We start from the raw sequence: 54,893 nt of genomic DNA, 5'->3' as shown, positions 1-54,893 counted from the left end.
ACCTGCTTCCGTTCTGTCATTGCGGCTGGCAGCCTTCGTATGTGCGTCCGACCAACCTCAGGAAGGACCCTTTCGCCCGCTAGTCCATTGGTTATCCAGCGGCGGAACCGGGAAACCGGCAGTCGCATTTGAAAACCGAACGGAGTAATGCCCGGGCGGTTTTTTCTGTGGCCGATGTCAGCTCTGGGTCAAATCGCGACCGGGCCGGACCAAGGGGCACGCCCGGCTATGTCCGTTATTGCGCCGAAAGCGGAAGTCAATTCAAAGCATTAGAAACACCGTCATGGACTGTTAGGAGTTGATGCCGTTGCCCGAGACGTGATTCAAGCTCCGAAACCAAAGCATTTGACCATGCGCTACGAACTCAGCGATTATGAATGGACCGTGATGGAGGCGATGCTGCCCAACAAGCCGCGCGGCGTTCGGCGAGTAAATGACCGTCGCCGGCGAACGATCCTACGCGCTGCCGGACAGCGTGCCGCAAAACCACTTCGCCCTCGAAGGCCGGTGGAAACTCAGCGGTGATCGCGCCACCTCGTCGGCCGACGGCGTTGAAATCCTGCTCCGGTTCAACGCGCCCAAAGTCAATCTGGTCGCAGGGAGCGCTTTGCCGCAAACCGTGTCCGTCATCGTGGACGGCACGCCGCAACCGCCGGTCACCATCGATGGAAGCCGGCTCTATCCCCTCTACAGCGGAAGCAGCGGCGAGCATGTGCTGCGCCTGAGGGTGCCCAAGGCCGGCCTGAGCGCTTACACGTTTACGTTCGGTTGATCGGCACGGCTGCGCCGCGCGCCGGTGGCGCAGGCCGACCAGGCCGTGAACCCATAAATCTGCCGGGCGGACGGCTTACGAGGTCCGCTATGCCCCGATAACCGGCGTATTGTTGCACAGCAGGGAAACGACGCTTTGTGCCAGATTCGGACTCATGCACCGGAGCAAACACCTAAATTTATTCGATCACTTCGTGGCGCCGGCGAACAGAGAATGCGGGATTGCGATCTGGCTGAATTGGCCCGCGTGAAGAGAGTAAATTTCCCGAAAGCATTTGCGCATGAGCAACAGAGATCACCCCAAAGCTCTGCGCCCTCGCTCTAATGCAGCCGGAACACTCCGTCCACGGCGCGTAGTTCGGCAGGCTTGATCAGTTTGGAGTGCGCGACGGTGACCGCAAACAACGGGCCTTCGAGCTTTGTTTCCCAGAACGCGAGGAAATCCTTTAGCGCCGGGAAATTCGGAAACAGATCGTAGTCCTGCCAGACGTAAGTTTGCAGCAACCAGTGACGATCCGGGCGGCGATAAACGATTTCCGCTGTTGTCAGTCCGTAGCCTAAGACCTGCTTCCTTAAATCCTTGGAAACCGCATCTTTCTCGATCATGCCAGCCTCCAGCCCAAGCTGAAAAAACAGTGCATGATTCTCGCTCCAAAAACGAAAACGTTCAATAGGTCATAGCAATCAACGAGCTAGCAGCATGTTGCTTCGCCTGCTAGCAATCGCCCCAAGCCCTCCTCCTCAAGGAACTCAAGTTGCAGTCAAACATCGTGGGCCGAAGCCCTTGCGCCCCCACGTCACAGGCTTATGTGAAGGACGGCTAGCACTCGCTCATTGCGACTGCCAATCCAGAAATAATCACAAAAGCCATGGAGGATCGCATGAAGTTCCGTCCGCTCCATGATCGCGTCGTGGTCAAACGCATCGATGCCGAAGACAAAACCGCAGGCGGCATCCTCATTCCGGACAGTGCCAAGGAAAAGCCCTCGCAGGGCGAGATCATCGCCGTTGGTCCGGGCGGCCGTGACGAATCCGGCAAGCTGATCCCGATCGACCTCAAAGTGGGTGACCGTGTGTTGTTCGGCAAGTGGTCGGGCACCGAGGTCAAGATCGACGGCCAGGAGCTGCTGATCATGAAGGAAAGCGACATCATGGGCGTCCTCACCGACGTTCCCGCGGCCAAGAAGAAGGCCGCTTGAGCGCTTTAGCCCGTTCCCTCATCCTGAGGAGCCGGCGCAGCCGGCGTCTCGAAGGATAAGGCCCGCAATCGAAATCTCATCCCTCAGGAATCCGCACAGTCGCGCGGACCTTGGGATCTGGGCATACGGAGATCATTATGTCAGCCAAGGAAGTCAAATTCGGCGTTGATGCCCGCGACAGGATGCTGCGCGGCGTCGAAATTCTCAACAACGCGGTGAAGGTGACGCTCGGTCCGAAGGGCCGCAACGTCGTGCTCGACAAGTCGTTCGGCGCACCCCGCATCACCAAGGACGGCGTCACCGTCGCCAAGGAAATCGAGCTTGACGAAAAGTTCGAGAACATGGGCGCGCAGATGGTGCGCGAAGTCGCCTCCAAGGCGGCGGACGCTGCCGGCGACGGCACCACCACCGCGACCGTGCTGGCCGCGGCCATCGTGCGCGAAGGCGCCAAGGCGGTTGCCGCCGGCATGAACCCGATGGATCTGAAGCGCGGTATCGATCTGGCGGTGGAAGCCGTGGTCGCCGACCTCGTCAAGAACTCCAAAAAGGTGACCTCGAACGAGGAAATCGCCCAGGTCGGCACCATCTCCGCCAACGGCGACGCCGAGATCGGCAAGTTCCTTGCGGATGCCATGAAGAAGGTCGGCAACGAGGGCGTCATCACGGTTGAAGAAGCCAAGTCGCTTGAGACCGAACTCGAAGTCGTCGAAGGTATGCAGTTCGACCGCGGCTATATCTCGCCCTACTTCGTCACCAACGCCGACAAGATGCGCGTTGAAATGGATGATGTCTATCTTCTCGTCTACGAGAAGAAGCTCTCCAGCCTGAACGAACTGCTTCCGCTTCTGGAAGCTATCGTGCAGACCGGCAAGCCGCTCGTCATCATCGCGGAAGACGTCGAAGGCGAAGCGCTTGCCACCCTGGTCGTCAACCGTCTGCGCGGCGGTCTGAAGGTCGCGGCCGTCAAGGCTCCGGGCTTCGGCGATCGCCGCAAGGCCATGCTGCAGGACATCGCAGTTCTGACCGGTGGTCAGGCGATCTCGGAAGATCTCGGAATCAAGCTCGAGAACGTCACGCTGCAGATGCTCGGTCGCGCCAAGAAGGTGATGATCGACAAGGAGAACACCACCATCGTCAACGGCGCCGGCAAGAAGGCCGACATCGAGGCCCGCGTTACCCAGATCAAGGCGCAGATCGAGGAAACCACCTCGGACTACGACCGTGAGAAGCTGCAGGAGCGTCTGGCCAAGCTCGCGGGCGGCGTCGCGGTGATCCGCGTCGGCGGCGCGACCGAAGTCGAGGTGCGGGAGCGCAGGGATCGCGTTGATGACGCGATGCATGCGACCCGTGCGGCGGTTGAAGAAGGCATCGTGCCGGGCGGCGGCGTCGCTTTGCTGCGTGCCTCCGAGCATCTCAAGGGGCTGCGCACCAAGAACGATGACCAGAAGACCGGCGTCGCAATCGTGCGCAAGGCGCTATCCGCGCCAGCACGCCAGATCGCGGTCAACGCAGGCGAAGACGGCTCCGTGATCGTCGGCAAGATCCTGGAGAAGGAGCAGTACTCCTACGGTTTCGACTCGCAGACCGGCGAATACGTCAACCTGATCTCCAAGGGCATCATCGACCCGACCAAGGTGGTTCGCGTGGCGATCCAGAACGCGGCTTCCGTTGCGGCGCTGCTGATCACCACCGAAGCCATGGTGGCCGAAGTGCCGAAGAAGAACGCAGGCGCCGGTATGCCTGCGGGTGGCGGCGGCGGCATGGGCGGCATGGGCGGCATGGATTTCTAAGTCCAACCGTTCAGAGCCCCAACTGTAAGAAAGGCCCGGCAGCAATGCCGGGTCTTTCTGCATTAGCTACACGTCCATCTCGACGACGATATCGCAGGAGCGCAGGACTTATCGACATCACGGCAGGCAACGCGACGCGCCTCGGCGCATCGCAACGTTCCGCCACGCGACGCTGCGCGTCGCAACACATCACTACGCAACGCGTGAGCCGCTGGGGAAGCCCGGCGGCTCACGCGCGTTTAGCGCGGACGCTCCCCTCAATCGCCGGTGGCTCCGAGACGCCTACCGCAGCCGGCCGGAGGCTGAAACCGAGGAGATCTGACAACGAGGGCGTGAACTAGTCCGGCGCCGCCCGATCCGCCGGTTCGCGCCGGCGCGCCTCACTTCGGTGGGTGCAAATCGCCTTGAAGCCAGCGTCCAAGGGACTTGGACTTCATAGGGTCTTCATACGCGGCAAGGGTCGTATGTGCGTGGTTGCAGATGGCGCATTCAAAGGTATGCAAGTCGACGCCCGGACGTGCTGGCTCGATACTGACGAGCATCATCGGGGCCTTGCACTTCGGACAAGCGGGGCGCTCAATTGCAACGAATGGAATGACGGACGACAGGCGTTGAGACTGGGGCATGATGCTTCCCTCGAATAGGCGGGAGCGCAACACTCTCTGTCACCGGCAATGCCTAGGAGGCGGAGCGGTGATTGTCTGAGTATACGCCTCCAGGGATCTCAAACGCGAGTTACTTCGCGGATATTGGAAGGAAGGTAAGCGCCTCGCGGAAATTACGAAGGCGAATGTTGCGGCGCGAGAGCGGTTCGCCTCAATCACCCGCGCCGGGATTTGGCGAGAAGTATGGAAGTTTGCCCGGCTTCCCCTCCCACTCCTTAGAGTCGGGCGGGGGCGCTTGACCGTAATATTTGGCCAGATTTTCGCGTATTCCGCATTCAGCGACAGCCATTTCTCAAGCCCCGGCTCAGTGTCAGGCTTGATCGCGGCGATCGGCCAAGGCAGACATAGGTTTGGCCGCGCGGACGGCAAGGGGCTAGGTCAGCATCCCTCACTTGATCTTCCTTGAGCCGCGCCCAGTTTTAAGAAAGGTTAGGTTTGATCGATAGGTTCTCGCACCGGCTAGCACCAACAAGAGACATAAGAGACCCATAGCGGCCACTGTCTAAGGCTAGAGCAAAGTCGAGCGCATCAACCCCAACTGTAAACGAAAGGACCGCCGGTCTCCGGCGGTCTTTTTGTTTGGGTGAGCCGGGGCGATCAAGGTCCTCGTGATATGCTTAAGCCAAAGCAAGGAGGGCTGGCATCATGCCCACCGGATTATTTAAAACACCAGATCAGTCGGCTCAGGTTGAATACGACGGCGTTTCCATCCCGATACCTAGGTCGACATACGAGAAGAACGGCTACAAGCCCGATTTCGACAAACTGCCCCTCGAAGACGAATATAAGGCGGCCCAGGAGAAGTTGCGTAATGCCCCGAGGCCCTAAAGGCAATTCACCCCCTCGGGCTGACTGCTATCTGCAGGATCACCCCTGAAAAACAATTATCGAAGGTGCTGCGCTTTGGCGATGTGTTGACCAATTTCGTTCGCCTGATTGGCTTCGCCGGCATCAGTCAACAAATGCTGAAGCTGGGTAGCACCAGTCAAATCCAAGCCGACCAGCGGATTTCCCGTTGATCGAAACCACAGTCGCGGCACACCCAATTCATCTTTGCGGACTTCGATTTCGCATTCGGTGGGTGGTATTCCGAACATGCTGAAGAACTCTGATTTCATCTCAGCCTCCGGTGCCCTATCAAATAATGTGGGAACGAAAATGCGACTTTAAAGGCCCAAAGAAACCGAAAGCGGCCCCGACCGGGGATAGAGGAATTACCGAGGCCGCCCGGCCCCGCTACAGTAACCGTCCTTCGACTTGGCAACCTCTCTCGCCAGTCGTTCAGCCTTCAGCCGTTCTAGGTTTTTGCGCAGCGCTTTCTGCTCCTGCTCGTATTCGTTCAGGGGCCTATCCGATGGACGGAACTTGCTTGCTTCATTTTCACGTTTGCTCATGACGTGACCCTTTTGATGGATGGATCCCCACGACTGAATACCGCGCATCGTACTGGCTCAGACTAACATACTTGAAGGGGCCGATGTCAGTTCTGGCGGCGAACTAACGTCTCAGTTGGGTCAAACTCGGAAGTGGCCCTGCTAGATCGGTATGTCCGTTCGCGCCTCAGCAGCAGACGTCGTCAGGCCACCTCGTCTCGTCCGAAAAGTGCCAAACCCGGAAGTAGGAGTTTGATCTGTTTCAACTCGAACCTGCAACCAGACTGTTATGAGCGCAGGACTCTGGCGGGAAATTCAAGCAAAATCAGTGATTATCGTTTTCGATCGTACGTGTTGGTGCATGTTTGTTCACGGGTTACTGGCGGATAACTTCCGGGGACCGGCACCGCGCGTTGCGATTTTCGCTCGCAACGCTGTGAGCGGCTCATTCAGATCCAGTTCGGAGCCATAAAGACTTTTCGAGATCAGACCCGCCCTGAACGCCCGCGCGGTTCTCCGTGGTGCAAGGATGACGCCCACCAGCGCCAGGGGCAGGCAGAACAATGTCGCCGCCCAGTGGCGGTAGCGTCCGGCGGCAAACTCCCAGGCTGCCATCTGCATCTCTCCCGTCATCGTGCAGGGATAGCCGGTGAGAATATGGTGGAGGTCGTGCCGAGTGATGGCGTCTTGCCGCCATGCCCAGTTTGGCAGTTCAACCGACACCGGCCCCATGTTGCAAATCCACGTCGCAGTGCGAGAAGGGTCAGCCTCAATGCCGTTCGCCGCGTAATAAACCGCTAGCGCCTCAGCAGCGGTCGTCACAATTGGACTCTCGAAATTTCCGCCTGGCCGGGCGCGCAGACTGAAAGCGAGCGGGGCTGGACAGGGCTTATTCCAGGACGGGGCGGCAGCTCCGCGGGCACCTGAACATTCCACGCCAAGCCAAGGGCGCGAAGCAGTCTCACGAACTCCCAGCCGAGATCGATCTGCCCGGGATAGAGACCGTGCCGCGCAGAGCCCGGAAAGGCGTGGTGGTTATTGTGCCAGCTCTCTCCCATCGTCGGAATAGCCATCACCGGCACGTTGTGCGCCTGGACCACCGCGCCATCGACGGTCCAGTCCTGCTCTCCTTGCGTGTGCGCAAAGTAGGATATTCCCCAATGCATGGTCGTGCATGCAGCGACGCGTACAAAGACGCCCCACACGACAAAGGGCCACCCGCCCAGCCAATACAGAACGAGAGCGATCGGAATCTGGTGCAACATCCAGGTGCGATCGAGAAACCGATAGAAGAGATCGTCGCCAATTCCCGGGCCAGGATCGAAACCAGGAGGATGCTTCAGGACAAGCCGGCCATGGAGATAAAGCAGGCCATCCATCCAGAAGCCTCTGCGGTGCGCGAGGAACGGATGACAATCGGCCTGGCGCTGCGCCCAATCCCGGCTGTCATGCACGCGAATGGTCCACAGCGGTCCACCCATGCCCACTGCCGTCCCGAGCCAGACCAGCGTTCTCTCCAGCCATTTGGGACACTCGAAACTGCGGTGAATGAGTCGCCGGTGGAAGCCAACGGAGTGGCCGGCGCAAAGCGTAATTCCTGCCGTGATCAAAAAGACGGCCAACGCGCTCCAGGAAAATGTCAGCGGACCGAGCACGATGGCCCCAAGCAGCATTGCGCCATTCCACAGAGAGCGCGGTGCGTCCCAAACAATCGTGCCCTCGACGGGCGACGCCTTGTCCAGATCGGTTAGCGAATTTACTTTGTAAAAATCGTGCTGCTCCTGGCCCATCATACAGACTCCGGTTCTTGCTGACGCCAAGGCGAGGCGGTTCTCCTCCGCCCAGTTCTCCTACCAGGCAAGCATAAAGAAACCATGAAAATGCAACGCCAGATTGAGTCGTTGCCTCCTACCAAAGCGACCTTCGTGCCGGGTACCGCGAAAATGTGGAGTATCAGATTCCATGATGTGTATTCCCGGGCAGCGCGGTGTCGGTGCTCTGCCAAGAGCGACGCAGGAAAAAGCAAATCTGCAAGCGCATCGTCGCGCACAGCCGCTGATCGTAAGTGCCATTGCCGAGACTCGAACCAGGAACGAGACCGCGATGAGCGGGTCGCCCGTCGTGCGCGTGACCAGCATGGAGCCTGTGTTGCGGAGAACGATCACCAAGACATGGGTCGCTCGCGGAGCCACCCCCACCCATAGCCGATGCCTTGCATCGGCGTTCTTAAACCAAAGGACGGCGGCCGTAGGCCGCCTACGCCCCCCCCCCGCAAGTGCGGGAGAGGGAGCGCAGCTCCTTCGCGGCTGCTATTCGACCTTCATCGCGCGTTAGGATCCGTTCGCCCCGGCGACCTCAACTCGCCTTTGCCGTGCGCACGCGCCCGGCGAGATGGGCCATATAGTCGGCCTTGCCGATCTGCACGCCCTCGTGCCTGAGGATGTCGTACGCCGTGACGAGATGAAAGTAGAAATTCGGCAGCAGCCAGTCATCGACGAAAAGCGCGCCGGGCAGTGTCAGGTATCGCCCGCCCCCAAGTTCGATCCGCTTCTCGCGTTCGAGCACGCGGTCCTCGGTCTTGCCGGCTGACTCGGCAAGATAACGGAGCGTTTCGCCCAAATGGCTTTTCAGCCCGGCAAAATCCAACGTAGCCGGATCGGTTTGAGACCATGCCGCGTCGACGCACCAGGCGGCGAACTGGTTGGGCTGATTGCAGCAGTAAACAATCTGATGCGGGAATGGCACCATATCGTCAGCCAGCCGCGCCGTCAGCAGGGCTTGCGGATCGCGCCCTTTGTCCCGCAGCTGCGCTTCGCTGACGTCAAGCAGGCGCGCCAGCACCTGCAGGCGCGTCGTGAAGATTTCCGTGAACCGCGCTATCGAGGAATTGTTCATCGCAGAATACCCTGTTCAACAAAAATATGCAGAGCCGCTTCGGAATGGCGGCGAAGGCGTACATATGGATTATGCCGCGCCATCGGCAAGGCTTGGCCGCGCGCCGCTGGTGCAGGCCTGCTCGACGCAGCGGCTGGCGCGGAGGATTTTCTCTTCGCTGAACATCGGTCCCACGATCTGCAGGCCGATCGGCAGGCCCTCGACAAAGCCGCACGGCACCGAGGCCGCCGGCTGGCGGGTGAGATTGAACGGCCATGTCAATGGCGTCCAGTCGGTCCACTGCGGAAAGCGCGCCGCATCGGGCGTGTCGACGCCGGCGGCGAAGGCGGTGATGGGAATCGTCGGCGTCAGCAGCAGGTCATAATCCTGATGGAAGGCATGCATCTGCTGGCTGAGCGAGCGCATGTCGGCATAGGCCGCCTGCAGCGCGCTCGCGGAAATTTTTTGGGCTGAGATCACCAGCCGCAACAGGCCCGGATCGAGCGCCGCCAGTTGCGCGCCGTCGAGGTCGCGCACAACCGCGGCATGCGATGCAGCCCAGATCACTTCCAGCGCGGGTTGCGCCGCGGAGACGTCGAGGTCGACGGGCTGCACGTCGGCGCCGGCCTTCACCAGCGCGTCGATGGCCGGCTGCATCCCGGCCACGACGGCAGGCTCGGTGACCGGAAAACCGAGATCGGGCGACCATGCGATTTTCATTCCCGCCACGCCCTCGTCGAGGCCGTCGAGATAGTCGATGCCGCGATAGGGAATGGCGAAGGAATCGCGCACGTCCGGCCGGCTCAGCACGTTCAACATCAAGGCGCTGTCGGCCACATCGCGCGACAGGCCGCCATAGACCGCGAGCGTGCCCATCGGCCCGAGCAGATTCGGCACCACGCCGTAGCTCGGCTTCAATCCGAACACGCCGCTGAACGCCGCGGGGATTCGAATCGAGCCGCCGCCATCGCCGCCGGTGGCCAGCGGTACGACGCCGGCCGCCACCAGGGCGGCCGAGCCGCCGCTGGATCCTCCCGGCGTGCGCGAAATATCCCAGGGATTGCGCGTCATTCCCGTCAGCGGGCCGTGCGTGATGCCTTTCCAGCCGAATTCGGGCGTCGTTGTCTTGCAGAAGAATACCGCACCGGCCTCACGCAGGCGGGCAACGCCCGGCGTGTCCTCGGTGATGGGCGTCGTTGCGGTCGAGTGCGAGCCGATGCGCGTCGGCCAACCCGCGACATGCGCCGTGTCCTTGATCGCGACAGGCACGCCGTCGAGCGGCCCGACCGGCGTACCGCGCCGCCAGCGTTCCGCCGACGCTGCGGCCAGATGCCGGCCCTGCGGCTCATCCAGCAAGCAGGTCGCATTGAGAAGCGGATTGACCGCGTGCAGTCGCGCCAGCGTCGCTTCCAATACATCGACCGGCGACAGCTCGCCGTTTGCGAAGCGCCGCACCATCTCGCGGGCGGAAAGCCAGTTCAATTCGTCAGGCATCGCGCAGGCTACTCGGCGGCTTCACGCGCAGGGACGCCCTGCTCGATGTCGAATTGCAGGATGTCGTTGAAGCGGTTGAAGGCGCCACAGAGTGCGATGCGCCAGGTCAGTTCGACGATCTGGGCTTCGGAAAAATGCTCACCGAGGCGGGTGAAGATTTCGTCGCGGGTCTTGTTCCAGTTGTTGGTGACCGCAACGGCATATTCGACGACGAGCTTGTCGACATTGTCGAGTTCCGGATGATCCCTGTAGTCGAGCAGGCGTTCGGCGCCCTGCTCCGATACACCCTGGATCGCCAGTTTCGGCGCGTGGTGCGAGACGCAATAGTCGCACTTGTTCAACAGCGACACCGCGACCAGCGCCAGTTCGAGGTGGCGCTTCGACAACACGGCCTGATCGGCCAGATCGACCAGCAGCGACCACATATGCTCAAAGATCGGCGGCCGGTGCGCCATCACGCCCGCCTGGTTCTCGAACGCGCCATAGGTCGTCATCTTGTCCCACAGCGGCCTCAGTTCGGCCGGCAGATCGTCCTTGGTCTTGATCGACACGCGTGACATGGGGTTATTCCTTGGCGGAAGTTGGGGGATCGGCGGAGCGTATCTGTCGAGGTGATGTTGCCACAACCTGGCAGATTTGGCGCTACGCGCCGAGTATGGCAGACCTGTCCGGGGCGAGTGGCCTGCGCGCCGATCAAGCGGTTTGAGACGCTGCCGCAGAGTTGATGCGAGAGGCAATCACCCCGATCCGCCCCCCTCGGCCTGCGGGTCAGGGACGTGAGGATACAACAGCTTTTCACTGCCGAGCCGCCGGATCATTTCGTTGCGAGAATGCCAATAGAGATCAAGGTCAGTGCTGTCCAGATATGGGCCAGACGGCGAGAAAAAACCGTTGGCCTGCCACGATCCAACATCGAGCTTCGTGAGCAACTCGCGAGCCCCTTGAACCGCCCATGTCAGATAGCGCTCGCCAGCCGGCGTCCGGCGGGCTCGGTCATCAAGGCTGACATCCACTCCGGCTACTCGACCTCGATTGCGAAAGGCGGCGTTGTCGGGGAACCACTCCGTGTAGAACATCAAGCCCGATAGCAGGTCGTCTCCCGTAGGCTCTCCGGGATGACGGATCAAAACAGCTGCGTTGAACGGCGACCAATCCGAAACAAAACAGTGCGACACTCCCCAATCCCGCATCAGCCCAAGGCGGGCAAGCATGTCACAGGGGGCATTGAGATTGTTTTCGCAGGCGTGAAAATATAAGAGCTTCCCGTCCATCTCCTCGCCGCACAGCCCCCACAATATGCGAGCGATCTGTGTGGCCAGGCTGGTATAGGTCCTGTCCGATTGGTTGGTCACCGCCATCATGGGTTGCACTCAAATCGCTACTTAAAAAACTTGAACCAGCAGATGACGCCCAATAGCGAGATCGAAATCAAGAACAGGGTGAGGCCCAGACCACGCGGAGGATTCTGCGTGGACCCGGCGGTCTGATACTGCGGCGTGTGATAGCGCGGCTCGGGAGGCTTATGGGCCGGACTTCCCGGCCGCGGACCCCAGTACAATCCGAGATCGCTGTGCAGCTCCCACAGATAGGGATTGACCTCAGGCGTATCGTTCGGGTCCACAATCGGCTTCCGCCCCGCGAACCTGACGAACAGACCCTCTGGAATATTGAGCGGATCGGGCCGGGGCGCGTGTCGTGCAAGCAACGCCTTATAGCTGTCGTCCACCCAATCGACCTCGATCTCTCCCTTTCGGTACAGACCCTTGCGCCAATTGCGCGGAATGAGGTCGACGATCACCTGGCTTTCGTCGTTGGGGTTAAGACTTCCTCCGTTGAATAATTCTTCCGCGAAAATCGCGGGCCCTGCCCACCAGAAAACTCGAGCGGCAAGTCGCTCGGTGCACTGGGGTTGGTCCACCATCCACAGCAACAGCCAGGCATCGTCGTCCCAATTGACGCGTTCCACACAATCGAACCAGACGTCTTCGCTCGCCTGAGCCAGCCACGCAAACATTTCACGGGCGCGAGGGAGATACTCGTAATTCTCACTCATGCGCCGATCCGCAGCAATTCAATTGTCCGGCTGCCATCAATGGCACTCAAGGAGTATCTGCGCCCTGGAGAAGCTCAGTGCTTTCAGCGCGTCGGGTTTCAGGAAAAAATAAAAGGCGCCGGAATCACCCCAGCTCCAGTGCATGGCGTCATCACTCGCGATCTGGAACAGCAATAGCTCGCTCGCGGGGCCGACACGGGCATCCGACTGCACACCATCGTGATAACCACCCATGCGATGGGGCCGGTTGTCGTCGAGGCTTCGCCAATGCGGCTCGAATTCCGCAAGCACGGCCGGCGGGATCAAGGACCGACGCACGGCATCCACATAATAGTCGGCCACCAGTTCCCGGACGCCGGTGCGCTGACCGAGATCGGCAGAGAGTTCTTTCTTCCAGAAGCTGACATGGAGCCGTTCGCCATCCCTGTCCACCCAGTGGTAATTCCAGAAACGGAAAGTGTCCCGCCGGAGACGGGCCTTGAGCGCTTGCCAGGCCTCGATCGGCATCAGGCTGTCGAGATCATGCGCCAGAACGGCGGATCGCTCGCCGGCAACTCGGTCCACGACTTCTGCGCGCCAATGCCGCAGGTCGCGGTTGGACTGGCGCAGATAGGCGATGATCGAGTCCGGCGTGGAGTGGCTCGCCAGGAAAGCGGCCAGCGCTTCGCGCCGCGTCCTGCGCACCTCGGCCACCGCAATCGTTTGGACGCGGCGCAGGCGCAGCGTCTCGTCCTCCGGCTCGGGACCTTCAAGCAAGGGCTGCGATGATGCGGTCCATTTGGCGTCGTCCGCATCGACCGCGGCGATGATAGAGCCGATATAGCCCGGCTGGTTCAGCCGCTCGGCAAGCTCGTTGGGAAGCCGCAACTCATCCATCGGCGCGGAGCAGGAGCGTTCGATGCTGTCGAGCACGTAAAGCGCGCCGCGCCAGGTGAACGGCTCGGGGTCGGACGGCCGCTGCCGGTCAGGCGCGACGCGCTGTCCCGGATAGAGAATCTCCGCGAAATTGTCCGGTGCGACCACGGTTCGGTTACCTGCTTTCGTCAGTGTGTTGGCAACGACAACCAGATCGACCGGCCAGCGCCGCCAGAGCGTCGGTACCTCAGCCAGCGAGCGGCAATAATCGTAACCGGGTCCGGTGTAGGCGCCGTCATGGACGGGGCCAAGATCGAACGGCGGCTTCCGCTCCGGCCCGAGCGTATCGACATGGAGGATACGAAAGGCGTCAGGCTCTTCGGGCGCGCCTTGATTGGGATCGACGAACAGCAGCAGCCAGCCATCGCGCGGCCCGAGCCCGCCCCAGAGTTCGGCGGGCAAGTCGGCACAGGCAATCTGCGCGAGGAAATGGAGCGGCCGCTCGCCCTGCTCCGGATGCTCGGCGGAAACCGACCGCGGCCATTCGACGTGATCTGATATCATCGGCAGGCCGCCGAGCCATGATCGCGGTGCTTCGAACCGCGGCGGAACCTGCCGCCGCAGGATGACGGAGACGCATTCGCTGACGCCCGCAGGCGGACTGACCGGGACATCGCGCAGCGGCCTGGCCGGATCGTTGCTACCTGCGCCAGACGAGCTCGCCTGCCGCGCTGCCTTGGCTCGGCGAAAACGGCGAAAGTCCCAGACAATAAACGCCGCGGCGCCAACGATCAGCAATTGCCACCAGGACATGCTCCCTCCTCAGTATGCGGTTGTCGTGAGCAGCCTGGCCATCGTCTACTCCGCCGTTTGCTTGCCGGTTGTATAGGGTGGAAATATCACGTTCCGGTTAAGGGCAATGGCAACATTGGTACGGGTTCGCATTCTCGCGGCCTGACATGCCCGAGCTTTGCCGGGAAATTCCACGCACCGACGAAGTGAGGCTTGACCCGACACCGACTCATGTAATATCAATTGTTACATGAAACGGGACAGTCGATTATCCGGCGTGCTCCACGTCCTCCTGCACATGGCCGAACGGGATGAACCCGTCACATCGGAAGCGCTGGCAAAGGCCATGGGCACAAATCCGGTGGTGATCCGGCGCGTCATGGCGGGCTTGCGCGATCAGGGTTATGTGCGATCGGAGAAAGGCCATGGCGGCGGATGGACGCTCGCGCGCGATCTGGCTGATATCACCTTGCGCGACATTTATCGGGCGCTCGGCGAGCCGGCGCTGCTGGCGATCGGCAACCGAACCGAGGCACCCGGCTGCCTGGTCGAGCAGGCCGTGAACGCCGCCCTCACCCACGCGTTCGACGACGCCGAGGCGCTGCTGCTGTCGCGCCTGGCTGACGTGACGCTCGCAAAACTGAGCGCCGATTTCCACAAGCGTCTGGTTGGCCGCGGCAATCGCCATCGCCTGGAGGTCGCGCATGCGAAGTGATGCAGCCGCCCAGGAAATGCTGGACCATTTCTCCAATCCCGACGCGGTGAAGCATTATGCGGAAGGACCGCGGCGCTTCGTGCCCGGCTTTGCAGACCTTCACCGCATGACGGGCATCCTGCTGGCAGAACAGGCGCCGCGAGACGCGCGCGTTCTGGTGCTCGGCGCCGGCGGCGGTCTGGAGTTGAAGGCCATGGCGGAGACCGAGCCTGGCTGGACGTTCGTCGGTGTCGATCCGGCCGCGGCAATGCTGGAGCTGGCGGAACAGACGCTGGGTCCGCATCGCGCGCGCGTGCAATTCCAGCACGGCTATATCGACGATGCGCCTGACGGACCGTTCGATGCCGCGACCTGCCTGCTCACGCTGCATTTTCTCGATGCCGGTGAGCGGCGGCGCACGGCCAGCGAAATTCATCGCCGTCTCAAACCCGGCGCACCCTTCGTGGCCGCGCATTCCAGTTTTCCGCAAGGACACGGCGAGCGCGCGCGATGGCTGTCACGCTACGCCGCCTTTGCCATCGCCTCCGGCGCCGATCCCGACATGGCCAGCGGCGCCCGCGTGGCGATCGAAAAACATCTGAGCCTGTTCAGTCCGGAACAGGACGCGCAGATCCTGCGCGACGCCGGTTTTGCGAGCGTCGAGCTGTTCTACGCCGCCTTTACCTGGCGCGGCTGGATCGCGCGCGCCTGAAGCCGACAGAAACGTTCATGACCATCCGCCCCATCCTGCGCTATCCCGATCCCCGGCTCGCCCTCCCCGCACAACCCGTGACGATGTTCGACGGCGCGCTGCGCGAGCTTGCGACTGATTTGCTCGAGACCATGCACGCCGCGCCCGGCATCGGCATCACCGCGCCGCATATCGGCGTCTCCTTACGCGTGGTGGTGCTTGACCTCGACCCGGTCGACGGCGCGCGCACCTATGTCAATCCGGAGATCGTCTGGGCCTCGCCCGAGACGATCATGCATCAGGAAGGCAGCGTCTCGATGCCCGGCGTCAACGACGACATCGAGCGCCATGCCCGGTTGCGCATCCGCTTTCACGATCTCGACGGCCATGTTCGAACCGAGGAATCGCAGGGCCTGCGCGCGGTCTGCCACCAGCACGAGATCGATCAGTTGAACGGCCTGTTCTGGATCAGGCGGCTGTCCCGGCTAAAGCGCGAGCGGCTGATCAAGCGGTTCGAGAAGCTGTCGCGGGGGTAAGATGATGGCGGGGTCGACGCAACCATTCACCTTGTCGTCTCTATTTACAGATAAATTTGAGGCGGTTTCAAAAACGCGAACCGCGGCTTAACGGCCCTGAAACCGTGGCATTGAAAATCAGCACTGTTTTGGGATGAAAACCATTGCGAGGGTGACCGCCACCTGAGAAGGATGACGGGCAAGCGTTTGAAGCTCGATGACTTTCACCGATCCGTTTCGCACCACCATCCAGTCCTGCTTCTGATGAAGGTCCGCGTTTTCGAGGTCTGCCGATCCGGCGGAAGTGACGATTTGGGCAAGAGACAGCGGTGCGTATGAATATCGTTAGCCAAAATCTTGATACACAATCGGTCAGCATCCGGCTTTTCGCTGCTGTCGTCATTGCCGCAAGCGCCGTTTCAACGGCGGCCCCGGCGGCCGATGGCGGCACTTGCGTCGGTGACATCCGCCAGGTGATCGCGCGCATGCCGACGCCCGCGATGACGAAGGGGACGCTGCCGAAGGATGTTACGGACAAGATCGACGCGGCGGCGAAGGCTTCGTTCGCCAGGACTTTCGCGCCGGGGGCTATCGCCGGTGTGCGTACGCCCGAGGGTACCTGGACCGCCGCCTATGGCCTGGCCGATCCCAAGGCCGGCAAACCCATGACGGTCGCGATGCACACCAGGGTCGGCTCCATCACCAAGACCTTCACCGGCACCGTGATCATGCGGCTGGTTCAGGACCGCAAGATTTCGCTCGACGATCCGATCGAGAAATATATCTCCGGCGTCCCCAACGGCAACACCATCACGCTGCGTCAGCTCGCCAACATGACGAGCGGCGTCGCCAGCTATACCCGCAGCGCCAAATTCACCGACAGCTATTTCGCCAAGCCCGAGACCGTCTTCACGCCCGACCAGCTGCTGCAAGTCGGCCTCGCCGCGTCGCCATTGTTTCCGCCCGGCGCCCAATTCGACTATTCCAACACCAACACGGTCCTGCTCGGCATGGTGATCGAGAAGGTGACGGGCAAGCCGGTGGCCGAGGCATTCGATGCCATGGTGTTCAAGCCGCTCAAATTGCTGAACACGTCGTGGCCGGGCCAATCGACCAGGATGCCGGAACCCTATGCGGACGGTTTCACGCTGCAGGGCGATTTTGCCAAGCCGGATGCGCCGAGCAATGCCACCTTCTGGAATCCTGCCTGGGGCTGGACTGCGGGCGAGCTGATCTCGAACATGGATGATCTCTTGACCTATGGCCGCGCCCTGGGCACCGGCCAGGGTTTGCTTAATCCCGACACCCAGGAAGCGCGGCTGAAATCGATTCCCGGCGCGGCCGGCTATGGCATCGCCATCGGCTGCATCGGCGGCTGGGTCGGCCATACCGGCGAGCTGCCAGGCTACAACACGACAGTTTTCTACCACGCCGCCAGCGACATCACCGTGGTGGTGCAGACCAACAGCGACATTGCGTCCGGCAATTGCGAGGAATCGCCCACCCTCGCCAAGGATCCGCGCGACAGCGTCTGCTCCTCGCCTGCGACGAGAATATTTGCGGCCATGTCGGAGGCACTCGGACACAAATTCACGCCGCTTCCGGCGAAATAAGGGCTGGGGCGCGCCAGAGGTGGAGGCGCGGTCGCGCCTCCGCCGCTCACCGCCACCGGTCAGGTGGACTGCGGAATGCGCGCGATCACCTTGATCTCGAAATCGAAGCCGGCCAGCCAGTTCACGCCCACCGCGGTCCAGTTCGGGTAAGGCGCCTCACCGATCGCCTTCAGCCGGATCGGGCCGATCGTCTCCCATTGCCTGGCCGGGTCGGTGTGGAACGTAGTGACGTCGACGACATCATCGAACGTGCAACCGGCGGCCTTCAGCACGGCGGCGAGATTGTCGAAGGCAAGCTGGACCTGCTTTGCGAAGTCAGGCTCGGGCGAGCCGTCATCACGGCTGTCGACCTGGCCCGAGACGAACAGCAGATCGCCGGAGCGGATCGCTGCCGAATAACGGTTGATTTCGTATAGCGCCTGCCGGCCGGCAGGGAAGATCGCATCGCGTTTGGCCATCGTGTCACTCCATCCAGACAAGGTTGCGCCGGACCAAAACAGTCAGAGCCATCAGGGTCGAGCATTGATATACGCCCCGTATGCCGCTATATCGGTACATACGCGCCGTATGTCAATAGCATACGCGGCGTATGTATTTTCGAGGTTTCACGGTGGTTGCGAAGCGGCGTGCGCAGATGGTGGAGAAAACCCGGGCCAAGCTCATCCGAGCCGCCCGCAAGGCGTTTGCGGCGCAGGGCTATGCGGCGGCGTCGATGGACGAACTGACCGCCAGGGCCGGCCTGACGCGCGGCGCGCTCTATCATCATTTCGGCGACAAGAAGGGTCTGCTGCAGGCCGTGATCGACCAGATCGATGCTGAAATGGTCGTCCGGCTGCGCGCTGCAAGAGATCGGGGCAAGACCGCATGGCTCGGATTTCTCGACGAATACAGCGCCTATATCGAGATGGCGCTGGAGCCGGAGATCCAGCGCATCATGCTGCTGGACGGGCCGGCGGTGCTCGGCGATCCGTCGCGGTGGCCGAGCCAGAATGCGTGCCTGCGCACCACGACGCAAACCATCCAGGCGCTGATCGATGCCGGAACGGTCAGGCCGGTGGATCCGGAAGCCGCCGCCCGGCTGCTCAATGGCGCAGCCCTCAGCGCCGCGCTGTGGATCGCCGCGGCCGACGATCCCCACGCCGTGCTTGCCAAGGCGGTCGCGGCGTTCCGGCAGCTGGCGGCCGGCTTGCTGCAGATCGAGCAATGACGTCGATCGGCCGAACGGCCTGTCGCCCGTTGTCGATGCTGCCCGTGAGCCAGTTCACAGTGAATTGGCAGAGGTACAACTGAAGGCCGTCGTTGGCGGCAAGGTCAGCCTGTACCAAGCGCGGCGAAAGGTTTCCCGTACTGGGCGCGCTGGAAACCGTCGGAGGCCCTGCACCATGTTTGTAAGACCATTGGAAGCACCGTCCCTGCCCCTCGGCGACCTCCGCTGTCATCCTCCGCGAAAGCGGGGGATCCAGTACGCCGCGGCGTGATCGGTTCGGTAGCAATTGAGACCTGCACGAGGTGATCGTCCAATTAGTGGCCGCAGCGGAGATGCCTGATGGTTGACTCCGCCAGCGACAAAAGCAATACTTCGCTACATGGTGAAGTATCGAGCATCGCGTATGGACCGCACGTTTTTCGCGCTCGCTGACCCCACCCGGCGGGCCGTCCTGCTACGGCTGAAGGAGAAACCCGGGCTTTCGGTGAGCGAGCTGGCTCGGCCGTTTTCGCTAAAACTTCCTGGAATGATGAAGCATCTGGACGTCCTGTCCGATGCGGGATTGATCAAACGGGCAAAAGCCGGGCGCACCGTGTCGGTCAATCTTTCGGTCGGGCCGATGCGGGAGGCCATGGCGTGGCTCAAGCGGTATGAGCGCTTGTGGACGGTAAGCATGGATCGACTTGTTGCGCTCGTCGAGGAAGGTGGCGAACGATGACCAAGAGCCTCCCGAGCGTGACCATTGTACGCAGAATCAAGGCCCCCTCCGCCAGGGTTTGGGCGGCGATCACGCAGCCCAAACTCATGATGCAGTGGTGGGGTCCTGATGCGGGGCCGACGCTACGCGCCGAAGCGGACGTGCGACCCGGAGGTCGATTTAGCGTTGTGTTCCGGTTGCTGAACGGCGAGGAGCACAATCCCACCGGGGTTTATCAGGAAGTGATTCCCGAGAAGAAGCTGGTGTTCACGTGGGACTTGCCGGGCAAGCCGGAACCAGTGTCGCTGGTCACGTTTCTGCTTGAGCCTTTCGACGGCGGCACCAAGCTGACACTGCTGCACCAGCATCTTCCGGACGAAGCGGCGCGCAAGAGTCACGAGCAAGGCTGGAACGGCCTCCTCGACAAGCTACCTGCTTTCCTCGAAGTTTTTTTTGGAGTTGCCGAATGAGTGACCTGATCCTCACCACCTTCGATTGGGTTCCCGAAGCGCCGCGCGGTTATGTACGTGACATACGTGTGCGTTGGGCATTGGAGGAGACAGGCCTGCCCTATCGCGTCGAAAGCGTGCCATTTCGCGATCGGAATGCCGAGCATTTCGCTCACCAGCCCTTCGGCCAGGTGCCGTGGTTGACCGATGGAGACATCTCGATCTTCGAAAGCGGCGCGATCCTGCTCCATCTCGGCGAGCGGAGTAACGCGCTGATGCCGGCTGATCCGCGCGGTCGCAGCGATGTTAAGGAATGGCTGTTCGCGGCGCTGAATTCAGTCGAGGCGGCGAGTCTGCCATGGTCCATACTGGTGTTCACGGGGGAGCGCGACACTACGGCGGCCTGGAAGCTTTTTGACGGGTTCCTCAGGGTTCACCGACTCCAACATATGGAGCCGGTCCTGGCGGGACGCGAATGGCTCGCCCAGACCTTCTCCGTCGCCGACATCCTGATGGCGGATGTGCTGCGCCTTATTGATCGGCTCGACGGGCTGGCGAACTATCCCGCTTGTCGCGACTATGTCGCGCGCGCCACGGCCCGACCGGCCTTCGCGAAGGCATACGCCGACCAGATGGCGCATTTTGCTGCGGCGGATCGTAGAGCGGATTAGCGAAGCGCGGTCCGCCCTATAAAGACGGTTGGATGACAGGACGTGGTGGATTTGCGCCTCCGGCTAATCCACCTGCGAGTTCTGGAAACCTGACCGCAAGTGATCATCCCATGCAGCAACCTTGCACCTGCCCTGCATGGAACGCTGCCAGCAGCATGACGTTACGGGGGTCATGAGCCATGTGTTGATGGCGGTGAATTTGCCGGCGCATGGCCGGTTCGGTAACGGCACTCGTCGTCGCGGAACATATCCATCAGCAAATGTCGACCTCGAGAGGCCGGAGAAAATTCATGCGCATCAACACGACCCGACGGACAGCGATCGCTGCCAGCACCGTTATTGCGGCGAGCTTACTGCAAGGCTCGCCGGCTTCGGCGTACTACGAAGGATTTTTCTGCTCGGAACAATCGTCAAGACGCGCCAATTATACCTGGGGCGATGGCACCATCAGGACAAAGGTTTATTACAACAATCACTGCCGCCGCAGGGTCAAGGTCACATTGAACTTCATCACGATACCAGGCAACGTCGTAAGCAAGTGCTGGCGCACGCCTGCCGGAAAGGGCAGCAAGGTCTGGAACTTCCAGGACCTGAACGACATCCAAAGGGGATGCGGATGAACGCGCCGCATCGGCGGGCAAGTCCCGTCATCGAATCCCGTCATCAAGCGGGAACATACGTCAGCCTGATCACGTCCTCGCCGATCCGGTCGCTGGCCACAAGGCGCAGCGGCGGCCGCGGGCCGGCGAAGAATGGCTTGCCGCGACCCAGCACGACGGGGTGTAGGTAGAGTCGATACTCATCGATGAGACCAAGATCGGTCAGGCTTCGCGCCAGGTCTGGTCCGGCGACGTCAATTTCCCCGGCGCGCTGAGCCTTCAGCTCCCGTATCGCAGCCTCGAGGTCATCCCCGACGAGCGTGGCGTTGGGGCCGACTGACTTCAGCGAACGCGACACGACCCATTTCGGTTGTTTCCGCCACGCCGCCGCGAAGTCGTGTTGCGCGGCGTCCCACTCGGGATGGTCCTCGTCCCAATAACGCATGATCTCGTAGATGCGGCGGCCGTACACGCTGCCCGACAGGCCGCGCACTTGTTCGACCCAGTGATGAAACAGCGCGGGGCTTGGCCTGAATTCGTTGTGGTCGTGGTCGACGTAGCCGTCCAGCGATTGGTTCATTCCGAATACGATCTTCGCCATAATGATGTTCTCAGCTTTCCAGAAGAAGATGTGGTGGATTACGTCTTCCGCCTTCGCTCTTCGAGCTACGGCGGACAAGTCGGCAATCCACCCTGCGCACTGTGCGCGATCGCGCGGGTCTGCGTTGCCCGTATCTGTATCGGGGACGCTAAGTCAGCGATTGTCCCATACCGATCATGTTTCCCTCACTGTCGAGAAACCAGCACCCCAGTTCGGCAATACCCTTGCTGGGGTAGTTGCCCTCCACACGCGCTATGCCATCGACGGTCACGAGCGGAGGGCTATCATAGTCGAGGAGTTCGACGCCACGGCTGCGCAAAAGCGCGGCCGTGGCGTGGATGTCGTCGACGGTGATGGCGAGCTGCGTGAATGTTCCGGGCGAACGGCCGGTCGAGCTGAAGATTGAAAATTCGCCCTCCCCGATGCGGTAACGAAGTCCGCCGGGACGCTCCTCGATCGGCTCCAGGCCAAGTTTTTCGGCATACCAACGCCGCGCCCGCGCCAAATCCTGCGCCGGCAAACGCGTCGCCACGCTTCGGAAGGTCTTCTGGTTCTCTGGCATTTTTTGACTCTCCTCAATCTGCGCCACCGCGGCCGGCCTGTCAGGCGACGCCGAGCTTGCCTCGCGCCCCGTCTCGGGGCGACGAGAGCTCCTCTGGTGTCAGATACTCGGCCAGATCCGCTGCCTCGTAGAACGGACGGATCTCGACCCCGCTTGGGCCCAACATCGGATTGCGCTTCGCCCTAGGCCACCGCCTCGTCCATATCCCTCACCTGCCAGATCATGAATCCGGGCGACCAGCTCGCTTGTCTCGGCGAACGGCCCGTCGATGACCGTGCTGTTCGAACCATCTGACGTGATGCGCTTGGCCTCGGCGTTGTTTTGCAGGCCGGCGCCGGCCACCATGATTCCGGCCTTGACCAGTTCCTCAGTGAACCGGTCCATCGCCGCGAACGCCTCTTGCGTGGGGGGCGCGCTAGTGTCGCTGCCTGCTCTTCCGAACACCATCACCCGCATCGTCTGTCTCCTCGTGGCGGCACTGGCCCTAGGACGGGCTGGGTCGACACAATCCGACAGCTCGCGATTATTTTTTTCGGCGCGCCCTGCTGTCGTCGCCGCCGGCCCTCGGCTGCCCTGTCAGAGTCAGGCCCTTTCAAGGCGGGATCGGGCGTGTCGTTTACGCCGGCGGCAATTTCACGAACGGATCGACCACTGCGACACCCAACGGTTCGAGATGCCTGAGGTTGCGCGACAGGATTGTCAGGCCGCGATGCTGCGCTGTTGCGGCAATGATGATGTCGGCAAGTCCGGGCGAATGTCCGCGCCCACGCGCCCGGTCCGACAGCCCGCCGGCGATCCGGGCAGTTGCGGCATCGAAGCTGAGAATGCGATCAGCGTAGAGATGCAGCACCGTATCGAGCCAAGCCGTCAGATCAGCGCTCTTGCGCTTGGCACCCTCGCGCCGCAGCTTCGCTATTCCATCCTCGATCTCCGCCACCGTGACAGCTGAGATGAACAACGCAGCAGAATGTGCATCCATCCATTCGACGAGCGCCAGCGGCACCGGTCGGGATGGCGCCGCGGCTGAGATCACATTGGTATCGACGAGATACACCGGAGATCAGAGACCTGATTTCCGCAAAGGCGACTTGTCGCGGCCGGGCAAATCCTCCGCCGTCAACGGCGCCGCCATCAGCAGACGGCCGAAGCTCGGAACGGTCGATAACCGCTCCCATTCCTCATAGCTCACGACTACTGCCTGCCGCTTGCCGTGACGGGTAATGACGGCGGGCTTTCCCCGCATCGCTTCGTCCACGACCGCAGACAAACTTGCCTTGGCGTCACGCAGTTGAATTTCGCGCATCAGGGAGCCTCATATATGACTACTGTAGTCATATATGCTTCAGTGCTCTTCATTGCAAGGCCAATGACGATGGCCTCGCAGGCGATAAGCCGAAGCGATGGTCGCGCGCCGGAGGCCGGGATCGGCCAGGCACGCGCCAGCTTCGCGAGAACGGCGGCCATTCAAGGCGCATCCGCCCGCTGGAGCGGAGCGACGACTGGAATGGCCGCGAACCCTAGGCGCTCAGCGCGGGGTAATCGATGTAGCCTCGCGCGGTGCCACCGAAGTAGGTGTTGTGGTCTGCCTCGTTCATCGCTGCATTGGCCTTCAGCCGCACGGCGAAGTCCGGATTGGCCAAGACCATCTGGCCATAGGCTTCCAGATCGACCAGCCCCGAAGCCACGTCGGCGCCGATCTGGTCGCGCGGACGACCCGGCCGGTTGAGGATCAGCGATTTGTGCCAGAGCTTTCGAATATCGGCCAGCAACGGCTCGCTGCCCTGGTGCATGATGTGCACATAGGCGAGCCCGAGCTTGTCGAGTTCGGCGATGAGATAGCGGTAGAGATCCGGCCCTTCGGCGCCTTCGTCGATCCCCCATATCGTCGTGCCGGGGGACAGGCGAATCGAAGTGCGGTCCGCGCCGATCTCCTCGGCGATCGCGGCGGCGACCTCGACGGCGAAGCGGGCGCGGTTCTCGATGGAGCCGCCATACTGGTCCGTGCGCGTGTTGGCGCTCGGCGCGAAGAACTGCTGGACCAGGTAGGCGTTGGCGCCGTGAATCTCGACGCCGTCGGCGCCGGCCTCGATTGCCGAGCGGGCGGCGTGGCGGAAATCGGCGACGGTCTGGCGCACCTCTTCGGTGGTCAGTGGGCGCGGCGTCGGAATGTCCTGCATCCCGATCGCCGTGAACATGCCGGTCCCCGGCGCGATCGCGGACGGTGCGACGCTCTGGCGATGATGCGGCGTGTTGTCGGGATGCGACATGCGTCCCGCATGCATGAGCTGGATGAAGATGTGGCCGCCCTTGTCGTGCACGGCGGAAGTGATCTTCCGCCAGCCGGCGACGTGCGCGGGCGTGTAGATCCCCGGGGTGGTGAGATAGCCCTGCCCGTCATCCGAGGGTTGGGTGCCTTCGGTGACGATCAGGCCGACGCCGGCGCGCTGGGCATAATATTCGGCAGCCAGTTCTCCGGGCGTGCCGTCGAAGGCGGCGCGGCTGCGGGTCATCGGCGCCATGACCAGCCGGTTCGGAAGGGTGGTGCGGCCAAGGCGGACCGGGGTGAAAATCGAATTCATCAGGGTTCTCCATTCGTTGGAGTCCCTTGTCCACCATTCCGATTTCGGGATAAATCCGGCATAATTGAAATCATATTTCCATTTATGGAGCAATCGGTGAGCCATTTGAACGACATGGCGCTGTTCGTCGAGGTAGCCAAAGCCAGAAGCTTCCGGAAGGCCGCCGAAGCTCTCGCCATGCCAAACTCCACGCTGTCGCGACGTGTCAGCGAACTGGAGAAGGCGATCGGCCTCCGGCTGCTGCATCGCACGACGCGCAAGATCGAGCTTACCGAGGCCGGCCAGCTCTATTATGAACGCAGCAAGCGCATCGTCGACGAGGCGCGGCTCGCGCACGAACAGCTCGGCGCGATGCTGGAGCAGCCGAGCGGCGTGCTGCGGGTTTCGCTCCCGGTCGACCTCGCCACGTTCTACCTCACACCGATCATCGCCGATTTCGCGCGGCACTATCCCGGCATCACGTTCGAATTCGACCTGACCCCACGCCGCGTCGATCTGGTGGCCGAGCCGTTCGACGTGGCGATCCGCATCGGCAAACTGCAAGATTCCAGTCTGATCGCCCGCCTGATCGGGCGGCATTCGCGCCACCTCTATGCGTCTGCTGACTATATCGCAGCAAGAGGCGAGCCCGCGACACCGGCGGACCTGGCCGAGCATGAATGCATCTGCATGCCGCGGAGCCCGACCTGGACCTTGCACCAGGGAACGAACGAGGTCGATGTCGGCGTTCGCGGCCGCTTCACGCTCAACAGCGTCGGGATGATCCGCGCGCTCGCGGTCAACCACCAGGGCATCGCCCTGCTCGCCGAAAAGATCGTCGCCGAAGATCTGGCCTCCGGCCGGCTCCGACGCATCCTGCGCGAATGGCAGGGCTCGCCCGTCAGTATTTACGCCGTCACCGAAACTCGCCTGATCCCAGCCAAGACCCAGCGCTTCATCGAGTTTCTGTCGTCGAGGCTGATGGAAGCTTGAAGATGGTGGATGGGATACGGGTCCGCATTCTCGCGGCAACTTGACCCAGCATACGGGACATCAGGTGAACTTTGAACCTCAGAACTGATTTGCCCGTTGCGTTGTCGCAGTTCTCTCCGCCGTCATTCCCCGATGCGCAATTGCGCATCTGAGGGCTTGCAAAGCGAGAGCCCGGAATCCATTGAGCAGCAGCGCGTGAGGCCCGATGGATTCCGGGTTCGCGCCAGGAGGCGCGCCCCGGAATGACGAAGAGATGGGTCGTCGGCAATTATTCGTCATTGCGAGCGCAGCGAAGCAATCCATCGCACGGCTTGGAGCAAAATGGATTGCTTCGCTGCGCTCGCAATGACGGAGACATGAAGCTGCTCACGGCTACATCGCGTGCAGTTGATCGGCCCCCTCACCCGCCCGCCATCAAATCCTTCGCCAGCGCCATGTAGGCCGGCAGCGTGACGGGATCGTTGGCGGCGTTGCCGGCGGCGGGGTGCGAGGCGTAGCGCGCGATCACCATCTCGGCTTTCGGATCGATATAGATGCCCTGGCCGTGGACGCCGCGCGCCATGTAGGCGCGGTGGGCGTTGTGCGTCACCCACCACTGGTTCCGGTAGGAGGCGCCGGGCAACGTGGTGTAGCCGGCCGGCTTGAATTTTTCGGGATCGCCGCCGCGCGCGATGTCCTCGACCACTTCCGACGGCACGATCTGGCGGCCGTTGAAGCGGCCGTGATTGCGGATCGTCTCGCCGAAGCGGGCGAGATCGCGAAGCGTCGTCGAAAGCCCGCCGCCGCCGCTTTCGGTGCCGATGCGGTCGACATGATAATGCGCGTCCTCTTCCGCGCCCATCGGCGCCCAGATCCGCTCGGAGAGCAGATCGGACAGCGTCATGCCGCTCGCGCGCCGGATGATCCAGGCGAGCACGTCGGAATTGACGGTCTTGTAGGCGAACGCCTTGCCATGCTCGCCCTGCTTGCTCTGCGTGCACAGGAAATCGAAGATATTGGTGGCGCCCTCATAGCCCGGCTCGATCGGCGCCATGCCGTTCGCGCGCCGCAACCCGAACACACCGGAATTCCTGTCGGTATAAACTTCGGTGTATTCGAGGCCCGTCGTCATATCCATCGCGTCGCGCACCCGCGCGTCACCGAACGCGCTGGCCTTCAGCTCCGGCACATAGTCCGTGATCGGCGCGTTCGGATCGATCTTGCCCTCCGCGACCAGAATGCCGGCAAGCGTGCCGGTGAACGACTTCGTCACCGACATCGCGATATGTGGCTTGTGCGGCTTCAGCGCGCCGAAATAGCGCTCGTAGATCAGCTTGCCCCGATGCAGCACCGCGATCCCATCGGCATAGGTTTCCTCGAGCATGCCCGCAAAGGTCATCGGCCGGCCGTCCATGGTGACCGACGCCGACGCGCCGACATCATGCTCCGCGCGCGGCAACACCGACGCAGGCCCTGCCCCGCGCCAGACGTTCACCGTCGGCACCAGTTGGCGGATGTTGCTCCACGCCCAGCGCAATTCGGGGAAGCTGCGGAAGGAGCCGTTGTGGAAGGTGATGGTTTTGTCGGGCGGCGACGGGAAGCCCTGCATCCAGCCGAGGGTTTGCGGATCGGTTTCGGCGGCGGTGGGAGTGGTCTGACTGGGTACAAGCGCGACGGACATCGGGGCTAGCTCCGGAGGACAACGCGGATTCGTAGCATGGTGTCGCGTGATGGACATCCTACATTTGAGCTGGGGAGATCATCGTTGCGAGCGGTGCACGAGACTCAAAATCGTCGGAACAACGCTTTACTCAACAGCCGTGCCGCGTAGGATGTAACGCTTGTCGACGCGCATGGTGTGTTGACTCCCAAGGGGCCATCTGTGGCATTCGGTGTCTTCATCCATCGGTCGGATTCGCTTTACGAAGATACTCCCGCCGAGCAGTACCAGTTTCCCAGCCAGTATCTTGCACGCGTAGAACTATGCATCGGTGACTGGATCATCTACTACGAGCCAACAAAAGCGCAGGAGTCTCGCGGTTATTTTGCAATCGCCAAGGTTCAGCAAGTCATTCCCGATCCGAGTAGATCGGGCATGTATATCGCCATCATTGAACCTAACAGCTATCTGGATTTCGCCAATCCGGTTCCGTTCCGTGACGCCAAGGGATTACTCGAGCGGGGTCTACTGAATGAACAGGGAAAAATTTCCGGGCGCGCTCAATCCGCCGTACGACCAATTTCTGCAGTTGACTTCAATCGGATTACTGAACTCGGGCTCGCCGAGGAAACGACCTTACTGCCGCGCACTGACGCACCCTCCTCTCACCCGGGCATGCAGGAGCCGCAGACTGCTTTCCAATACGAGCAGGAACGTAGTCGCGTCGCTTATCTGACCTCCCGCATTGTCAGGGATCGTATCTTTCGCAGAGTTGTCCTGCGTGCCTACGATGCTCGCTGTGCAATCACCTCATTGAAATTGATCAACGGCCACGGACGGGCCGAGGTCGAAGCCGCCCACATCAGGCCGGTCGAGGCAAATGGGCCGGATATCGTAAGCAACGGTCTTGCCCTGTCTGGGACCGCACATTGGATGTTTGACCGCGGCCTGATCAGCGTCGCCGATGACCATGAGATACTGATCTCACGGCATGTAAACGATGAAACCGGCGTGCGTGCCATCATCAACAAGACCGGGCGGATTCTGCCGCCCGCCCGCGCAGCCGATCAACCTCACCCGCACTTCTTGCGATGGCATCGCGAAAACTGCTTCAAACTTTAGATCCATCGGGCGACTTGGTAGCCGGCCTACCCGTTTGTCGCGATGAAAAACTGCGGTGGATGACGCCGTCGGCTGATCCACCCCACGCGCTAGGAAATCTGAGTGCTGCGCCAATAATAGGCGGCAAGTCCCACATGAGTAGCAGGGGTAAGTCGACAGGATATTGGAGCGTAATTTGACTGTGGCCGGTGCAAGCCAAACCTGGTGAAGGCCCAGCACCTGAATCCCTCCGAGATCATCACACTTCAGCAAAATCCTCGAGAGCCACGCCGCTGACTCCGAAAGCGTCGAATGCCGCGCTGAGCTTGGCGGACTCACGTGCATCCCAACTTTGAGCACTCGCCCACTCAAAAAATATCTCAGGAAAGCTGGTGTTAGGCGCAAGATCGTGACACTCGCGACACATCAAGAAAAGGTTTGATATATCATTTGTGCCACCTAGCGAGCGAGCAACAATGTGACAGCGCTGAAGCGGGATACTATTCCAGCAGCGCAAAACTTTGTCCCAGCCAGCTTGGGACCCCTTGACGTCGTATCTGGTGCCGTAGCGAAATCCGCAAGCCCAGCACCCCGGCTCCGCCCAATCAATGCGGCAGCCCAATCCGCGGAGCCGGCCTTTCCAATACTCAAATATCTCTGCTTTCGACGGAAGGTCGTCCGCAAATTGGGGACCGACTAAGGGCGTTCTCGCCCCTACTCCCACTCAATCGTCCCCGGCGGCTTGCTCGTCACGTCATACACCACCCGGTTCACCCCCTTCACCTCGTTGATGATCCGCGTCGCGGTCTCGCCCAGAAACTTCATCTCGAACGGATAGAAATCCGCCGTCATGCCGTCGGTGGAGGTCACGGCGCGGAGGCCGACGACGTATTCGTAGGTGCGGCCGTCGCCCATCACGCCGACGGTTTTCACCGGCAGCAGCACGGCAAAGGCCTGCCAGATCGCATCGTAGAGGCCGTGTTTTCGGATTTGATCGATATAGACGGCGTCGGCGTTGCGCAGGATGTCGAGCTTTTCCTTGGTGATGTCGCCGGGGCAGCGGATCGCGAGGCCGGGACCCGGGAACGGATGGCGGCCGACGAAGATTTCGGGGAGGCCGAGTTCACGGCCCAGCACGCGGACCTCGTCCTTGAACAATTCGCGCAGGGGTTCGACCAGCTTCATGTTCATGCGATCAGGAAGGCCGCCGACATTGTGGTGGCTCTTGATCGTCACCGACGGGCCGCCGGTGAAGGAAACGCTCTCGATCACGTCGGGATAGAGCGTGCCCTGCGCCAGGAAATCCGCGCCGCCGATCTTTTTCGCCTCAGTGTCGAACACGTCGATGAAGAGGCGGCCGATGGTCTTGCGCTTCACTTCGGGGTCGGTGACCCCTGCGAGTTCGCCGAGGAATTGCTTGGAGGCATCCACGTGCACCAGCGGGATGTTGTAGTGGTGCCGGAACAGGTCGACGACGGTTTTGGCTTCGTCGAGCCGCAGCATGCCGTGATCGACGAACACGCAGGTGAGCTGGTCGCCGATCGCCTCGTGGATCAGCACTGCGGCGACCGCCGAGTCGACGCCGCCGGACAGGCCGCAGATCACCCTGCCCTTGCCGACCTGCGCGCGGATCTTCTCGATCGCCTCCTCGCGGAACGCGCGCATGGTCCAGTCGCCGGTGAGGCCGGAAACTTTCCTGACGAAATTGCGGATGAGTTTGGCGCCGTCGGGCGTGTGCACCACTTCGGGGTGGAACATCAGGCCGTAATACTTGCGCGTCTCGTCCTGGATGACCGCGAACGGCGCGTTGGCGCTGACGCCCGCGACCGAAAAGCCCGGCGGCATCTTGGTGATGCGGTCGCCATGGCTCATCCAGACCTGGTGCTTTTCGCCCATGTTCCAGGTGGTCTCGAACAGCTGGCTTGGCGCCTTGACCTCAACATCGGCGCGGCCGAATTCGCGGTGGTGGCCGCCCTCGACCTCGCCGCCGAGCTGGGCGGCCATGGTCATCTGGCCGTAGCAGATGCCGAGCACGGGAACGCCCGAATCGAAGATCAGTTGCGGCGCGCGCGGCGAGCCGGCTTCATGCACCGATTCCGGACCGCCGGAGAGGATCACCGCTTTCGGCTTCATCTCCTTGAAGGCTTGCTCCGCCTTCTGGAACGGCACGATCTCGGAATAGACGCCCTCCTCGCGCACGCGGCGGGCGATCAGTTGCGTCACCTGACTGCCGAAATCGACGATCAGAATCTTGTCATGCGCCGAGGCCACTGAAGGCGTCGACTCTGCTGCGGGCTGTGCTGCTGTCATGGACAGCAATTACGCGACGGGGGGCGACCTCGCAACTGTGCGATAGTGGGGAGGCACATTCTTATGTGGGCGTGGACAAAAGAGGGTTGGGTAAGTATTATTGACGTAATTGCGCCAAAACAAGTCGGGCAAGGTTCGGCCGTCCTTTGATGCATTAGTATGCGCGGTGCGGCCGCGAACTCAGTGCACCTCTCCCGCTTGCGGGGGAGGTCGGATCGCATCGCAAGATGCGATCCGGGTGGGGGCTCTCTCCCCACGAAGATTCCGACTCGCGGAGACACCCCCACCCCGCCCTCCCCCGCAAGCGGGAGAGGGAGCGCACCGCCGCCGCGGATGCATCCGATCCAGCCAAAAGCACAGGACCTCCCCCATGAAAATCCCGCCCCTCCCGTTCACCGTCACCGACTGGAGCAAGGTCGAGCCGACGACGCACAAGGGCGAGACCGGTCAGGCGCTGTGGCGGACGCTGAACATCGGCGATCTCAGGGTGCGGATGGTCGAATACACGCCGGGCTACCTCGCCGACCACTGGTGCGACCGCGGCCATGTGCTCCATGTGCTGGAGGGCGAACTCGATAGCGAACTGCGCGACGGGCGGACGTTCAAGCTGACGGCGGGCATGAGTTACCAGGTGTCTGATTTCGGCGACGCGGCGCATCGGTCGTCGACCAAGACCGGGGCGAAGTTGTTTATTGTGGATTGAGGGGCACTGTCATTCCGGGGCGCGAAGCGAACCCGGAATCTCGAGATTCCCCGATGCGCAATTGCGCATCTGAGGTTCACGCTTCGCGTGCCCCGGAATGACGGCGGAGAGAGGCTCACCCCCTCTTCAGCACCGACACAAAAAACCCATCCGTTCCCGTGCGACGCGGAGTCATCAACCAACCCTCGGGCGTCTGCAGCGCGGCCTTGGCAAAATCTTCCGCCTTGTCCCACAGCACGCTCGCGGTCTGCTCCGGCGGCACCACCGAAAACTCCGGATGGCGGCCGATAAAGCTGCGGACCTGTTCGCCGTTTTCCGGCGGCAACACCGAGCACGTAATGTACGCGATGCGGCCGCCCGGTTTCACCAGAGCGGCTGCGCGATCAAGCACTTCGGCCTGGTCCTTCAAGCGCACTTCGAGCGCGCCGGGGCGCATCCGCCATTTGGCGTCGGGGTTGCGGCGCCAGGTGCCGGTGCCCGTGCAGGGCGCGTCGATCACGACCAGATCGGCTGACGCGTGGATATCGGCGAGCGGATCGGCGTCGCCCTTCGGGGTGCGGACGTCGGCGTTATGAATGCCGGCGCGCGACAGCCGCTCGTGGATCGGCGCGAGCTGGCGCTTGTCGGAGTCGGTCGCGATCAGCCGGCCCTTGCCCTGCATCATTGCCGCTAACGCAAGAGTCTTGCCGCCGGCGCCGGCGCAGAGATCGATCACCTGCTCGCCGGGTTTTGCGGCCGACAACAGTGCCGCCAGCTGCGAGCCCTCATCCTGCACTTCAATGGCGCCCTTGATGAAATCCTCCTCGGCATGGATGCCGGGGTTGCGGGCGTCGGCGCCGAGTTCGATGCGCAGGCCGATCGGCGACCACGGTGTTACCTGCGCGCCGAGATGAGAAAGCCGCGGCAACATCTTCTCGCGGTTGGCTTTTAGGGTGTTAATGCGAAGGTCGAGCGGCGCCCGGCTCGCCATCGCGGTGGCTTCAGCGACGCGGTCGTCGCCGAACACCTCAATCAGATGCGGATCCAGCCATTCCGGGTAATCGCCCGCGATGTGCGGCGGCGCGCCGTCGAGGGAACGCGAGGTCAGCGCGGAGCGTTCGCCGTCGCTCAGGGGTTCCGGGGCAAAGCGGCCGCCGTCGCAGAGGGCAGCGATGGCGTCGGCATTCATGCCGCGTTCCAGCTTCAACATGCCGAGCACGCGCGCGCGCGACGTCTCGGAATCCATCAGCCACGCGCTCGAGGCGCGGCGGCGCAGCACGTCCCAGATCAGGCCCGAGATCGCGGCACGGTCGCCGGAACCGGCGTAGCGGTGCGCGGTGCCCCACTCCTTCAGCGCCTTGGCGGCGGGAACACGCTGGGTGTCGATGGTGTCGATCAGTTCGATGGCTGCGGACAGCCTGGCAGCGGGGGTCATTCAAAACTTTCGGTTCGAGAAGGGCGCGCTCAGATGAGCAACAGCATTTTCAGCGCGAAATAGATCCACATCGCGAGCAGCACAAGGACGCCGGCGAACCACGCCAGCGAGCGGCTCCGGACGTCGTTCGAGGTGACGAAAATCCCGGCATGGGCAAAGCGCGTCACCACGAACACCCAGGACATCAGCACGATGAAGAGGTCGGCCTTGTGCAGCGGCAGCGCCAGCGCGATCAGGATGTAGAACAGGACGGGGATTTCGAACTGGTTGCTGAAACAATTGCCGATCTGGGTGGTTGTATCGGGCCAGTTTGGCTGCCGCAGCGCGATGTCTTTCAGGCGGGTCTCGCCGGCCTTCACGGCTTGGGCGCGCGCCGTCGCCATCCAAAGCAGCAGGGCGAAAGCGAGCCCGACCAGAACGAAGACGGGCAGCAAAACCATTTGAACCGACATGAGAATTTCCCCCGAGGCCTCCAGCAGGAAGCCCACCAATAGCGGGGGTGCCGCCGCCTGACAAATCGGCTCCAGCGCTGCTTGAACCACAACCCGCGCTCGGGTGACCAAAAGCTGGAGGGTTCAGGTCATTCCGGTCCCGAACCGCTCCGGCGCGAGCTTCGAGATGGCAGCATGAATATCACCTCACCGCTTCTGACGGGCGCGGCCCGTGCGGCCGAAGTGCCCGGCGATTCCGTGACCTCCCTGCTCAAGATGGTCGGCGCTGGAACCGGCTGGTTCGATGACAGTGTCGACGGCGGCCTCGGCGTTGCGATGTCGGCACTGGCCGGCGTCGCCGCAGCCCTCGCCGTGGCCATCGTGCTGACGGTGTATTTCCGCACCGGCTACCGCAGCCCGCGCGACCTGTTCAAGCACGGCCTCGCCGTGGCCGTCGTGGTCGGCCTCGTCGCCTTCGTGGTCTACGACGTCAGGCATGCCGCGCTGGCCTATCTCGGCATCAATCCGGCAAAACCCGCGGTCGAGTTCGAAATCCGGCTGCCGAAGGCGGCGCTGACGACGGTCGCCGACACCCAGGTGGAACTGCTGACCAACCGGAACCAGAAACTGGCCAAGGTGCACGACGCATTGGCCGCGACAGCGGACGGCCGCCACGTGCTCAAGGGAACCGTGACGCTGGACTACCGCACCACCGAACGCGTGATGGTGCTCAATCTGCCCGGACAGGCACAAACCCATTTCAAGCTGCGGCTGCCGGCCAGCCCCACGCATTCCGACCAGTTCGGGCCGTGGCATCTGGCCGACGGCATCACGCGCGCGAAGGGCGACAAGGTGACGTCGGAAGCCCACAACGCCTTCGCGATCCGCTACCGGGTGCTGTGATTCTTCCCTTCTCCCCTTGTGGGATCGAGACGAGCGAAGCTCGCTCTTGAGGTGGCGCGAAGCGCCGGATGAGGGGTTCTCTCCGCGAAGTCTGTGTCCGCGGATAGAACCCCTCACCCGTCTCGCATGAGCTCCGCTCATTCGATCCACCCTCTCCCACAAGGGGAGAGGGGAAGATGCGCCCTTCTCAATTCAAACATCTTTTCAAACAACCATTCAAACAACCTTGCCCGCGCTGTCATCGTGCGAACGACAGCGCCCACAATTTCATTATTCCGTCGCCGACAAACCTACAATCGGCGGCGAAAGGATTTTCGCATGAGCCAATTTCGCCTGACCCAAATTTCCGACACCCACCTCGCCCGCCGCCTGCAAAAGCTCACCGACAATTTTCATCGCGTCGCTGCGCATATCGACGCGACGCGGCCCGATCTCGTGATCAACAGCGGCGACGTCGCCTTCGACGGCCCGACCAGCCGCGCCGATCTCGAATTCGCCAGGGGCCTGCACGCCGAGCTTCCGGTACCTTGCCGCTATCTGCCCGGCAATCACGACATCGGCGACAATCCGACCGCGGTTGGACCGGCGCCGACGCAGCCGGCAACCGAAGCGCACCGGCAGAATTTTGTCGATGTCATCGGCGAGGACCGCTGGCGTTTCGACGCAGCCGGCTGGTGCTTTGTCGGGCTGAACTCGCTGATCATGAACACCGGGATTGCCAGCGAGGCCGAGCAGTTCGACTGGCTCGGCTCGGAACTGTCGCGCGCGAACGGCAAACCCGTCGCGCTGTTCCTGCACAAGCCGCTTTATCTCAACGCGCCCGAGGATCCCGAGCTGGAATCATCCGCGATCCGCTACGTGCCGCAGCCGGCGCGCCAGCGGCTGATCGAGATGTTCGGCACGGTCGATCTGCGCCTGATCGGCTCCGGCCACGTCCATCAGCGTCGCGATTTCACCTATGGCCGCGTCCGCCACGTCTGGGCGCCGTCGGCCGGCTTCATCATTCCTGATCGCATGCAGGAAGTGATCGCGCTGAAGGAAACCGGGCTGGTGGAATACCGCTTCACGCCCGACAGTTTTGAAGTCCGCCACATCAGAGCGCCGGGCCAGGTCGATGTCGACCTGGACGAGTTGCTTTACCCGGATCGAAAGGCCTAGCTCGTCATGGCCGGGGCATAGGCGAGCGTAAGCGACGCCGTCCTCCGACGGCTATGCCCGGCCATGACGGAAAGTGAAGCGATTTCGGCCTACGCCTTGTCAGGCCCGACCCGCACCAATTGCTTGCCGAAATTGGCGCCCTTGAGCAGGCCCATGAATGCCGCCGGCGCGCTGTCGAGGCCTTCGGTGACGAACTCCTTGTGCTTGACCTTGCCTTCGCGGAACCATCCCGACATGTCGCGCAGGAAGTCGCTGTGGCGCGCGGCGAAATCGCTGACGATGAAGCCGCGGATGGTGAGGCGCTTGGTCAGCACCGCGCGCATCATCTTGCCGGCCCATTTCGGCGAGGTCTCGCCGAAATTGTTGTATTCCGCGATCAAGCCGCAGACCGGCACGCGCGCGAACGCGTTGAGCTGCGGGAATACCGCCTCGAACACCGCACCGCCGACGTTTTCAAAATAGACGTCGATGCCTTTCGGGCAGGCGTCCTTCAGCTTCGCCGCCAAATCAGGATCGCGGTGATCGAGGCAATCGTCGAAGCCGAGTTCCTTTTTGACGTAGTCGCATTTGTCCTTGCCGCCGGCGATGCCGATCGCCCGCGCACCCTTGATCCGCGCGATCTGGCCCACCGCCGAACCGACCGCGCCGGAGGCCGCCGCCACCACGACGGTCTCGCCCGGCTGCGGCTTGCCGATGTCGAGCAGGCCGGTATAGGCGGTCATGCCGGGCATGCCGAGCACGCCGACCGCGGTCGAGATCGGCGCGATCTTCGGATCGATCTTGGTCAAACCCTTGCCGTCGGAAATCGCATGCGTCTGCCAGCCGGCGCGCGACAGCACGATGTCGCCCTTGGCAAAACCGGGATTGTTCGACGCGATCACCTCGCTGACGGTGCCGCCTTCCATCACGCCGTCGATCGGCACCGGCGCCGCATAGGACGGGCCGTCGCTCATCCGCCCGCGCATATAGGGATCGAGCGACAGCCAGATGGTACGCAGCAGGACCTGGCCTTCACCGGGCGTCGGCGCGGTATATTCCTCGAGGCGGAAGTCGGATGGTTTTGGTTCGCCGACCGGGCGGGCGGCGAGCACGATGCGTTTTGCGGATTGGGACATGGTTGGTTCCTCCGGATTTTGTTCGTTCGTCATTGCGAGCGTAGCGACGATGCTACGTCATTCCGGGATGGCGCGTAAGCACCAGACCTCAAATGCGCACGCGCGCATTGGGGAATCTCGAGATTCCGGGTTCGCTTCGCGCCCCGGAATGACGGCATAATATCAGGCCGCGATTTTCGCCAGTGCCGCCTCAAACGCTGCCGCCGCGCTTGGCAAATCCGGGAACGAAAGCCCGCTATCCGCGGTCTGCTTCTGCGCTTCCGTTGCGGTCGGACGGATCTGTGCGATCGGCTTTCCGCCATCAAGCAGCGCCAGCGGCGCGATCACGTGAAATTCATGGGCTTCCACCGGCGCATCCTTCAGCAGGAAAACGCTGAGCGAAACGATGTCCTTGCCGCGCCGATAGGAAATGTAACGGTCGACCGCGACCGAGCCGTCGCGTTGCATGCCGCCGAGTTTTGCAAAACCCTTCGAGTCGAGCAGCTTGTGGGCCTTGAAGCCCTTGACGCCCTCCGATTTCGCTTTGGCGGTCTCTTCCGACAGATCGAATTTCGCCGCCATCGCCTTGCCGATTTCGGCAAGCTGCTCCGACATGCCGTGCTCGAACTCTTTCAGCTCGGTGCGCGGCTTCGATGCCTTGCCTGGCTTGGCGGCGTTGCGCTTTTCCAACTCGGCATTGCACCGCGCGACGATATCGGCGGCAGCTTTCCGCTCGGCGTTGACGAGCAGATTCTTCAAATCCTGATTTGAAAGCGCGGCAATCCTGTCGTCCGACCAATCGACCATGATGTTCTATTTCTTTCTATGGCGAGGCCGTTATTCCGGGATGGTGCGTAAGCACCAGACCCGGAATCTCGAGATTCCGGGTTCGATGCTGCGCATCGCCCCGGAATGACGGGCCTGGCTTACACTCCGCCCGGATAGTTCGGGCTTTCGCGGGTGATGGTGACGTCGTGGACGTGGCTTTCGCGCAAGCCCGCGCCGGTGATGCGAACGAACTCTGCCTTCTCGTGGAATTCGGCAAGGTTGCGGGCGCCGACATAGCCCATCGCCGCGCGAAGACCGCCGGCGAGCTGGTGCATGACGTTGCCGACCGGGCCCTTGTACGGCACCTGGCCCTCGATGCCTTCAGGCACCAGCTTGAGCGTGTCCTTGATGTCCTGCTGGAAGTAGCGGTCGGCCGAGCCGCGCGCCATCGCGCCGACCGAGCCCATGCCGCGATAGGCCTTGTAGGAACGGCCCTGCCACAGGAACACTTCACCCGGCGTCTCGTCGGTGCCGGCCAATAGCGAGCCGACCATGGCGATGTCGGCGCCGGCGGCGAGCGCTTTGGCGAGATCGCCGGAATATTTGATGCCGCCATCGGCGATCACGGGAATGCTGGATTTCTTGGCGGCCTCGACCGCGTCCATGATCGCGGTGAGCTGCGGCACGCCGACACCGGCGACGATCCGCGTGGTGCAGATCGAGCCCGGCCCGATGCCGACCTTGATCGCGTCCGCGCCGGCATCGATCAGCGCCTGCGCGCCTTCCTTGGTGGCGATGTTGCCGGCGATGACCTGTACGGCGTTGGAAAGCCGCTTGATGCGATTGACGGCTTCCAGCACCCGCGAGGAATGGCCGTGCGCGGTGTCCACCACGATGAGATCGACGCCGGCGTCGATCAATAGCTCGGTGCGTTCAAAGCCGCCCTCGCCGACCGTGGTCGCCGCCGCGACGCGAAGCCGCCCCTGCGCGTCCTTGCAGGCGAGCGGATGCGCGACCGCCTTTTCCATGTCTTTTACGGTGATCAGGCCGACGCAGCGATACTGCTCATCGACGACCAGCAGCTTTTCGATGCGATGCTTGTGCAGCATCCGCTTCGCCTCGTCCTGGCTGACGTCTTCGCGCACCGTGACGAGGCCTTCATGCGTCATCAGCTCGGAGATTTTTTGCCGGGGGTCTGTGGCAAACCGCACGTCGCGGTTGGTGAGGATGCCGACCAGTTTGCCGGGAACACCTTTGGAGGCACCGGTGACCACGGGGATGCCGGAGAAGCCGTGATCTTTCATCAGCGCCATCGCGTCCGACAGCATGGCGTCGGGGCCGATGGTCAGCGGATTGACCACCATGCCGGACTCGTACTTCTTGACCTGCCGCACCTGGGCGGCCTGGCCATCGGGATCGAAATTGCGGTGGATGACGCCGACGCCGCCGGCCTGCGCCATCGCGATCGCCATGCGCGCTTCGGTGACCGTATCCATCGCCGAGGCAATGATCGGAATGTTGAGCGGGATCGCGCGGGTGACGCGGGAGCGGATATCGGCCTCGGAGGGCAGGATATCCGACAGACCGGGTTTGAGCAGCACGTCGTCGAACGTGTAGGCTTCGCGGATACCCTGAAGTCCCTGCGCCATTTGCCAACTCCTTTCGGCGGCACTCCGCCGCATATTATTGGGGATGAACGCCGCCGTCGGCGATGCTACCGGCATCGCCGTCGAATCGAAGCCCATCAGTGGGGTTGACGGTGGTCGATAGCATGGCGGACGGCCGAATCAAAGCATTTGGCCGCCATGCACAGGCTTTTCCCGAAAAACCCGCTATTGAAAGGCCTTAGCGCTGATATCCCGGCGGCGGGCCGTGCTGGCGGATCGCCTCCACCACCTCCCGGTGCCGGCGGTCCTCCCGCTTCATATGGACCGCGATCAGCGCATGCGCCGAGGGCACCAGCAGCAGGACGTGGAAAATCAAGCCGAAAACCAGGCAAAATACCAAGAGAACGAGGTTGAAGATCGCCGAAAATGGCTGCCCGTTCAGCAGCAGCCCGAGCGGCGGCAACAGCGCGGCAAACAGGTAGATCATCGTCGGGTCTCCGGTGGCACCAAACAGCGGCATCGCAGAGGATTTAGGTGGTTCTGGACCCAACGCAATGGGCTGCGGGGCACTCCCCGGGATTAGCCTGTTTCATTCGATCAAGAGATCGACTGGCACACCGAGCGCCCGAGCGAATTTCTTCTGCAATTCGGCCGGACCTTTGCGACGGCCGGTTTCGATCTCCGACAGGTAGTTCTGGCTAATGCCGACCGCCACCGCCAACTCGCCTTGGATCATGTCACGCCATTCGCGGATGACGCGCACCGCGTTGTCGCCGTTTGCGAGACGATCAGCCACGGCTTTCGGCAGAACGACTTCGCGGCCTTCCTTGAGACTACGCGTGGAATTGCGGACGATCCGGCTCGCGGCAGCATCTTCCCGTGCTTCGGCGGCGAGAGCTACCAACTGGTCATATTCATTGCGCGGCAGCACGGCGAGATCATCGCCACTGGGCGTGCGGATGAACTGGACATTGCCTTTTGCGGTGCCGGTTTTTGCCATCGTGTCCTCTAGTCATAGATATCGCGGCGGTGCCCGACCGCGTGAATGGTGATGGTGTTGGCGCTGACCGTGAACACGACGCGCCAGTCACCACAGCGCAACCGCATTCCGGCGACGCCTTTGAGCGCTTTCACATCACCGACGCCAGTTTCCGCGTACGCCTTCAATTTGAGATCAATCTGCGCCCGCGTTGTTGCGGTTAGTTTTCGCCATTGGCGGACGGCGGCGGAAGTGAATTCGATCTCTTCACCGCCTATAAATCGCATAATGCGATAGACAAGTAAAGCCGTGTAATCGCACAATGCGATATTTGACTGACGTCACGAAGGATTTAGGTGGCCTGCGCAGTTCCGCAATGGTTTGTCCGGCATCGGGGTGATACAGCCCAACTCGCCCCACTTGCCCTCCACGCCCCGATTCCCATGAACAAACAGCGCCTGATCCCGCTCATCGTGGCCACTGCCCTGTTCATGGAAAACATGGACGCGACGGTGATTGCGACCTCGCTGCCGGCGATCGCGGCGGATATCGGCACCAGCCCGCTGACGCTGAAGCTGGCGATCACCTCGTATCTGCTCTCGCTCGCGGTGTTCATTCCCGCCAGCGGCTGGACCGCCGATCGCTTCGGCGCGCGGATGGTGTTTTCGATCGCCATCGGCGTCTTCATGCTGGGATCGATCGGCTGCGCGATGTCGACTTCGGTCACGCATTTCGTGATCGCGCGCATCCTGCAAGGCCTCGGCGGCGCGATGATGACGCCGGTCGGGCGATTGGTGCTGCTGCGCTCGATCGACAAGCGCGGACTGGTGCAGGCGATGGCATGGGTGACGGTGCCGGCGCTGATCGGCCCGGTGATCGGGCCGCCGCTCGGCGGCTTCATCACCACCTATTTCTCCTGGCACTGGATTTTCCTGATCAACATTCCGATCGGGCTGCTCGGCATCTTCATGGCGATGAAATACATCGATCCGATCCGCAGCGAGGACCCGGAACGTTTCGATCTCTACGGGCTCGTGCTGGCGGGCATTGGGCTGGCCGGCATTGCTTTCGGCCTCTCGGTCGCCGGGCTCAATTTGCTGCCGTGGACCATTGTCGCGGGCCTCGTCGCGGTCGGTTCGATCTCGATGGCGCTTTATGTGATGCATGCGCGGAAAACCGGATCGCCGGTGCTGGATTTTTCCCTGCTGCGGCTGCCGACGCTGCGCGCCAGCATCTATGGCGGCTTCCTGTTCCGGCTCGGCATCGGCGCGCTGCCGTTCCTGCTGCCGCTATTGATGCAAGTCGGCTTCGGGCTGTCGCCGTTCCAGTCGGGTTTGGTGACGTTCTCGTCCGCGGTCGGCGCCATGGGCATGAAGACGCTGGCTGCGCGCATCATCCGCACCTTCGGCTTCCGCAACCTGATGACGGTCAACGCCGTGATCAGCTCGGTGTTTCTCGCGGCCTGCGCCCTGTTCACAATCACGACGCCCTTGATGCTGATCTTCATCATCCTCGTGGTCGGCGGCTTCTTCCGCTCGCTGCAATTCACCGCGATCAATACAGTCGCCTATGCCGAGGTCGAACCAGCGCAGATGAGCCGCGCCACCACGCTGGTCAGCGTCAACCAGCAGCTGGCGACGTCAGCAGGTGTCGCCGTCGGCGCATTCTCGGTGGAATCGACCATGTTGTTGCATCAAGCGACCGAGTTGGACGCGACCATGTTCGGCCCGGCCTTCATCGTGGTCGCGATCTTCTCGGCGGTGTCGGCATATTTCTTCTGGCAGATGCCTGATGATGCCGGTCATGAAATCTCCGGCCGCAAGGCGGTCGAGATTTCCAGCCGCAAGGGCGCGGAAAAGGCGGCGACAAAAGCCGCCAGCGAAGGCACCGAGGACGCGCGGGATCAGCGGCTGGGATAGATCCGTCACATCCAGTTGAAGTCGACGCCGGAAACATATCCAGGCGCGATCGTTTTTCCGTTTCGTAACTGCAAGGGAATCACATGATGAAACTTGGAAGTCCGAAACTCAGAACTCTTGGATTGGCCGCAGTGCTTACGTTCGCAAGCACGTTGGCCATCGCGCAAACCGGAACTGGTTCGACCGGTGGCAGCACCGCGCCTGGCGGATCGAGTTCGGTCGGTGGATCGGCGCCGAGCACTACGACTCCGGGATCATCGACAGGCGGAAGCACGACCGGCAGTTCCACCGCCGGGAGTTCCACCGGTTTGAGCAACGATGCCGGCAGCGCCGCCGCCGGCGCGAACAGCGCGCGGAATCCATCAGGAAACCCCGCTATCAATACCTCCCCCAGCGGATCGCCGGTGCAGCCAGGTTCGGGCGCGCCGCGGTAGTCAGGGACCGGCAATATTGAGACATGAAAGCCGCCTCATGGCGGCTTTCTTTTGCCCGGTCGGTGCGTTTGGCGGCTCTTCTCCGAAATCGCGATAGCCCGGCTTGCTGTGTGACGTCAGTCACGGCAAAGGCCCGGCCGGTGCCGTATCCCTGTGATCACGGATGGCGGGAATGGTCTCGCTCCAACGACACATGGGAGACGACAATGGTGAACTTCAAGAATTCAGATCAGTCGGTCCGTCTGCTCGACGACGCCGCCTTGGAAATCGTGGCCGGCGGCGTGAAGGACGGCGGCTGCATTCCGGGCCGCCCCCTGCCCAAGCCGCCGTACCCGACCGGCGACTGGACGTTCAAGGACGTCTTCGCGCGTTGGACCATCGGCTAACGATCAATCCCAAACCAGCAGGAGACCGACATGAACAAGAATGAACTGAGCCTCGACGAACTGAACAAGGTGGCCGGCGGCATGATCAAGACGACCGGGCCACGGCTTCCAACCGGAACCGGTCCGACCTTTCCGACCGACCCGTTTCCGTTCCCGATTCCGTTTGGTCCTCCGATCCGCTTCTGATCATTCGCGACATCAGACCGGCAAGAGGCCGCCAAAACAGGCGGCCTCTTTTGTTGAGAACGTCATTGCGAGCAAAGCGAAGCAATCCATCTGTCCGTTATGCCGCGCTATGGATTGCTTCCGCCTTCGCTCGTTGAGCTACGGCGGACAAGTCGCTTCGCCCGCAATGACGGCGGAACTTGTCTCTATACTTTCGGCGTGCCGCGAAAGCCCATCGCCAGCACGTAGCGCTCCGAGGAATCCTGGCGGCTCGAGGCCGGCTTCACATGTTTCACGGTGGCAAAGTCGCGCTTCAGCTGCGCCAGCAATTCGCCTTCGGCCCCGCTCTGAAACACCTTTGCGACGAAGGTGCCGCCGGGGTTGAGCACCTCGGTGGCAAAGGCCGCGGCGGTTTCGACCAGCCCGATGATACGGAGTTGATCGGTCTTGCGATGACCTGTCGTGTTGGCGGCCATGTCCGACAGTACCACGTCAGCGCGGCCGCCCATCATCGCCAGCAGTTTTTCCGGCGCGTCGTCGGCGAGGAAGTCGAGCTGCGCGAAGGTGACGCCCGCGATTTCCGGCATCTCCAAAAGGTCGATCGCGACCACCTTGCCCTTGCCGCTCGCCGCCCCAATGCGCTTGGCCGCGACCTGGCTCCAGCCGCCGGGGGCTGCGCCGAGATCGACCACCGAGATCCCTGGCTTGAGGAAGCGGTGCTTGTCGTCGATTTCGATCAGCTTGTAGGCCGCGCGCGAGCGCCAGCCGTCCTTCTTGGCCTGCGCCACGTAGGGATCGTTGAGTTGCCGTTCCAGCCAGAGCTTCGATGACAGCTTGCGCTTGCCACCGCTCTTGACCGTAACGTGCAAGCGGCCGGTGGTGTCTTTCGCCATGTCGGTATTCGCCTTTGGATACGATCGAACGCGGTGCAGTGCTTCTCCCTCTCCCCGTTCTTCGCGGGGAGAGGGTTGGGGTGAGGGGCTCTATCCGCGAAATTGGTTCAAGTCGATGGACCTGTACCCCCTCACCCGGATCACATCTACGATGTGATCCGACCTCTCCCCGCAAGCGGGGCGAGGTAAGCGAGCCGGCACGTGCGCCGCCTTAGCACGACCGCAGCGCGCCGTCTTCGCGCATCATTTCAACCAGCATGCCCTCGCGCAGGCCGCGGTCGGCGACGCGCAGGCGCGGCAGCGGGAAGGCGTCGCGGATCGCGTCGAGAATGGCGCAGCCGGCCAGAACCAGATCGGCGCGCTCGAGGCTGATGCAATTGTTGTTGGCGCGCTCCTGATAGCTCATACCGAGCAGCCGCTGGATCACAGTGGTAACATCCGAATTGTTCATCCAGATGCCGTCGATCCGGCGACGCTCGTAGCGCTGCAGATTCAGAAAGACGCCGGCCAGCGTCGTCACGGTGCCCGACGTGCCGAGCAAGTGCATGTCGCGCAAATCTGCGCCGTGCTCGGCCGCGAAGGGTGTCACGTGTTGCGCGACCTCGGCGACCATCCTCGCATAGGATTTGGCCGTGACGTCCTTGCCGCCGAAATGCTCGGCAATGGTGACGACGCCGAGCGGGATCGACATCCAGGCCTTGATCCGCGGCACGGCATTTTCTTGCCCGGGATCGCGCTCGATCCGGACCAGTTCGGTCGATCCGCCGCCGATGTCGAACAGGATCGCGCCCCTCCCTTTGGGGTCGAGCAGCGGCGAACAGCCGATCACCGCCAGCGTCGCCTCGGTCTCGCGGTCGATCACCTCGAGCTTGATGCCGGTTTCCTTGGTGACCTTGTCCCGGAAACTGTCGGCGTTGGCGGCCGCGCGGCAGGCTTCGGTCGCGATCAGCCGCAGGCGGCGGGCCTTGCGATAGCGGATCTTGTCGCTGCAGATGCTCAAGGCCGCAATCGCACGGTCGATCGCCGCCTCGCTGATGGAACCGGTCGCGGAGATGCCCTCGCCGAGCCGGATAATCCGCGAGAACGAATCGACCACGCGGAATCCGTCGCCGGACGGGCACGCGATCAGAAGCCGGCAGTTGTTGGTGCCAAGGTCGAGCGCGGCGTAGACGCCGCTTTCCGCCCCCGCCACAGCCGACCCTGACGGGCTTGCGCGGGCCGCAAGGCCATCGCGAAGCCGCGTATCCTCGTTCATCAAAACTGTCTTTCCGCGGCATAGCTGCCGCCGAAGAATGAGCGTTCACGGAAACTTTAGCAGCGCCAAGGGCCTACGCAACATCCCATCACATAGGACCATGCCCAAACAGGCGTTGTCGCGACGAGACCGGTCGGTTATTTGATCGGGAACCCGCCAAACGGCGGAAATCCGGGCATTTCAGGTATTTTTCGATGCAAGATCATACGTCGCCGTCATCGCTGGAAAACGCTATCGCAGTGCAAAAATACGGCGTCGGGCAGCCTGTGCGCCGCAAGGAGGACGACACGCTGGTCCGCGGCAAGGGCAAATACACCGATGATTTCAGCCTGCCCGGCCAGGCCCATGCCTGGATCGTGCGTTCCAGCCACGCCCATGGAATCATCCGCGGCATCGACATCAAGGCGGCGCGGACCATGCCGGGCGTGCTCGGCGTCTGGACCGGCCAGGACCTTGTTGCCGCCGGCTACAACCCCTTCACCTGCGGCCTGCCGCTCAAGAGCCGCGACGGCTCGCCGCTGCTGCAGACCAACCGTATGGCATTGGCCACCGACAAGGTGCGCTTCGTCGGCGATCCCGTGGCCTTTGTCGTCGCCGATACGCTGGCGCAGGCGCGCGATGCGGCGGAAGCCGTCGAGCTCGATATCGAGCCGCTGCCGGCCGTGACCGATGCCGAGGAAGCCGCCCAACCCGGCGCGCCGCAGCTCTACGATCACATTCCGAGCAATGTCGCGCTCGACTACCACTATGGCGACACCGCTAAGATCGATGCCGCATTCGCTAGCGCCGCGCATGTGACCAAAGTGGATATCGTCAACACCCGCGTCGCCGTGGTGTCGATGGAGCCGCGCGTGGCGCTGGCGTCCTACGACAAGGCCAGCGAGCGCTTCACCATTCAAGTGCCGACCCAGGGCGTTTCCGGCAACAAGGTCACGTTTGCAAAGATCCTCAACGTGCCGAACGACAAGGTTCGCATCCTGACCGCCAATGTCGGCGGCTCGTTCGGCATGAAGAACATGAACTATCCGGAATACACCTGCATCGCCCATGCTTCGAAGGTGCTGGGCCGCCCGGTGAAATGGACCGACGAGCGCTCGACCAGCTTCCTGTCCGACAGCCACGGCCGCGCGCAGACCATGCATTGCGAACTGGCGCTCGATGCCGAAGGCAAATTCCTCGCCGTGCGCCTGAACGGCTACGGCAATCTCGGCGCCTACATCACCGGCGTGGCGCCGGGGCCGCTGTCGCTCAACACCGCCAAGAACCTAGCGAGCGTCTACCGCACGCCGCTGCTCGGCGTCGACATCAAGACGGTGCTGACCAACACCACGCTGATGGGCGCCTATCGCGGCGCCGGCCGGCCCGAGGCCAATTACTACATGGAGCGGCTGATCGACCGCGCCGCCGACGAGATGGGCATCAACCGGCTGACCCTGCGCAAGCGCAACTTCATCAGGCCGGCGCAACTGCCGTTCCCGGCGGCATCCGGCGTCACCTATGACAGCGGCGATTTCCAGGGCGTCTTCAGCAAGGCATTGGAGCTGTCCGACCACGCCAATTTTGCCAAGCGCAAGAAGGAAAGCAGGAAGCAGGGAAAACTTCGCGGCATCGCCGTCGGCTCCTATCTCGAAGTCACCGCGCCGCCGAGCGGCGAACTCGGCAAGATCAATTTCGAGCGTGATGGTTCGGTGAAGCTCACGACCGGCACGCTGGATTACGGCCAGGGCCACGCCACGCCGTTCGCGCAGGTGCTGTCCGCGCAGCTCGGCGTGCCCTTCGAGAAGATCACGCTCGAACAGGGCGACAGCGATCTGGTGCGCTTCGGCAACGGCACCGGCGGCTCGCGCTCGATCACCGCGACCGGCCAGGCGATCGTCGAAGCCGCGGCGCTCGTGATAGCCAAAGGCAAGCAGGCGGCGGCGCATCTGATGGAGGCCAGCGAGGGCGACATCGAATTCGGCAATGGCCGTTTCACCATCGCCGGCACCGACCGCTCGATCGACATCATGGAGCTGGCGCAGCGGCTGCGCGACGGCAAGGTGCCGGAGGGTGTGCCCGATACGCTCGACGTCGACCACGCCACCAAGGACACGCCCTCGACCTTCCCCAATGGGTGCCACGTCGCCGAAGTCGAAATCGATCCGGATACCGGCGTGACGCAAATCGTGCGCTACACCGGGATCTCTGACTTCGGCACCATCGTCAATCCGATGATCGTCGACGGCCAGTTGCATGGCGGCGTCGCGCAGGGCATCGGCCAGGCACTGATGGAGGAAGTCAGCTACGATTCCAGCGGCCAGCCGATCACCGGCTCGTTCATGGATTACGCGATGCCGCGCGCCGGCGACATCCCGCTGATGGCCACCGCCGACCATCCCTCGCCCGCCAAATCCAACCCGCTGGGCACCAAAGGCTGCGGCGAAGCCGGCTGCGCCGGCAGCCTCGCCTGCATCGTCAACGCTGTCATCGACGCGCTGTCCGAATACGGCATCAGGCAGATCGATATGCCATTGACTTCGGAACGCGTCTGGCGTGCGATCCAGGAGGCCAAAGCGAACAAGGCGGCATAGGATGCAACCAGCCATCATCGGTGAACTGCAGGCAGCGTTCGACGCCACGACGATCCTGACCGGCACCGATATCGATGCGCGCTATTACACCGACATCGCCGGCGTTGCCGTCGCGCCGCCGCTCGCGGTGATGCGGCCGCGCTCAACCGAGGACGTCTCGCGGTTTCTGGCGATGTGCCACCGGGCGCGCGTCGCGGTCACGACCCAGGGCGGCATGACCGGGCTGGTCGGCGCCACCATGCCGATGGCGGGCGAAATCGTGCTGTCGATGGAGCGCATGAACGCGATCGAAGAGGTCGATACCGGCGGCGGGGTCGTCATCGCCCAGGCCGCCGTGCCGCTGCAGCGCGTCCAGGAGCGCGTCGCGGAGCACGGCTACATGTACCCACTCGATCTCGGCGCCCGCGGCAGCTGCACGATCGGCGGCAACATCTCGACCAATGCCGGCGGCAATCGGGTGATCCGCTACGGCATGACGCGCGATCTCGTGCTCGGGCTCGAAGCTGTTCTCGCCGACGGCACCGTGCTCAAGGGCGTGCGCAAATACATCAAGAACAACACCGGCACCGACCTCAAGCAATTGTTCATCGGCACCGAAGGCACGCTCGGCGTGGTGACGCGCGCCGCGTTGCGGATTTTTCCGGCGCCGGCCGAGCAGCAGGTGGTGCTATGCGCGCTTGCGAGTTTCGACAAGGTGCGGGCGCTGCTCGACCTGTCGCGCAAGCGGCTTGGCGGCGAACTCACCGCCTTCGAGGTGATGTGGAACAGCTACTATCGCCTTGTGACCCAGCTGGTAAGAGGCGTCGCGGCGCCGCTGCCGACCAACCATCCGTTCTACCTGTTGATGGAATCCTCGGGCAGCGATGCCGAGCGCCTTCGCAACGACGTCGAAAAACTGCTTGAAGAAGCGCTAGGTGAAGGCATCATCCTCGATGCGATCATCGCCAGTTCAGGCGCGGCCAGTGCAGCGATCTGGCGGGTGCGCGATTCCAGCGTGGAACTAAGCCGCGCGACCGCGCCCACCGTCGGCTTCGACATTAGCCTCGCCATCGACCAGATGGAACCGTTTACGGAAGCCGTCGCAAAGGCGATCAAGGCGATCGACAAGGACGCCTTCACCGTCGTGCTCGGGCACGTCGGCGACGGCAATCTGCACGTCAACACCAAATACTCGCCGCCGGCCGACAAGCATGAGGAGATGAAGAAGCTGGTCTTCGGCCTCACCAGCGAGTTCGGCGGTTCGATCTCGGCCGAGCACGGCATCGGCATCTCCCGGCGGCCGTATCTCAAGCTCAGCCGTACCGCAGAGGAGATCGAAACCATGCGCACGCTGAAGCGCGCGCTCGATCCGCATCACATCCTCAATCCCGGGCGCGTCTTCGAGATGTGAAGCGCGCCGGTTATGCGGCGAGCTTCAGGGCACGGTCCAGAAGCTCCAGCCGGTCCTGGCCCCAGAAAATCTCGCCCGAGGGCAATACGTAGCTCGGCGCGCCGAACACGCCGGCCTTCAGGGCATCTTGCGTATACTGCTCGTACAGCGCATCGAGCTCCGCGTCCGATGGGCCGCCGGCCCGCAGCGCGGCGGCGTCGAGGCCGGCGCGTTGCGCTGCCGATGCCATGACGGCCGGGTCGGCAAACGATTCCTCGCGCTCCCAGATTGCGCGGCCCAGTTCCAGTGACAATTTGTGGGCGTCCTTGCCTTGCAATTTGGCCGCGATCACGAGGCGCGTTGCGGCCGCATCATCGCTCGGAAAATATTTGGGCTCGACATTGAGCGGCAGTCCCCGCACCTCGCGCCAGCGCCTGAGTTCCATCATCCGGTAGGCCTGCCGCTGCGGCGAGCGCTTTGGCAGCGGCAGCCCGCCGGTTTGCTCGAAAATGGGGCCGAACTTGGCCGGCTTGACGTTCACCGTTGCGCCGTAGCGGCGTGCGATCTCGGCGAACGGGCCGCTGCCCATGTAGGTCCAGGGCGAGTTGAGCGACAGATAATAGTCGATGGAAAGGGCCATGATTATGCCGCCGCCTGTTCACGCGGCTGGTAGATCGCGGTGTGATGGCAATGCGCCAGCGGCGTCTTGCCGTTGGCGACCACCAGCGCGTCGAGCTCGACGAACCGGTGCCCCTTCTTGTCGTAATTGCCGACGACCCGCGCACGCGCGGTCAACTCATCGCCGATGCGGGCCGCGGACACTAGCTGCATCGTTATCCCGACATGAATCCAGGGGCCCATGATGGCGTTGTCGACCAGCACCTTGTTCATCACCCGCGGCAGCAGGCCGGGATGGCCGAGCCCTTCGCTGGCGTAGATCGTCTCGGTTTCACGGATATCCGCCAGATATCCTTGTGCCGCGTCCGCCGCCCAGCGGCGCGGCACCGCGCCGAGCCATTTACCCTGGGCATACGACGTTGCGTCCACCGGCTTGCGCTCGCCTACCGCTGCGACCTCGACAAAGTCGGAAAGCGAAAATTGCGGCGCTGCCGGTGGCAGCGATGCCGTGCCTGACGCGCAAAGCTCTCCCCGGCTCTCAACCTGGATCGCAAGCACGCCGCCGGCTTCTTCGCCGATGACATCGGCCTGCTCGCCGTCATAGACCGGCTTGACGAAACGCGCCTCGATCAGTCCGCGCTCGAGAAAGGCCCGGCCCCATTTGGCGACCGGCAGGTGCATCATGTAGGCCATGATGTCGACACCGGGCACCAGACCGCCGCTGAAACCATAGCGCTTGGCCACGGTGTCATCGTGCATTTTGTTCTCGGAATGCTTGGACGTGTTGTAGGCCGAGACCCGATACGGCCCGATGCGGCTTGTCATGCCCGTTTCCTCTGGTTTCTTGTTGTTTCCGGGCATTATCGTACGCAAAGAAAGTGCCGTGGCAAGCGTGTTCCCCGGCCTGTTTCCCTCGCATTTTTCCGCCCCATGGAGTACCACGCGCGGACGAGACGACCTGACCGAATCCAGCCCGATGAACTGACCTGAAGTGCCTGACTTGAACCCACCCCGCATTTATGTCGACGCCGACGCCTGCCCGGTCAAGGACGAGATCTACAAGGTCGCGAGCCGGCATGGCCTGCCGGTCAGCGTGGTCGCGGGCAGTTTCATCCGCGTGCCGCAGGATCCGCTGATCGAGCGCATCGCCGCCGGCGCCGGGATGGATGCCGCCGACGACTGGATCGCGGAACACGCCGGCAAGGGCGACATCGTCATCACCTCGGATATTCCGCTGGCCAGCCGCTGCGTGAAATCAGGCGCCGATGTGATCGCGCCGAACGGCAAGCCGTTCACCGAACAGTCGATCGGCATGACCCTGGCGGTGCGCAACCTGATGACCGATCTGCGCTCGTCCGGTGAAGTCACCGGTGGCCCACGATCGTTTGCGCCGCGCGACCGCTCGGCGTTTCTCTCCGCGCTCGACCAGACCATCCGGCGCATCCAGCGTCAGCGGGCCCAAGCGCCTGCGCCGAACCAGAATTGAGCTGACCGATGGCGCCGCCGCTGATCCAGTTGAAGGATATCGCACTGACCTTTGGCGGCACGCCGCTATTGTCCGGCGTCGAACTGTCCGTGTCGTCGGCCGAGCGCGTCTGCCTGATCGGCCGCAACGGCTCCGGCAAATCGACGCTGCTGAAAATCGCCGCGGGCCTGGTCGAGCCCGACAGCGGCAGCCGCTTCGTGCAGCCCGGCGCCACCATCCGCTATCTGCCGCAGGAGCCTGATTTCGGCGAGCACAAGACCACGCTGGCCTATGTCGAAGCCGGCCTCAACCCGGGCGACGACCATTATCAGGCCCGCTATCTCATCGAGCAACTCGGCTTAAGCGGCGAGGAAGACCCTGCGCACGTCTCGGGCGGCGAAGCGCGCCGTGCGGCGCTGGCGCGGGTGCTGGCGCCCGAGCCCGACATCCTCCTGCTGGACGAGCCGACCAACCATCTCGATCTCACCACCATCGAATGGCTGGAAGGCGAACTGGAAAGCCGCCGCTGCGCGCTGGTCATCATCAGCCATGACCGCCGCTTCCTCTCCAACCTGTCGCGCTCCACCGCCTGGCTCGACCGCGGCCAGATCAAGCAGATCGACCGCGGCTTTTCCGCCTTCGAGGCCTGGCGCGACGAAGTGTTGGCCGAGGAAGAGCGCGACCAGCACAAGCTCGACCGCAAGATCGTCAACGAGGAGCACTGGCTGCGCTATGGCGTCTCCGGCCGGCGCAAGCGCAACGTCAAGCGGCTCGGCAATCTGCATGCGCTGCGCGACCAGCGGCGCACCTATCGCGGCGCCACTGGCAATGCCAGCCTCGCCGCCGCCGAAGCGGACAAGTCCGGCAAGCTCGTCATCGAAGCCAAGAACATCAGCAAATCGTTTGGCGACCGCAAGATCGTCGACGGGTTCTCGATCCGGGTCCAGCGCGGCGACCGCATCGGCATCGTCGGTCCGAACGGCGCCGGCAAGACCACGCTGATCGACATGCTCACCGGCGGCAGCCCGCCCGATAGCGGCAACCTCCGCCTCGGCGCCAATATCGAGATGGCGACGCTGGACCAGCACCGCGAAAGCCTCGACCCAAAATCGACGCTGGCCGATGCCCTGACCGGCGGCGGCAGCGACCACGTCATGATCGGCGGCAAGCCGAAGCATGTCGTCAGCTACATGAAGGATTTTCTGTTCGCGCAGGAGCAGATGCGCACGCCGCTCGAAGTGCTGTCCGGCGGCGAGCGGGGGCGGCTGATGCTGGCGCGCTCATTGGCGAAGGCGTCCAACCTGCTGGTACTGGACGAGCCGACCAACGACCTCGATCTCGAAACCCTCGACGTGCTCGAGGAAATGCTCGGCGATTACGAAGGCACCGTGATCCTGATCAGCCATGACCGCGATTTCCTCGATCGCGTCGTGACCTCGGTGATCGCGCCCGAAGGCGACGGACGCTGGGTCGAATATGCCGGCGGTTACACCGACATGCTGGCGCAGCGCGGCGCGGATTTGAAGCGTGAGGCAGTCAAGGTCGCCGAAGAGAAACGGGAATCGAGGGCTGCCGCTGGCGCGGCTTCGACCGGACCAAAACGGCGGCTCAATTTCAACGAGAAGCACGCGCTGGAAACGCTGCCCAAGGCCATGGCGAAACTGCAGGCCGAGATTGCCAAGCAGCAGCGTATCCTCGACGACCCCGATCTCTACAAGAAGAACCGCAAGAAGTTTGATTCCGCCTCCGATGCGCTTACAAAGGCGCAGAAGGAATTGCAGGAAGCCGAAGACAAGTGGCTTGAGCTTGAAGTTCTGCGGGAAGAGATTGAGCAGGCGTAATGCGGATGGGTAGAGCGCGGCGAAACCCATCGTGCCCCGTGGATACTGTTTGATGGGTTTCGCTTCCCTCTACCCATTCCTACGACTGAGGAATCTGATGACCACACCCCTCGCCGCCAAGATCGCCCGTGAATACGGCACCCCGGCCGCCGTCATCGACATGGACCGGGTCGAGCGCAACATTGCGCGGATCCAGGCGGCCTGCGATGCCGCAGGGGTCGCCAACCGACCGCACATAAAAACCCACAAGAGCCCGCTGCTGGCGACCATGCAGATCAAGGCCGGCGCCAAGGGCATCACCTGCCAGAAGCTTGGCGAAGCCGAAGTGATGGCGGACGCCGGCATCGACGACATCCTGATCAGCTACAATCTGATCGGCGAGGAAAAGATGGCGCGGCTCGGCGCGCTGCAGGGCAAGGCCCACATGACGGTCGCCTGCGATAATTCTGTTGTCGTGGCAGGTCTGCCGCAGGCAGCTGCGGCGTCAGGACGTCCGCTTTCCGTGGTGGTCGAATGCGATACCGGGCGCAAGCGCGCAGGTGTCGAAACCCCGGCCGAGGCGATCGCACTCGCGCGCGAGATCGCGGGCTCCAAGGGGCTGAAATTCGCGGGCTTCATGCTGTACCCGACTGAGACCGGCTGGGTGGAAGCACAGAGGTTTTTCGATGAAGCGCTGGCCGGCGTCCGCGCCCACGGCCTCGACGCCACGATGGTCTCCACCGGCGGTTCGCCGAACATGAAGAATCTCGGCAAGCTCAAGGGCGCCACCGAACATCGGCCCGGCACCTACATCTATAACGACCGCATGCAGGTCGCCGCCGGCGTCGCCGGCTGGGACGATTGCGCGCTCAGCATCTATTCGACGGTCGTCAGCCGCGCCGGCCCGGACCGCGGCATTCTCGACGCCGGCTCCAAGACGCTGACCTCGGATACCGGCGGCGGGCTGGAAGGCCACGGCCTGATCCTGGAGCATCCCGAAGCCAAGATCGCGCGCTTTGCCGAGGAACATGGTTTTCTCGACCTCACCCGCAGCAACACCCGCCCGAGCGTCGGCGATGTCGTGCGCATCGTGCCCAACCATGTCTGCGTCGTCGTCAACATGATGGACGAAGTAGTAATGGTGCGCGGCGAGGAAATATTGGGAACGCTGCCGGTGGCGGCACGGGGGAAGTTAAGGTAATCGGCGCCCGCGCACCCTTCGAGGCTCGCAAGCGCTCGCACCTCAGGATGACGCTCTCTCTAGTAGCCGTCACCTGAGATGCCGTAGCGCAGCGGAGGCCTCGAAGGGCGACGGCGTTCATTCGGCTCCCAACCACTTCAGCACCCCCCTGCCCGCGGCAGCCCCCGTCGCGAACGACGCCTGCAGCAGATAGCCGCCGGTCGGGGCTTCCCAATCCAGCATTTCGCCGGCGGCAAACACGCCCGGTAAGCGGCGGATCATGAAATTGGCGTCAAGTTCATCGAAGGCGATACCGCCCGCGGTCGAGATCGCGCGCGCGATCGGTGCGACTCCGGTCAACTGGATCGGTACGGCGTTGATCAAACGCGCAAGATCTGCTGGCGACAACGACGCCAACGACACACCGGATGTTTTCGCCGCCTCCTGCAGCAGTCCGATCGCAACGGGCGAGAGATGCGCGGCCTTGCGCAGGAAACTGGAGAACGACTGTTTCCCCTTTGGCGCCGACAGCCGCGCGGTCAATTCCTCGATGGCTAGATCAGGCCGTACCCCGACGTGCAGCGTCGCCTGCCCCTTGCTGAGGATCGCTTCGCGCAAATCCGCCGACAGCGCATAGATCGCGCCGCCTTCGATGCCCGTGCGGGTAACGATCGCTTCGCCGCGAACGGTGCGTGCACCGAACGTCAGCGCGACGCCCTTGAGCGGCTGGCCTTCGAACCGATCCCGAAAAATACCGGACCAGGGAACAGTGAAACCGGAATTGGCCGGGCGGAGCTCGGATATCTTCACGCCCCTGGCGGCGAGTGTTTCCGCCCAGGCGCCGTCGGAGCCGAGTCGCGGCCAGCTTGCGCCACCGAGCGCGAGCACCGTTGCACTGGCGTCGATCTCGCGTTGGCCGTCGGGTGTTTGAAACTGGAGGCGACCATTCTCGTGCCAACCGGTCCAGCGATGGCGCAGTGCGAGTTGCACGCCGAG

At 62.7% G+C, this 54,893-nt stretch carries 59 protein-coding genes and 1 pseudogene (1 of these 60 cut by a window edge); 25 read left to right on the top strand and 35 right to left on the bottom strand.

Annotation, left to right across the window (positions count from 1 at the left end; all coding sequences use genetic code 11):
* Nucleotides 1-433: 433 nt before the first annotated feature.
* Nucleotides 434-772 carry a hypothetical protein gene (locus ACSQ84_RS05360; RefSeq protein ID WP_436210576.1) on the top strand — a complete coding sequence of 113 codons (339 nt, stop codon included), beginning with the start codon at nt 434-436 and terminating at the stop codon, nt 770-772.
* Between the two features lie 320 nt (nt 773-1,092).
* On the opposite strand, the gene ACSQ84_RS05355 is transcribed toward ACSQ84_RS05360, so the two are convergent.
* On the bottom strand, nt 1,093-1,377 hold the full coding sequence (locus tag ACSQ84_RS05355) for an usg protein (protein WP_436210575.1): 285 nt from the start codon (nt 1,375-1,377) through the stop codon (nt 1,093-1,095).
* A gap of 275 nt (nt 1,378-1,652) precedes the next feature.
* On the opposite strand from ACSQ84_RS05355, the gene ACSQ84_RS05350 reads away from it, so the two are divergent.
* Both ACSQ84_RS05350 and groL read left to right on the top strand, forming a co-directional pair.
* Nucleotides 1,653-1,970, top strand: coding sequence for a co-chaperone GroES (locus ACSQ84_RS05350; RefSeq protein ID WP_436210574.1), 318 nt, complete (start codon nt 1,653-1,655; stop codon nt 1,968-1,970).
* Nucleotides 1,971-2,107: 137 nt separating this feature from the next.
* Entirely contained in the window at nt 2,108-3,760 is a 1,653-nt protein-coding gene (gene groL / locus ACSQ84_RS05345) for a chaperonin GroEL (RefSeq protein ID WP_436210573.1), read from the top strand.
* Nucleotides 3,761-4,576: 816 nt separating this feature from the next.
* On the opposite strand, the pseudogene ACSQ84_RS05340 reads toward groL, so the two are convergent.
* The 10 genes and pseudogenes from ACSQ84_RS05340 to ACSQ84_RS05295 all read right to left on the bottom strand — a co-directional run.
* Nucleotides 4,577-4,758: pseudogene (locus tag ACSQ84_RS05340) on the bottom strand (DUF3470 domain-containing protein); the annotation flags it as partial.
* Nucleotides 4,759-5,309: 551 nt separating this feature from the next.
* Complete coding sequence (locus tag ACSQ84_RS05335; protein WP_436210572.1) at nt 5,310-5,543, bottom strand: hypothetical protein; 234 nt, start codon at nt 5,541-5,543, stop codon at nt 5,310-5,312.
* Between the two features lie 624 nt (nt 5,544-6,167).
* A complete protein-coding gene (locus ACSQ84_RS05330; RefSeq protein WP_436210571.1) occupies nt 6,168-6,620 on the bottom strand; it encodes a hypothetical protein in 453 nt (150 codons plus the stop codon).
* Nucleotides 6,617-7,591, bottom strand: a complete 975-nt coding sequence (locus tag ACSQ84_RS05325; protein WP_436210570.1) for an acyl-CoA desaturase — start codon at nt 7,589-7,591, stop codon at nt 6,617-6,619. The genes ACSQ84_RS05330 and ACSQ84_RS05325 overlap by 4 nt, the downstream gene beginning before the upstream one ends.
* 562 nt (nt 7,592-8,153) lie before the next feature.
* Nucleotides 8,154-8,693: a DUF1993 domain-containing protein gene (locus ACSQ84_RS05320; protein WP_436210569.1), complete on the bottom strand. Its 540-nt coding sequence runs from the start codon at nt 8,691-8,693 to the stop codon at nt 8,154-8,156.
* A gap of 69 nt (nt 8,694-8,762) precedes the next feature.
* The gene (locus ACSQ84_RS05315; RefSeq protein ID WP_436210568.1) at nt 8,763-10,166 is read right to left on the bottom strand and encodes an amidase; all 1,404 of its coding nucleotides are present in this window, start codon (nt 10,164-10,166) and stop codon (nt 8,763-8,765) included.
* Between the two features lie 8 nt (nt 10,167-10,174).
* The gene (locus ACSQ84_RS05310; RefSeq protein WP_436210567.1) at nt 10,175-10,726 is read right to left on the bottom strand and encodes a carboxymuconolactone decarboxylase family protein; all 552 of its coding nucleotides are present in this window, start codon (nt 10,724-10,726) and stop codon (nt 10,175-10,177) included.
* 177 nt (nt 10,727-10,903) lie between these two features.
* Complete coding sequence (locus tag ACSQ84_RS05305) at nt 10,904-11,527, bottom strand: hypothetical protein (protein ID WP_436210566.1); 624 nt, start codon at nt 11,525-11,527, stop codon at nt 10,904-10,906.
* Nucleotides 11,528-11,544: 17 nt separating this feature from the next.
* Nucleotides 11,545-12,219, bottom strand: a complete 675-nt coding sequence (locus ACSQ84_RS05300; protein WP_436210565.1) for a hypothetical protein — start codon at nt 12,217-12,219, stop codon at nt 11,545-11,547.
* 36 nt (nt 12,220-12,255) lie between these two features.
* Nucleotides 12,256-13,887 carry a DUF1963 domain-containing protein gene (locus ACSQ84_RS05295; RefSeq protein ID WP_436210564.1) on the bottom strand — a complete coding sequence of 544 codons (1,632 nt, stop codon included), beginning with the start codon at nt 13,885-13,887 and terminating at the stop codon, nt 12,256-12,258.
* A 229-nt stretch (nt 13,888-14,116) separates the two neighbouring features.
* Here ACSQ84_RS05295 and ACSQ84_RS05290 point away from each other — a divergent pair, with 229 nt between their 5' ends.
* From ACSQ84_RS05290 to ACSQ84_RS05275, 4 genes are all read left to right on the top strand, one after another.
* Complete coding sequence (locus ACSQ84_RS05290; RefSeq protein WP_436210563.1) at nt 14,117-14,581, top strand: Rrf2 family transcriptional regulator; 465 nt, start codon at nt 14,117-14,119, stop codon at nt 14,579-14,581.
* Nucleotides 14,571-15,272, top strand: coding sequence for a class I SAM-dependent methyltransferase (locus ACSQ84_RS05285; protein ID WP_436210562.1), 702 nt, complete (start codon nt 14,571-14,573; stop codon nt 15,270-15,272). The genes ACSQ84_RS05290 and ACSQ84_RS05285 overlap by 11 nt, the downstream gene beginning before the upstream one ends.
* Nucleotides 15,273-15,289: 17 nt before the next feature.
* A complete protein-coding gene (locus tag ACSQ84_RS05280; RefSeq protein WP_436210561.1) occupies nt 15,290-15,787 on the top strand; it encodes a peptide deformylase in 498 nt (165 codons plus the stop codon).
* Nucleotides 15,788-16,101: 314 nt separating this feature from the next.
* On the top strand, nt 16,102-17,379 hold the full coding sequence (locus ACSQ84_RS05275) for a serine hydrolase domain-containing protein (RefSeq protein WP_436210560.1): 1,278 nt from the start codon (nt 16,102-16,104) through the stop codon (nt 17,377-17,379).
* Between the two features lie 59 nt (nt 17,380-17,438).
* Here the strand turns inward: ACSQ84_RS05275 and ACSQ84_RS05270 are convergent, their stop codons facing one another.
* Nucleotides 17,439-17,837 carry a RidA family protein gene (locus ACSQ84_RS05270; RefSeq protein ID WP_436210559.1) on the bottom strand — a complete coding sequence of 133 codons (399 nt, stop codon included), beginning with the start codon at nt 17,835-17,837 and terminating at the stop codon, nt 17,439-17,441.
* Between the two features lie 176 nt (nt 17,838-18,013).
* Between ACSQ84_RS05270 and ACSQ84_RS05265 the strand changes: the two genes are divergently transcribed.
* From ACSQ84_RS05265 to ACSQ84_RS05245, 5 genes are all read left to right on the top strand, one after another.
* A complete protein-coding gene (locus ACSQ84_RS05265; protein WP_436210558.1) occupies nt 18,014-18,586 on the top strand; it encodes a TetR/AcrR family transcriptional regulator in 573 nt (190 codons plus the stop codon).
* A 403-nt stretch (nt 18,587-18,989) separates the two neighbouring features.
* Complete coding sequence (locus tag ACSQ84_RS05260; RefSeq protein ID WP_436210557.1) at nt 18,990-19,304, top strand: metalloregulator ArsR/SmtB family transcription factor; 315 nt, start codon at nt 18,990-18,992, stop codon at nt 19,302-19,304.
* Nucleotides 19,301-19,753, top strand: coding sequence for an SRPBCC family protein (locus ACSQ84_RS05255; protein ID WP_436210556.1), 453 nt, complete (start codon nt 19,301-19,303; stop codon nt 19,751-19,753). The genes ACSQ84_RS05260 and ACSQ84_RS05255 overlap by 4 nt, the downstream gene beginning before the upstream one ends.
* The gene (locus ACSQ84_RS05250; protein WP_436210555.1) at nt 19,750-20,403 is read left to right on the top strand and encodes a glutathione S-transferase family protein; all 654 of its coding nucleotides are present in this window, start codon (nt 19,750-19,752) and stop codon (nt 20,401-20,403) included. The genes ACSQ84_RS05255 and ACSQ84_RS05250 overlap by 4 nt, the downstream gene beginning before the upstream one ends.
* A 290-nt stretch (nt 20,404-20,693) precedes the next feature.
* Complete coding sequence (locus ACSQ84_RS05245; protein WP_436210554.1) at nt 20,694-21,023, top strand: hypothetical protein; 330 nt, start codon at nt 20,694-20,696, stop codon at nt 21,021-21,023.
* A 43-nt stretch (nt 21,024-21,066) separates the two neighbouring features.
* On the opposite strand, the gene ACSQ84_RS05240 is transcribed toward ACSQ84_RS05245, so the two are convergent.
* From ACSQ84_RS05240 to ACSQ84_RS05215, 6 genes are all read right to left on the bottom strand, one after another.
* Nucleotides 21,067-21,603: a dihydrofolate reductase family protein gene (locus ACSQ84_RS05240; RefSeq protein WP_436211185.1), complete on the bottom strand. Its 537-nt coding sequence runs from the start codon at nt 21,601-21,603 to the stop codon at nt 21,067-21,069.
* Nucleotides 21,604-21,751: 148 nt separating this feature from the next.
* Nucleotides 21,752-22,192 carry a VOC family protein gene (locus ACSQ84_RS05235; protein WP_436210553.1) on the bottom strand — a complete coding sequence of 147 codons (441 nt, stop codon included), beginning with the start codon at nt 22,190-22,192 and terminating at the stop codon, nt 21,752-21,754.
* A 72-nt stretch (nt 22,193-22,264) separates the two neighbouring features.
* Nucleotides 22,265-22,621 (bottom strand): YciI family protein, encoded by a 357-nt coding sequence (locus ACSQ84_RS05230; protein WP_436210552.1) that lies wholly within the window; start codon nt 22,619-22,621, stop codon nt 22,265-22,267.
* A 160-nt stretch (nt 22,622-22,781) separates the two neighbouring features.
* On the bottom strand, nt 22,782-23,219 hold the full coding sequence (locus tag ACSQ84_RS05225) for a type II toxin-antitoxin system VapC family toxin (RefSeq protein ID WP_436210551.1): 438 nt from the start codon (nt 23,217-23,219) through the stop codon (nt 22,782-22,784).
* Between the two features lie 6 nt (nt 23,220-23,225).
* Nucleotides 23,226-23,468 carry a type II toxin-antitoxin system Phd/YefM family antitoxin gene (locus ACSQ84_RS05220; RefSeq protein ID WP_436210550.1) on the bottom strand — a complete coding sequence of 81 codons (243 nt, stop codon included), beginning with the start codon at nt 23,466-23,468 and terminating at the stop codon, nt 23,226-23,228.
* 214 nt (nt 23,469-23,682) lie between these two features.
* On the bottom strand, nt 23,683-24,744 hold the full coding sequence (locus ACSQ84_RS05215; protein WP_436210549.1) for an alkene reductase: 1,062 nt from the start codon (nt 24,742-24,744) through the stop codon (nt 23,683-23,685).
* Nucleotides 24,745-24,840: 96 nt separating this feature from the next.
* Here ACSQ84_RS05215 and ACSQ84_RS05210 point away from each other — a divergent pair, with 96 nt between their 5' ends.
* Nucleotides 24,841-25,716: a LysR substrate-binding domain-containing protein gene (locus ACSQ84_RS05210; RefSeq protein ID WP_436210548.1), complete on the top strand. Its 876-nt coding sequence runs from the start codon at nt 24,841-24,843 to the stop codon at nt 25,714-25,716.
* Between the two features lie 400 nt (nt 25,717-26,116).
* On the opposite strand, the gene ACSQ84_RS05205 is transcribed toward ACSQ84_RS05210, so the two are convergent.
* The gene (locus ACSQ84_RS05205) at nt 26,117-27,376 is read right to left on the bottom strand and encodes a serine hydrolase domain-containing protein (protein WP_436210547.1); all 1,260 of its coding nucleotides are present in this window, start codon (nt 27,374-27,376) and stop codon (nt 26,117-26,119) included.
* A 201-nt stretch (nt 27,377-27,577) separates the two neighbouring features.
* On the opposite strand from ACSQ84_RS05205, the gene ACSQ84_RS05200 reads away from it, so the two are divergent.
* Nucleotides 27,578-28,477: an HNH endonuclease gene (locus ACSQ84_RS05200; protein WP_436210546.1), complete on the top strand. Its 900-nt coding sequence runs from the start codon at nt 27,578-27,580 to the stop codon at nt 28,475-28,477.
* 238 nt (nt 28,478-28,715) lie between these two features.
* Here ACSQ84_RS05200 and ACSQ84_RS05195 read toward each other — a convergent pair whose 3' ends face one another.
* Complete coding sequence (locus ACSQ84_RS05195) at nt 28,716-29,180, bottom strand: HNH endonuclease (RefSeq protein WP_436210545.1); 465 nt, start codon at nt 29,178-29,180, stop codon at nt 28,716-28,718.
* Nucleotides 29,171-30,766, bottom strand: coding sequence for a glutamine-hydrolyzing GMP synthase (gene guaA / locus ACSQ84_RS05190; protein WP_436210544.1), 1,596 nt, complete (start codon nt 30,764-30,766; stop codon nt 29,171-29,173). Before guaA ends, ACSQ84_RS05195 begins: the two co-directional genes overlap by 10 nt.
* Before the next feature lie 370 nt (nt 30,767-31,136).
* On the opposite strand from guaA, the gene ACSQ84_RS05185 reads away from it, so the two are divergent.
* Nucleotides 31,137-31,469, top strand: a complete 333-nt coding sequence (locus tag ACSQ84_RS05185; RefSeq protein ID WP_436210543.1) for a DHCW motif cupin fold protein — start codon at nt 31,137-31,139, stop codon at nt 31,467-31,469.
* Nucleotides 31,470-31,584: 115 nt separating this feature from the next.
* On the opposite strand, the gene ACSQ84_RS05180 is transcribed toward ACSQ84_RS05185, so the two are convergent.
* Together ACSQ84_RS05180 and ACSQ84_RS05175 are read right to left on the bottom strand one after the other, a co-directional pair.
* Nucleotides 31,585-32,883 (bottom strand): RsmB/NOP family class I SAM-dependent RNA methyltransferase, encoded by a 1,299-nt coding sequence (locus ACSQ84_RS05180; protein ID WP_436210542.1) that lies wholly within the window; start codon nt 32,881-32,883, stop codon nt 31,585-31,587.
* Nucleotides 32,884-32,912: 29 nt separating this feature from the next.
* Entirely contained in the window at nt 32,913-33,335 is a 423-nt protein-coding gene (locus tag ACSQ84_RS05175; protein WP_436210541.1) for an MAPEG family protein, read from the bottom strand.
* 174 nt (nt 33,336-33,509) lie between these two features.
* Between ACSQ84_RS05175 and ACSQ84_RS05170 the strand changes: the two genes are divergently transcribed.
* Both ACSQ84_RS05170 and ACSQ84_RS05165 read left to right on the top strand, forming a co-directional pair.
* Entirely contained in the window at nt 33,510-34,217 is a 708-nt protein-coding gene (locus ACSQ84_RS05170) for an acriflavin resistance protein (RefSeq protein WP_436210540.1), read from the top strand.
* A gap of 318 nt (nt 34,218-34,535) precedes the next feature.
* Nucleotides 34,536-35,375: a metallophosphoesterase family protein gene (locus tag ACSQ84_RS05165; protein ID WP_436210539.1), complete on the top strand. Its 840-nt coding sequence runs from the start codon at nt 34,536-34,538 to the stop codon at nt 35,373-35,375.
* Between the two features lie 89 nt (nt 35,376-35,464).
* On the opposite strand, the gene ACSQ84_RS05160 is transcribed toward ACSQ84_RS05165, so the two are convergent.
* From ACSQ84_RS05160 to ACSQ84_RS05135, 6 genes are all read right to left on the bottom strand, one after another.
* The gene (locus tag ACSQ84_RS05160; protein ID WP_436210538.1) at nt 35,465-36,490 is read right to left on the bottom strand and encodes an NADP-dependent oxidoreductase; all 1,026 of its coding nucleotides are present in this window, start codon (nt 36,488-36,490) and stop codon (nt 35,465-35,467) included.
* A gap of 162 nt (nt 36,491-36,652) precedes the next feature.
* Nucleotides 36,653-37,276: a hypothetical protein gene (locus ACSQ84_RS05155; RefSeq protein WP_436210537.1), complete on the bottom strand. Its 624-nt coding sequence runs from the start codon at nt 37,274-37,276 to the stop codon at nt 36,653-36,655.
* A 119-nt stretch (nt 37,277-37,395) separates the two neighbouring features.
* Complete coding sequence (gene guaB, locus ACSQ84_RS05150; RefSeq protein WP_436210536.1) at nt 37,396-38,886, bottom strand: IMP dehydrogenase; 1,491 nt, start codon at nt 38,884-38,886, stop codon at nt 37,396-37,398.
* 196 nt (nt 38,887-39,082) lie between these two features.
* Entirely contained in the window at nt 39,083-39,331 is a 249-nt protein-coding gene (locus ACSQ84_RS05145; protein ID WP_436210535.1) for a hypothetical protein, read from the bottom strand.
* Nucleotides 39,332-39,433: 102 nt separating this feature from the next.
* Nucleotides 39,434-39,844 carry a helix-turn-helix transcriptional regulator gene (locus tag ACSQ84_RS05140; RefSeq protein ID WP_436210534.1) on the bottom strand — a complete coding sequence of 137 codons (411 nt, stop codon included), beginning with the start codon at nt 39,842-39,844 and terminating at the stop codon, nt 39,434-39,436.
* Nucleotides 39,845-39,852: 8 nt separating this feature from the next.
* Nucleotides 39,853-40,146: a type II toxin-antitoxin system RelE family toxin gene (locus ACSQ84_RS05135; RefSeq protein ID WP_436210533.1), complete on the bottom strand. Its 294-nt coding sequence runs from the start codon at nt 40,144-40,146 to the stop codon at nt 39,853-39,855.
* 120 nt (nt 40,147-40,266) lie between these two features.
* Between ACSQ84_RS05135 and ACSQ84_RS05130 the strand changes: the two genes are divergently transcribed.
* A complete protein-coding gene (locus ACSQ84_RS05130) occupies nt 40,267-41,742 on the top strand; it encodes an MFS transporter (protein WP_436210532.1) in 1,476 nt (491 codons plus the stop codon).
* A gap of 79 nt (nt 41,743-41,821) precedes the next feature.
* On the opposite strand, the gene ACSQ84_RS05125 is transcribed toward ACSQ84_RS05130, so the two are convergent.
* Nucleotides 41,822-42,124, bottom strand: coding sequence for a hypothetical protein (locus ACSQ84_RS05125; RefSeq protein ID WP_436210531.1), 303 nt, complete (start codon nt 42,122-42,124; stop codon nt 41,822-41,824).
* A 258-nt stretch (nt 42,125-42,382) separates the two neighbouring features.
* Between ACSQ84_RS05125 and ACSQ84_RS05120 the strand changes: the two genes are divergently transcribed.
* Both ACSQ84_RS05120 and ACSQ84_RS05115 read left to right on the top strand, forming a co-directional pair.
* Complete coding sequence (locus ACSQ84_RS05120; RefSeq protein ID WP_436210530.1) at nt 42,383-42,562, top strand: hypothetical protein; 180 nt, start codon at nt 42,383-42,385, stop codon at nt 42,560-42,562.
* A gap of 30 nt (nt 42,563-42,592) precedes the next feature.
* Complete coding sequence (locus tag ACSQ84_RS05115; protein ID WP_436210529.1) at nt 42,593-42,748, top strand: hypothetical protein; 156 nt, start codon at nt 42,593-42,595, stop codon at nt 42,746-42,748.
* A gap of 185 nt (nt 42,749-42,933) precedes the next feature.
* Here ACSQ84_RS05115 and ACSQ84_RS05110 read toward each other — a convergent pair whose 3' ends face one another.
* Together ACSQ84_RS05110 and ACSQ84_RS05105 are read right to left on the bottom strand one after the other, a co-directional pair.
* The gene (locus ACSQ84_RS05110; protein WP_436210528.1) at nt 42,934-43,620 is read right to left on the bottom strand and encodes an RlmE family RNA methyltransferase; all 687 of its coding nucleotides are present in this window, start codon (nt 43,618-43,620) and stop codon (nt 42,934-42,936) included.
* Between the two features lie 211 nt (nt 43,621-43,831).
* Complete coding sequence (locus ACSQ84_RS05105; RefSeq protein ID WP_436210527.1) at nt 43,832-44,875, bottom strand: Ppx/GppA phosphatase family protein; 1,044 nt, start codon at nt 44,873-44,875, stop codon at nt 43,832-43,834.
* A gap of 194 nt (nt 44,876-45,069) precedes the next feature.
* Between ACSQ84_RS05105 and ACSQ84_RS05100 the strand changes: the two genes are divergently transcribed.
* Together ACSQ84_RS05100 and ACSQ84_RS05095 are read left to right on the top strand one after the other, a co-directional pair.
* On the top strand, nt 45,070-47,445 hold the full coding sequence (locus ACSQ84_RS05100) for a xanthine dehydrogenase family protein molybdopterin-binding subunit (RefSeq protein WP_436210526.1): 2,376 nt from the start codon (nt 45,070-45,072) through the stop codon (nt 47,443-47,445).
* A 1-nt stretch (nt 47,446) separates the two neighbouring features.
* Complete coding sequence (locus ACSQ84_RS05095) at nt 47,447-48,835, top strand: FAD-binding oxidoreductase (RefSeq protein ID WP_436210525.1); 1,389 nt, start codon at nt 47,447-47,449, stop codon at nt 48,833-48,835.
* Nucleotides 48,836-48,845: 10 nt separating this feature from the next.
* On the opposite strand, the gene ACSQ84_RS05090 is transcribed toward ACSQ84_RS05095, so the two are convergent.
* Complete coding sequence (locus ACSQ84_RS05090; RefSeq protein ID WP_436210524.1) at nt 48,846-49,454, bottom strand: 2-hydroxychromene-2-carboxylate isomerase; 609 nt, start codon at nt 49,452-49,454, stop codon at nt 48,846-48,848.
* A 2-nt stretch (nt 49,455-49,456) separates the two neighbouring features.
* Nucleotides 49,457-50,257 carry a hypothetical protein gene (locus ACSQ84_RS05085; protein ID WP_436210523.1) on the bottom strand — a complete coding sequence of 267 codons (801 nt, stop codon included), beginning with the start codon at nt 50,255-50,257 and terminating at the stop codon, nt 49,457-49,459.
* 175 nt (nt 50,258-50,432) lie between these two features.
* On the opposite strand from ACSQ84_RS05085, the gene ACSQ84_RS05080 reads away from it, so the two are divergent.
* The 3 genes from ACSQ84_RS05080 to ACSQ84_RS05070 all read left to right on the top strand — a co-directional run bounded on the left by ACSQ84_RS05080 (nt 50,433) and on the right by ACSQ84_RS05070 (nt 53,918).
* Nucleotides 50,433-50,918, top strand: coding sequence for a YaiI/YqxD family protein (locus ACSQ84_RS05080; RefSeq protein WP_436210522.1), 486 nt, complete (start codon nt 50,433-50,435; stop codon nt 50,916-50,918).
* 8 nt (nt 50,919-50,926) lie between these two features.
* Nucleotides 50,927-52,738: an ABC-F family ATP-binding cassette domain-containing protein gene (locus tag ACSQ84_RS05075; RefSeq protein WP_436210521.1), complete on the top strand. Its 1,812-nt coding sequence runs from the start codon at nt 50,927-50,929 to the stop codon at nt 52,736-52,738.
* A gap of 97 nt (nt 52,739-52,835) precedes the next feature.
* A complete protein-coding gene (locus ACSQ84_RS05070) occupies nt 52,836-53,918 on the top strand; it encodes a D-TA family PLP-dependent enzyme (RefSeq protein ID WP_436210520.1) in 1,083 nt (360 codons plus the stop codon).
* 117 nt (nt 53,919-54,035) lie between these two features.
* Here the strand turns inward: ACSQ84_RS05070 and ACSQ84_RS05065 are convergent, their stop codons facing one another.
* Nucleotides 54,036-54,893, bottom strand: partial view of an NAD(P)/FAD-dependent oxidoreductase gene (locus ACSQ84_RS05065; RefSeq protein WP_436210519.1) — the 3' portion only. It continues 375 nt past the right edge of the window; only the last 858 of its 1,233 coding nucleotides appear in the window; its start codon lies beyond the right edge, outside the window; its stop codon occupies nt 54,036-54,038.

Origin of the sequence: Bradyrhizobium sp. LjRoot220 (genome assembly GCF_964252915.1) — a bacterium.
Taxonomy (GTDB): domain Bacteria; phylum Pseudomonadota; class Alphaproteobacteria; order Rhizobiales; family Xanthobacteraceae; genus Bradyrhizobium.
Note: the sequence above shows the minus strand (reverse complement) of the source record. Positions and strands in the feature narration are given on the sequence as shown.

Bases quoted from the DNA above. Each gene is read 5' to 3' on its own strand.
- guaA (WP_436210544.1), bottom strand. From the start codon at position 30,766: ATGACAGCAGCACAGCCCGCAGCAGAGTCGACGCCTTCAGTGGCCTCG.
- ACSQ84_RS05260 (WP_436210557.1), top strand. From the start codon at position 18,990: ATGGACCGCACGTTTTTCGCGCTCGCTGACCCCACCCGGCGGGCCGTC.
- ACSQ84_RS05315 (WP_436210568.1), bottom strand. From the start codon at position 10,166: ATGCCTGACGAATTGAACTGGCTTTCCGCCCGCGAGATGGTGCGGCGC.
- ACSQ84_RS05160 (WP_436210538.1), bottom strand. From the start codon at position 36,490: ATGTCCCAATCCGCAAAACGCATCGTGCTCGCCGCCCGCCCGGTCGGC.
- ACSQ84_RS05300 (WP_436210565.1), bottom strand. From the start codon at position 12,219: ATGAGTGAGAATTACGAGTATCTCCCTCGCGCCCGTGAAATGTTTGCG.
- groL (WP_436210573.1), top strand. From the start codon at position 2,108: ATGTCAGCCAAGGAAGTCAAATTCGGCGTTGATGCCCGCGACAGGATG.
- ACSQ84_RS05110 (WP_436210528.1), bottom strand. From the start codon at position 43,620: ATGGCGAAAGACACCACCGGCCGCTTGCACGTTACGGTCAAGAGCGGT.
- ACSQ84_RS05285 (WP_436210562.1), top strand. From the start codon at position 14,571: ATGCGAAGTGATGCAGCCGCCCAGGAAATGCTGGACCATTTCTCCAAT.
- ACSQ84_RS05120 (WP_436210530.1), top strand. From the start codon at position 42,383: ATGGTGAACTTCAAGAATTCAGATCAGTCGGTCCGTCTGCTCGACGAC.
- ACSQ84_RS05175 (WP_436210541.1), bottom strand. From the start codon at position 33,335: ATGTCGGTTCAAATGGTTTTGCTGCCCGTCTTCGTTCTGGTCGGGCTC.
- ACSQ84_RS05310 (WP_436210567.1), bottom strand. From the start codon at position 10,726: ATGTCACGCGTGTCGATCAAGACCAAGGACGATCTGCCGGCCGAACTG.
- ACSQ84_RS05325 (WP_436210570.1), bottom strand. From the start codon at position 7,591: ATGATGGGCCAGGAGCAGCACGATTTTTACAAAGTAAATTCGCTAACC.
- ACSQ84_RS05185 (WP_436210543.1), top strand. From the start codon at position 31,137: ATGAAAATCCCGCCCCTCCCGTTCACCGTCACCGACTGGAGCAAGGTC.
- guaB (WP_436210536.1), bottom strand. From the start codon at position 38,886: ATGGCGCAGGGACTTCAGGGTATCCGCGAAGCCTACACGTTCGACGAC.
- ACSQ84_RS05090 (WP_436210524.1), bottom strand. From the start codon at position 49,454: ATGGCCCTTTCCATCGACTATTATCTGTCGCTCAACTCGCCCTGGACC.
- ACSQ84_RS05280 (WP_436210561.1), top strand. From the start codon at position 15,290: ATGACCATCCGCCCCATCCTGCGCTATCCCGATCCCCGGCTCGCCCTC.
- ACSQ84_RS05360 (WP_436210576.1), top strand. From the start codon at position 434: ATGACCGTCGCCGGCGAACGATCCTACGCGCTGCCGGACAGCGTGCCG.
- ACSQ84_RS05070 (WP_436210520.1), top strand. From the start codon at position 52,836: ATGACCACACCCCTCGCCGCCAAGATCGCCCGTGAATACGGCACCCCG.
- ACSQ84_RS05250 (WP_436210555.1), top strand. From the start codon at position 19,750: ATGAGTGACCTGATCCTCACCACCTTCGATTGGGTTCCCGAAGCGCCG.
- ACSQ84_RS05205 (WP_436210547.1), bottom strand. From the start codon at position 27,376: ATGTCCGTCGCGCTTGTACCCAGTCAGACCACTCCCACCGCCGCCGAA.
- ACSQ84_RS05165 (WP_436210539.1), top strand. From the start codon at position 34,536: ATGAGCCAATTTCGCCTGACCCAAATTTCCGACACCCACCTCGCCCGC.
- ACSQ84_RS05320 (WP_436210569.1), bottom strand. From the start codon at position 8,693: ATGAACAATTCCTCGATAGCGCGGTTCACGGAAATCTTCACGACGCGC.
- ACSQ84_RS05140 (WP_436210534.1), bottom strand. From the start codon at position 39,844: ATGGCAAAAACCGGCACCGCAAAAGGCAATGTCCAGTTCATCCGCACG.
- ACSQ84_RS05290 (WP_436210563.1), top strand. From the start codon at position 14,117: ATGAAACGGGACAGTCGATTATCCGGCGTGCTCCACGTCCTCCTGCAC.
- ACSQ84_RS05145 (WP_436210535.1), bottom strand. From the start codon at position 39,331: ATGATCTACCTGTTTGCCGCGCTGTTGCCGCCGCTCGGGCTGCTGCTG.
- ACSQ84_RS05265 (WP_436210558.1), top strand. From the start codon at position 18,014: ATGGTGGAGAAAACCCGGGCCAAGCTCATCCGAGCCGCCCGCAAGGCG.
- ACSQ84_RS05230 (WP_436210552.1), bottom strand. From the start codon at position 22,621: ATGCGGGTGATGGTGTTCGGAAGAGCAGGCAGCGACACTAGCGCGCCC.
- ACSQ84_RS05305 (WP_436210566.1), bottom strand. From the start codon at position 11,527: ATGATGGCGGTGACCAACCAATCGGACAGGACCTATACCAGCCTGGCC.
- ACSQ84_RS05115 (WP_436210529.1), top strand. From the start codon at position 42,593: ATGAACAAGAATGAACTGAGCCTCGACGAACTGAACAAGGTGGCCGGC.
- ACSQ84_RS05295 (WP_436210564.1), bottom strand. From the start codon at position 13,887: ATGTCCTGGTGGCAATTGCTGATCGTTGGCGCCGCGGCGTTTATTGTC.
- ACSQ84_RS05075 (WP_436210521.1), top strand. From the start codon at position 50,927: ATGGCGCCGCCGCTGATCCAGTTGAAGGATATCGCACTGACCTTTGGC.
- ACSQ84_RS05095 (WP_436210525.1), top strand. From the start codon at position 47,447: ATGCAACCAGCCATCATCGGTGAACTGCAGGCAGCGTTCGACGCCACG.
- ACSQ84_RS05085 (WP_436210523.1), bottom strand. From the start codon at position 50,257: ATGACAAGCCGCATCGGGCCGTATCGGGTCTCGGCCTACAACACGTCC.
- ACSQ84_RS05180 (WP_436210542.1), bottom strand. From the start codon at position 32,883: ATGACCCCCGCTGCCAGGCTGTCCGCAGCCATCGAACTGATCGACACC.
- ACSQ84_RS05335 (WP_436210572.1), bottom strand. From the start codon at position 5,543: ATGAAATCAGAGTTCTTCAGCATGTTCGGAATACCACCCACCGAATGC.
- ACSQ84_RS05245 (WP_436210554.1), top strand. From the start codon at position 20,694: ATGCGCATCAACACGACCCGACGGACAGCGATCGCTGCCAGCACCGTT.
- ACSQ84_RS05275 (WP_436210560.1), top strand. From the start codon at position 16,102: ATGAATATCGTTAGCCAAAATCTTGATACACAATCGGTCAGCATCCGG.
- ACSQ84_RS05355 (WP_436210575.1), bottom strand. From the start codon at position 1,377: ATGATCGAGAAAGATGCGGTTTCCAAGGATTTAAGGAAGCAGGTCTTA.
- ACSQ84_RS05255 (WP_436210556.1), top strand. From the start codon at position 19,301: ATGACCAAGAGCCTCCCGAGCGTGACCATTGTACGCAGAATCAAGGCC.
- ACSQ84_RS05350 (WP_436210574.1), top strand. From the start codon at position 1,653: ATGAAGTTCCGTCCGCTCCATGATCGCGTCGTGGTCAAACGCATCGAT.
- ACSQ84_RS05170 (WP_436210540.1), top strand. From the start codon at position 33,510: ATGAATATCACCTCACCGCTTCTGACGGGCGCGGCCCGTGCGGCCGAA.
- ACSQ84_RS05100 (WP_436210526.1), top strand. From the start codon at position 45,070: ATGCAAGATCATACGTCGCCGTCATCGCTGGAAAACGCTATCGCAGTG.
- ACSQ84_RS05240 (WP_436211185.1), bottom strand. From the start codon at position 21,603: ATGGCGAAGATCGTATTCGGAATGAACCAATCGCTGGACGGCTACGTC.
- ACSQ84_RS05130 (WP_436210532.1), top strand. From the start codon at position 40,267: ATGAACAAACAGCGCCTGATCCCGCTCATCGTGGCCACTGCCCTGTTC.
- ACSQ84_RS05270 (WP_436210559.1), bottom strand. From the start codon at position 17,837: ATGGCCAAACGCGATGCGATCTTCCCTGCCGGCCGGCAGGCGCTATAC.
- ACSQ84_RS05105 (WP_436210527.1), bottom strand. From the start codon at position 44,875: ATGAACGAGGATACGCGGCTTCGCGATGGCCTTGCGGCCCGCGCAAGC.
- ACSQ84_RS05220 (WP_436210550.1), bottom strand. From the start codon at position 23,468: ATGCGCGAAATTCAACTGCGTGACGCCAAGGCAAGTTTGTCTGCGGTC.
- ACSQ84_RS05215 (WP_436210549.1), bottom strand. From the start codon at position 24,744: ATGAATTCGATTTTCACCCCGGTCCGCCTTGGCCGCACCACCCTTCCG.
- ACSQ84_RS05155 (WP_436210537.1), bottom strand. From the start codon at position 37,276: ATGGTCGATTGGTCGGACGACAGGATTGCCGCGCTTTCAAATCAGGAT.